This is a genomic window from Ruegeria sp. CDSA021, assembly GCF_059612325.1.
Map to the genome: position 1 here is coordinate 114,344 of NZ_JBXWQJ010000001.1, position 55,607 is coordinate 169,950.

General features: G+C 55.8%; 58 protein-coding genes and 2 tRNA genes (2 of these 60 running past the window's edge). 30 read left to right on the forward strand and 30 right to left on the reverse strand.

The window, feature by feature from the left end; all coding sequences use genetic code 11:
* The 4 genes from AC2FLD_RS00525 to AC2FLD_RS00540 form a co-directional block, all read right to left on the reverse strand.
* Positions 1-1,100 carry the 5' portion of a M20 aminoacylase family protein gene (locus tag AC2FLD_RS00525; RefSeq protein ID WP_496671206.1) on the reverse strand. It extends 64 nt beyond the left edge of the window, so the window shows 1,100 of its 1,164 coding nt (coding positions 1-1,100); it begins with the start codon at positions 1,098-1,100; its stop codon lies beyond the left edge, outside the window.
* Positions 1,101-1,280: 180 nt separating this feature from the next.
* Positions 1,281-1,850 (reverse strand): hypothetical protein, encoded by a 570-nt coding sequence (locus AC2FLD_RS00530; RefSeq protein WP_496671203.1) that lies wholly within the window; start codon positions 1,848-1,850, stop codon positions 1,281-1,283.
* Between the two features lie 37 nt (positions 1,851-1,887).
* Complete coding sequence (locus AC2FLD_RS00535) at positions 1,888-3,087, reverse strand: tyrosine-type recombinase/integrase (protein ID WP_496671200.1); 1,200 nt, start codon at positions 3,085-3,087, stop codon at positions 1,888-1,890.
* A gap of 194 nt (positions 3,088-3,281) precedes the next feature.
* On the reverse strand, positions 3,282-4,304 hold the full coding sequence (locus tag AC2FLD_RS00540) for a LacI family DNA-binding transcriptional regulator (RefSeq protein WP_496671197.1): 1,023 nt from the start codon (positions 4,302-4,304) through the stop codon (positions 3,282-3,284).
* A gap of 136 nt (positions 4,305-4,440) precedes the next feature.
* Between AC2FLD_RS00540 and AC2FLD_RS00545 the strand changes: the two genes are divergently transcribed.
* The 8 genes from AC2FLD_RS00545 (at position 4,441) to AC2FLD_RS00580 (ending at position 11,245) form a co-directional block, all read left to right on the forward strand.
* A complete protein-coding gene (locus AC2FLD_RS00545; protein ID WP_496671195.1) occupies positions 4,441-4,626 on the forward strand; it encodes a hypothetical protein in 186 nt (61 codons plus the stop codon).
* Positions 4,627-4,650: 24 nt separating this feature from the next.
* Positions 4,651-5,796 carry a TRAP transporter substrate-binding protein gene (locus AC2FLD_RS00550; RefSeq protein ID WP_496671192.1) on the forward strand — a complete coding sequence of 382 codons (1,146 nt, stop codon included), beginning with the start codon at positions 4,651-4,653 and terminating at the stop codon, positions 5,794-5,796.
* Between the two features lie 111 nt (positions 5,797-5,907).
* Positions 5,908-6,420, forward strand: a complete 513-nt coding sequence (locus tag AC2FLD_RS00555; RefSeq protein WP_050602528.1) for a TRAP transporter small permease — start codon at positions 5,908-5,910, stop codon at positions 6,418-6,420.
* Between the two features lie 11 nt (positions 6,421-6,431).
* Positions 6,432-7,760 carry a TRAP transporter large permease gene (locus tag AC2FLD_RS00560; RefSeq protein WP_496671190.1) on the forward strand — a complete coding sequence of 443 codons (1,329 nt, stop codon included), beginning with the start codon at positions 6,432-6,434 and terminating at the stop codon, positions 7,758-7,760.
* Between the two features lie 12 nt (positions 7,761-7,772).
* Positions 7,773-9,080 (forward strand): histidinol dehydrogenase, encoded by a 1,308-nt coding sequence (hisD, locus tag AC2FLD_RS00565; protein ID WP_496671187.1) that lies wholly within the window; start codon positions 7,773-7,775, stop codon positions 9,078-9,080.
* Entirely contained in the window at positions 9,073-9,834 is a 762-nt protein-coding gene (locus AC2FLD_RS00570; RefSeq protein ID WP_496671184.1) for an SDR family NAD(P)-dependent oxidoreductase, read from the forward strand. Before hisD ends, AC2FLD_RS00570 begins: the two co-directional genes overlap by 8 nt.
* On the forward strand, positions 9,831-10,811 hold the full coding sequence (locus tag AC2FLD_RS00575; protein ID WP_496671181.1) for an alcohol dehydrogenase catalytic domain-containing protein: 981 nt from the start codon (positions 9,831-9,833) through the stop codon (positions 10,809-10,811). Before AC2FLD_RS00570 ends, AC2FLD_RS00575 begins: the two co-directional genes overlap by 4 nt.
* 23 nt (positions 10,812-10,834) lie before the next feature.
* Positions 10,835-11,245 carry a universal stress protein gene (locus AC2FLD_RS00580; protein ID WP_496671178.1) on the forward strand — a complete coding sequence of 137 codons (411 nt, stop codon included), beginning with the start codon at positions 10,835-10,837 and terminating at the stop codon, positions 11,243-11,245.
* An 86-nt stretch (positions 11,246-11,331) separates the two neighbouring features.
* Here the strand turns inward: AC2FLD_RS00580 and AC2FLD_RS00585 are convergent, their stop codons facing one another.
* Positions 11,332-13,380: an ASKHA domain-containing protein gene (locus AC2FLD_RS00585; RefSeq protein ID WP_496726054.1), complete on the reverse strand. Its 2,049-nt coding sequence runs from the start codon at positions 13,378-13,380 to the stop codon at positions 11,332-11,334.
* A gap of 206 nt (positions 13,381-13,586) precedes the next feature.
* Between AC2FLD_RS00585 and guaB the strand changes: the two genes are divergently transcribed.
* From guaB to AC2FLD_RS00600, 3 genes are all read left to right on the forward strand, one after another.
* Positions 13,587-15,035 carry an IMP dehydrogenase gene (guaB, locus tag AC2FLD_RS00590; RefSeq protein ID WP_050602521.1) on the forward strand — a complete coding sequence of 483 codons (1,449 nt, stop codon included), beginning with the start codon at positions 13,587-13,589 and terminating at the stop codon, positions 15,033-15,035.
* Between the two features lie 90 nt (positions 15,036-15,125).
* Entirely contained in the window at positions 15,126-16,283 is a 1,158-nt protein-coding gene (locus tag AC2FLD_RS00595; RefSeq protein WP_496669979.1) for an RsmB/NOP family class I SAM-dependent RNA methyltransferase, read from the forward strand.
* Positions 16,284-16,392: 109 nt separating this feature from the next.
* Positions 16,393-18,684: an ATP-binding protein gene (locus AC2FLD_RS00600; protein WP_496669978.1), complete on the forward strand. Its 2,292-nt coding sequence runs from the start codon at positions 16,393-16,395 to the stop codon at positions 18,682-18,684.
* A gap of 5 nt (positions 18,685-18,689) precedes the next feature.
* Here the strand turns inward: AC2FLD_RS00600 and AC2FLD_RS00605 are convergent, their stop codons facing one another.
* Positions 18,690-19,283: a sulfotransferase family 2 domain-containing protein gene (locus AC2FLD_RS00605; protein WP_496669977.1), complete on the reverse strand. Its 594-nt coding sequence runs from the start codon at positions 19,281-19,283 to the stop codon at positions 18,690-18,692.
* Positions 19,284-19,475: 192 nt separating this feature from the next.
* On the opposite strand from AC2FLD_RS00605, the gene recA reads away from it, so the two are divergent.
* The 4 genes from recA (at position 19,476) to AC2FLD_RS00625 (ending at position 24,655) form a co-directional block, all read left to right on the forward strand.
* On the forward strand, positions 19,476-20,543 hold the full coding sequence (recA, locus tag AC2FLD_RS00610) for a recombinase RecA (protein ID WP_496669976.1): 1,068 nt from the start codon (positions 19,476-19,478) through the stop codon (positions 20,541-20,543).
* Positions 20,544-20,721: 178 nt separating this feature from the next.
* Positions 20,722-23,394, forward strand: a complete 2,673-nt coding sequence (gene alaS / locus AC2FLD_RS00615; protein ID WP_496669975.1) for an alanine--tRNA ligase — start codon at positions 20,722-20,724, stop codon at positions 23,392-23,394.
* 1 nt (position 23,395) lies between these two features.
* Positions 23,396-23,683, forward strand: a complete 288-nt coding sequence (locus AC2FLD_RS00620; protein WP_496669974.1) for a DUF1330 domain-containing protein — start codon at positions 23,396-23,398, stop codon at positions 23,681-23,683.
* 348 nt (positions 23,684-24,031) lie between these two features.
* Positions 24,032-24,655: a transglutaminase-like cysteine peptidase gene (locus AC2FLD_RS00625; protein WP_496669972.1), complete on the forward strand. Its 624-nt coding sequence runs from the start codon at positions 24,032-24,034 to the stop codon at positions 24,653-24,655.
* 179 nt (positions 24,656-24,834) lie between these two features.
* Here AC2FLD_RS00625 and AC2FLD_RS00630 read toward each other — a convergent pair whose 3' ends face one another.
* The 6 genes from AC2FLD_RS00630 to AC2FLD_RS00655 all read right to left on the reverse strand — a co-directional run bounded on the left by AC2FLD_RS00630 (position 24,835) and on the right by AC2FLD_RS00655 (position 30,361).
* Entirely contained in the window at positions 24,835-25,407 is a 573-nt protein-coding gene (locus tag AC2FLD_RS00630; protein ID WP_496669971.1) for a hypothetical protein, read from the reverse strand.
* Positions 25,408-25,707: 300 nt separating this feature from the next.
* Positions 25,708-27,525, reverse strand: coding sequence for a translational GTPase TypA (typA, locus tag AC2FLD_RS00635; protein ID WP_496669970.1), 1,818 nt, complete (start codon positions 27,523-27,525; stop codon positions 25,708-25,710).
* Between the two features lie 76 nt (positions 27,526-27,601).
* The gene (locus tag AC2FLD_RS00640) at positions 27,602-27,937 is read right to left on the reverse strand and encodes a DMT family transporter (protein WP_496669969.1); all 336 of its coding nucleotides are present in this window, start codon (positions 27,935-27,937) and stop codon (positions 27,602-27,604) included.
* Between the two features lie 359 nt (positions 27,938-28,296).
* On the reverse strand, positions 28,297-29,466 hold the full coding sequence (locus AC2FLD_RS00645) for an HD domain-containing protein (RefSeq protein ID WP_496669968.1): 1,170 nt from the start codon (positions 29,464-29,466) through the stop codon (positions 28,297-28,299).
* Positions 29,463-29,708: a hypothetical protein gene (locus AC2FLD_RS00650; RefSeq protein ID WP_050602511.1), complete on the reverse strand. Its 246-nt coding sequence runs from the start codon at positions 29,706-29,708 to the stop codon at positions 29,463-29,465. The genes AC2FLD_RS00645 and AC2FLD_RS00650 overlap by 4 nt, the downstream gene beginning before the upstream one ends.
* On the reverse strand, positions 29,708-30,361 hold the full coding sequence (locus AC2FLD_RS00655) for an alpha/beta hydrolase (protein ID WP_050602510.1): 654 nt from the start codon (positions 30,359-30,361) through the stop codon (positions 29,708-29,710). The genes AC2FLD_RS00650 and AC2FLD_RS00655 overlap by 1 nt, the downstream gene beginning before the upstream one ends.
* Before the next feature lie 180 nt (positions 30,362-30,541).
* Between AC2FLD_RS00655 and iscR the strand changes: the two genes are divergently transcribed.
* The 11 genes from iscR to AC2FLD_RS00710 all read left to right on the forward strand — a co-directional run bounded on the left by iscR (position 30,542) and on the right by AC2FLD_RS00710 (position 38,673).
* Positions 30,542-31,000 carry a Fe-S cluster assembly transcriptional regulator IscR gene (gene iscR / locus AC2FLD_RS00660; RefSeq protein ID WP_496669967.1) on the forward strand — a complete coding sequence of 153 codons (459 nt, stop codon included), beginning with the start codon at positions 30,542-30,544 and terminating at the stop codon, positions 30,998-31,000.
* A gap of 51 nt (positions 31,001-31,051) precedes the next feature.
* Positions 31,052-32,095 (forward strand): cysteine desulfurase family protein, encoded by a 1,044-nt coding sequence (locus tag AC2FLD_RS00665; protein WP_496669966.1) that lies wholly within the window; start codon positions 31,052-31,054, stop codon positions 32,093-32,095.
* 18 nt (positions 32,096-32,113) lie between these two features.
* Positions 32,114-33,634, forward strand: coding sequence for a Fe-S cluster assembly protein SufB (gene sufB / locus AC2FLD_RS00670; RefSeq protein ID WP_496669964.1), 1,521 nt, complete (start codon positions 32,114-32,116; stop codon positions 33,632-33,634).
* Complete coding sequence (locus AC2FLD_RS00675; protein ID WP_496669963.1) at positions 33,634-33,837, forward strand: hypothetical protein; 204 nt, start codon at positions 33,634-33,636, stop codon at positions 33,835-33,837. The genes sufB and AC2FLD_RS00675 overlap by 1 nt, the downstream gene beginning before the upstream one ends.
* A 49-nt stretch (positions 33,838-33,886) precedes the next feature.
* Positions 33,887-34,642 carry a Fe-S cluster assembly ATPase SufC gene (gene sufC / locus AC2FLD_RS00680; protein WP_050602505.1) on the forward strand — a complete coding sequence of 252 codons (756 nt, stop codon included), beginning with the start codon at positions 33,887-33,889 and terminating at the stop codon, positions 34,640-34,642.
* Positions 34,642-35,922: a SufB/SufD family protein gene (locus tag AC2FLD_RS00685; RefSeq protein ID WP_496669962.1), complete on the forward strand. Its 1,281-nt coding sequence runs from the start codon at positions 34,642-34,644 to the stop codon at positions 35,920-35,922. Before sufC ends, AC2FLD_RS00685 begins: the two co-directional genes overlap by 1 nt.
* Positions 35,922-36,407, forward strand: coding sequence for a YIP1 family protein (locus AC2FLD_RS00690; protein ID WP_496669961.1), 486 nt, complete (start codon positions 35,922-35,924; stop codon positions 36,405-36,407). The genes AC2FLD_RS00685 and AC2FLD_RS00690 overlap by 1 nt, the downstream gene beginning before the upstream one ends.
* Positions 36,404-36,970: a YIP1 family protein gene (locus AC2FLD_RS00695; protein ID WP_050602502.1), complete on the forward strand. Its 567-nt coding sequence runs from the start codon at positions 36,404-36,406 to the stop codon at positions 36,968-36,970. Before AC2FLD_RS00690 ends, AC2FLD_RS00695 begins: the two co-directional genes overlap by 4 nt.
* Before the next feature lie 11 nt (positions 36,971-36,981).
* Positions 36,982-38,202, forward strand: coding sequence for a cysteine desulfurase (locus AC2FLD_RS00700; protein WP_496669960.1), 1,221 nt, complete (start codon positions 36,982-36,984; stop codon positions 38,200-38,202).
* A 77-nt stretch (positions 38,203-38,279) separates the two neighbouring features.
* A tRNA-Arg gene (locus AC2FLD_RS00705) sits at positions 38,280-38,356 on the forward strand.
* 122 nt (positions 38,357-38,478) lie between these two features.
* Positions 38,479-38,673 carry a hypothetical protein gene (locus AC2FLD_RS00710; RefSeq protein WP_496669959.1) on the forward strand — a complete coding sequence of 65 codons (195 nt, stop codon included), beginning with the start codon at positions 38,479-38,481 and terminating at the stop codon, positions 38,671-38,673.
* A 97-nt stretch (positions 38,674-38,770) separates the two neighbouring features.
* Here AC2FLD_RS00710 and AC2FLD_RS00715 read toward each other — a convergent pair whose 3' ends face one another.
* The 17 genes from AC2FLD_RS00715 to AC2FLD_RS00795 form a co-directional block, all read right to left on the reverse strand.
* Positions 38,771-39,094, reverse strand: coding sequence for a hypothetical protein (locus tag AC2FLD_RS00715; protein ID WP_496669958.1), 324 nt, complete (start codon positions 39,092-39,094; stop codon positions 38,771-38,773).
* A gap of 2 nt (positions 39,095-39,096) precedes the next feature.
* Positions 39,097-39,309: a hypothetical protein gene (locus tag AC2FLD_RS00720; RefSeq protein WP_496669957.1), complete on the reverse strand. Its 213-nt coding sequence runs from the start codon at positions 39,307-39,309 to the stop codon at positions 39,097-39,099.
* A 38-nt stretch (positions 39,310-39,347) separates the two neighbouring features.
* Positions 39,348-40,268 (reverse strand): hypothetical protein, encoded by a 921-nt coding sequence (locus AC2FLD_RS00725; RefSeq protein WP_496669955.1) that lies wholly within the window; start codon positions 40,266-40,268, stop codon positions 39,348-39,350.
* A 469-nt stretch (positions 40,269-40,737) separates the two neighbouring features.
* Positions 40,738-41,844: a hypothetical protein gene (locus AC2FLD_RS00730; protein WP_496669954.1), complete on the reverse strand. Its 1,107-nt coding sequence runs from the start codon at positions 41,842-41,844 to the stop codon at positions 40,738-40,740.
* A 505-nt stretch (positions 41,845-42,349) separates the two neighbouring features.
* On the reverse strand, positions 42,350-42,523 hold the full coding sequence (locus AC2FLD_RS00735; protein ID WP_496669953.1) for a hypothetical protein: 174 nt from the start codon (positions 42,521-42,523) through the stop codon (positions 42,350-42,352).
* 36 nt (positions 42,524-42,559) lie between these two features.
* Positions 42,560-42,694, reverse strand: coding sequence for a hypothetical protein (locus AC2FLD_RS00740; RefSeq protein ID WP_496669952.1), 135 nt, complete (start codon positions 42,692-42,694; stop codon positions 42,560-42,562).
* Positions 42,675-42,926: a hypothetical protein gene (locus AC2FLD_RS00745; RefSeq protein ID WP_496669951.1), complete on the reverse strand. Its 252-nt coding sequence runs from the start codon at positions 42,924-42,926 to the stop codon at positions 42,675-42,677. Before AC2FLD_RS00745 ends, AC2FLD_RS00740 begins: the two co-directional genes overlap by 20 nt.
* On the reverse strand, positions 42,923-43,150 hold the full coding sequence (locus AC2FLD_RS00750) for a hypothetical protein (protein WP_496669950.1): 228 nt from the start codon (positions 43,148-43,150) through the stop codon (positions 42,923-42,925). The genes AC2FLD_RS00745 and AC2FLD_RS00750 overlap by 4 nt, the downstream gene beginning before the upstream one ends.
* 6 nt (positions 43,151-43,156) lie before the next feature.
* Positions 43,157-44,539: a phage major capsid protein gene (locus tag AC2FLD_RS00755; protein ID WP_496669949.1), complete on the reverse strand. Its 1,383-nt coding sequence runs from the start codon at positions 44,537-44,539 to the stop codon at positions 43,157-43,159.
* A complete protein-coding gene (locus AC2FLD_RS00760; protein WP_496669948.1) occupies positions 44,536-44,772 on the reverse strand; it encodes a hypothetical protein in 237 nt (78 codons plus the stop codon). Before AC2FLD_RS00760 ends, AC2FLD_RS00755 begins: the two co-directional genes overlap by 4 nt.
* A complete protein-coding gene (locus AC2FLD_RS00765) occupies positions 44,769-45,170 on the reverse strand; it encodes a hypothetical protein (RefSeq protein ID WP_496669946.1) in 402 nt (133 codons plus the stop codon). Before AC2FLD_RS00765 ends, AC2FLD_RS00760 begins: the two co-directional genes overlap by 4 nt.
* Complete coding sequence (locus tag AC2FLD_RS00770) at positions 45,167-45,700, reverse strand: hypothetical protein (protein WP_496669945.1); 534 nt, start codon at positions 45,698-45,700, stop codon at positions 45,167-45,169. The genes AC2FLD_RS00765 and AC2FLD_RS00770 overlap by 4 nt, the downstream gene beginning before the upstream one ends.
* A gap of 112 nt (positions 45,701-45,812) precedes the next feature.
* Positions 45,813-46,094, reverse strand: coding sequence for a hypothetical protein (locus tag AC2FLD_RS00775; RefSeq protein WP_496669944.1), 282 nt, complete (start codon positions 46,092-46,094; stop codon positions 45,813-45,815).
* Between the two features lie 1,017 nt (positions 46,095-47,111).
* On the reverse strand, positions 47,112-49,631 hold the full coding sequence (locus AC2FLD_RS00780; RefSeq protein WP_496669943.1) for a virulence-associated E family protein: 2,520 nt from the start codon (positions 49,629-49,631) through the stop codon (positions 47,112-47,114).
* The gene (locus AC2FLD_RS00785; protein WP_496669941.1) at positions 49,568-49,882 is read right to left on the reverse strand and encodes a hypothetical protein; all 315 of its coding nucleotides are present in this window, start codon (positions 49,880-49,882) and stop codon (positions 49,568-49,570) included. The genes AC2FLD_RS00780 and AC2FLD_RS00785 overlap by 64 nt, the downstream gene beginning before the upstream one ends.
* Entirely contained in the window at positions 49,879-50,112 is a 234-nt protein-coding gene (locus AC2FLD_RS00790; RefSeq protein ID WP_496669940.1) for a hypothetical protein, read from the reverse strand. Before AC2FLD_RS00790 ends, AC2FLD_RS00785 begins: the two co-directional genes overlap by 4 nt.
* Positions 50,113-50,280: 168 nt before the next feature.
* The gene (locus tag AC2FLD_RS00795; RefSeq protein ID WP_496669939.1) at positions 50,281-51,450 is read right to left on the reverse strand and encodes a tyrosine-type recombinase/integrase; all 1,170 of its coding nucleotides are present in this window, start codon (positions 51,448-51,450) and stop codon (positions 50,281-50,283) included.
* 102 nt (positions 51,451-51,552) lie between these two features.
* Between AC2FLD_RS00795 and AC2FLD_RS00800 the strand changes: the two genes are divergently transcribed.
* Positions 51,553-51,626: transfer RNA gene (locus AC2FLD_RS00800), tRNA-Arg, on the forward strand.
* Positions 51,627-51,885: 259 nt separating this feature from the next.
* Here AC2FLD_RS00800 and mepK read toward each other — a convergent pair.
* A complete protein-coding gene (gene mepK / locus AC2FLD_RS00805; RefSeq protein ID WP_050602496.1) occupies positions 51,886-52,455 on the reverse strand; it encodes a peptidoglycan L,D-endopeptidase MepK in 570 nt (189 codons plus the stop codon).
* Positions 52,456-52,809: 354 nt separating this feature from the next.
* Between mepK and AC2FLD_RS00810 the strand changes: the two genes are divergently transcribed.
* The 3 genes in view from AC2FLD_RS00810 to AC2FLD_RS00820 are tightly spaced (at most 34 nt apart) and all read left to right on the forward strand, a layout consistent with a single transcriptional unit that may run on beyond the window.
* On the forward strand, positions 52,810-54,417 hold the full coding sequence (locus AC2FLD_RS00810; RefSeq protein ID WP_496669937.1) for a L,D-transpeptidase family protein: 1,608 nt from the start codon (positions 52,810-52,812) through the stop codon (positions 54,415-54,417).
* 34 nt (positions 54,418-54,451) lie between these two features.
* Positions 54,452-55,543, forward strand: a complete 1,092-nt coding sequence (gene lpxD, locus AC2FLD_RS00815; RefSeq protein WP_496669936.1) for a UDP-3-O-(3-hydroxymyristoyl)glucosamine N-acyltransferase — start codon at positions 54,452-54,454, stop codon at positions 55,541-55,543.
* A gap of 32 nt (positions 55,544-55,575) precedes the next feature.
* Positions 55,576-55,607, forward strand: the 5' portion of a protein-coding gene (locus AC2FLD_RS00820; protein ID WP_050602493.1) for an acyl carrier protein. It continues 226 nt past the right edge of the window; only the first 32 of its 258 coding nucleotides appear in the window; it begins with the start codon at positions 55,576-55,578; its stop codon lies beyond the right edge, outside the window.

The window sequence follows — 55,607 nt, forward strand, 5'->3', positions numbered from 1 at the left end:
TCGTTGAATTCGTACGCCGGGTTGTGCAGGGCGGCGCTGTCACCATTGCCGATGAAGAGATAAGCCCCGGGCCGTTCGGCCAGCATTTCAGAGAAATCCTCGCCGGGCATGACCGGGTCGAATTCACGGATTACATTGCCGGAAACTGCCTGTGCCACCTTAGCAGCGCGCGCAGCGGCTTCTGGGTTGTTGATGGTGGGTGGCACGCGTGAAGTGTAATCTAGATGTGCTTTTGCGCCGTTTGCTTGCGCCGTCAGTTCGGCAAGCTCGCGTAGACGTTTTTGCACGATCTCATGTACGTCAGCATCGAAATAGCGCACCGTACCACGCAATATTATCTCTTCCGGGATAACGTTGAAGGTATTGCTGTCACTGCGCAGTCCGCAGGTGGAAACAACAACGGATTTTAACGGATCGATATTGCGTGCCGCGATGGTCTGTAGCGCGGTAATCACCTGCGCAGCAGCCACGGTTGTATCCACCGCAATATGAGGTAGCGCCGCGTGGCCTCCCTTGCCCTTGATTGTGAGTTCGAAAAACGCAGTAGCGGCCATTTGTGGTCCGTCGCGCACTGCAAACTGACCAGCTGGAATGCCCGGCCAATTATGCATACCATAAACTTCCTGAATGCCCCAACGGTCCATCAATCCATCGTCAAGCATCGCGCGCGCGCCACCGCTACCTTCTTCAGCGGGCTGGAAAATCAGCACTACGGTACCGTTGAAATTGCGCGTCTCGGCTAGGTATTTCGCAGCACCAAGCAGCATTGCAGTATGTCCGTCATGACCGCATGCGTGCATAACGCCAGGATTAGTCGAGGCGTACGATAAACCTGTGGTTTCCGGAATTGGCAATGCATCCATGTCCGCTCGAAACCCAATCGCCTTGCCTGATGTCTGCGTTCGACCGTGAATCACGCCCACGACCCCGGTCCGGCCGACGCCAGAGACCACATCATTGCAGCCAAACTCAGTGAGCAATTTGACCACCTTTGCAGCAGTTCGATGTTCTTCGAACCGCAGTTCGGGATGAGCATGAATGTCCCGCCGCCACTCAGTGATCTCGGCATGCATTTCGGCAAATCTGTTGCGGGCGGGCATGAGGTGCATCTCCTACTTCGTTCGGTCAGGACTATGGCTACAGGTCGGCACGCCCGCAACAAAATATGCCAAACTCGCCAGGTGAGACTCCGCCTTGAAGCAAGAGCAGCCTTCAGTTCTGTTTGCCTGAACGGCTAGAGTTTCGAAGCCACGAAAACAGAGGCATTGTCCGCAAAGCGGTCAATTGCCTTCGGTCTCACAAACGAAGCCTGATGTTACGCTGACGCGGCTGGTATCGAGCAGAGCCCAATAGCCGCTTTCGACTAAGATTCCATCTGGAAGCATCACGAAAGTAATCACGCTAGCGCCGCGCTCGCCGAAGCTCTCTGACCTGTGGCAAGCATGAAAACCGTTTCGTTGGTCATTGCACTTGAGCAACCAAGTGCGCTCGATGTCGTGGTCATCCCAGGTAAAAATACCCTGATCACCGTCAATGCTATACGTGTGATTTGGCCTGTCAGGGTGAGTGCAGGACATCTCCAAAGACACTGCCGCAGTACCAACAAGCATCAGAGTGCTTGCAGGTAGAATGATCCGTTGAAAGGTTGACATGCGTCCACTGTGCATCGCTGCCGTTCCGCCTTGCAAGCTCTCTAAATCCGAAGGGCCGCTGGCGGCAACGGCCTTTGCTTTGAATGTCTGCTCCGTCCGCACAACGGTCACAGCCCAAATTTTGACGAACGTCTGCAATTTAGTGTGAAGCTGCAGTTGAATATATGCTTGTTTTCGGGTCTTGCCCCCAGAGTACACAAAATTTGTTTCATAAACGAACCGAGCCGCTGCCTATCTAACCGCGAAGCTGCAATATCTTGCTTTCGGTCTGGGCTACGAAATCGGCCCATTTCTGCATGAGGACACGTCGCTTATCCAGCAGATCCGAGCGCGCATAGGACCGCTCCACCTTATTGCCGATGGCATGAGCTAAGGCCGTTTCCCCGGTTTCGAAACTTGCCGTTTCATTGTCCTGAATCCACATCCTGAACGACGACCGAAAGCCGTGTATGCGACCCACTTCATTTAGATGGTTCAGTACCTTCGCCATGGCAACGTCGCTGACGCCTTTATTCGTCCTCGGGCTTGGAAACAGGAAGTCATTGCGGCGTAGTTCGCGGCATATCTCAACCACGTTCATGGCCTCGGTCGATAGAGGGATACGGAAATCCTGCACTTTGCCTCGTTCGCCTTTCATGCGCTCTTTTGGGACCGTCCACACGTCGCCGTCAATCTCATCGAATCGAGCCCCGCGAACGGGCATCCCGCGCGCCGCCGTCAGGATCGTGAAACGCAGAGCTAGGTAAGAGGGGTGATGTTGATCCAGCCGCGAGTACAGATCAGGGATCTCTTGCCAAGGCGTTGCGGGCAGGGGCTTTTGAACGCGCTCGACATAACCCAACATATGACGGGCCGCGTCACAGATGAACGGTTCCGCCTCATAGCCCATCAACTTTGCCTGCCGCAGAACCATGCGAGTGCGGTACATCGCCTTGTCGGCAGTCTCATGCTTGGTGCGCCAGATCGGTTTCAAGGCATCGTGAATATCGCGCTGGTGCAGGGTGCTGATTCTGCGATTGCCGATCTTGGGGATTACGTGGTTCTTGAGCGGCGAAAACCACATGCCTCGCTTGCCATCGCCGCGCAGACGCTCCTTGCGCCCATCGAACACCAGTTGTGCCATTTCCTCAAACGTAGGGTCGTTCTGGCTGTTTTCTTCCTCTAAGCGCCGACGCTCACGTTCCGCAATCGGATCTTCGCCGCGTTCCGCGAAGGCGGTCCACTTAGATCGTTCTTTACGTGCATCATGCAGGGACATGTCAGGGTAAGAGCCCAAGCCCATATCTCGCCGCTTTCCATTGATCTGGAAACGGAATGTCCAGCGCCCGCCGCTCTGCGACCGCTTTAGGGATAGGCCGCCACCATCCTGCACGACGCTGCCGGGAGGCGCGTTCTTTACTTGTGTCGCGGAAAGTCGGTTATTTCCTCTTGCCATATCTGCCCCACATTCTGCCCCACACGTGCGTTGGGTTGATTTGCCACATGATGACACAATTAGCTACAAGTGAAATTTGCAAAATGGAACACAAACTGTGGGTTACGTTCTATTTGCGACATGTTGCAACAGCAACATGGTGCTCGCTACCCACTCCAGAATCCAGTCTCATGTGTTACGTGGTTTCCCGGCGCTTAAACTGTTGCTGCCTGCAAAGATTCTCGGTTTATCAGTCGTGTAGATAGTTCAACTGAACGACCGGACGCGCTTGTTTCGATCATGTGAATCAATTCCAGCGCCGCTTTTTGCCCCATTTCACGATGAGGGACATGAACCGTGGTCAGCGCGGGCGAAACGATACGGGCCAATTCGATGTCGTCGAACCCGGTGATCGAAACATCGTCAGGCACGCGCAGCCCCATCTCTTGCGCCTGGCGTATTGCACCCACTGCCAGAACGTCGTTGCCGCAAAGAACTGCGGTCGGGGCAGGGGCGTAAGACATGAGATCCCTGAAGGCTTCAGCGCCATTTTCGATTTCATAGGTGGTTTCGACTACGAACAGATCATCCGGCGCCAGTCCGTTCTCGGCCATCGCGTCTTTGATACCCGCGATTCTCAACCGCGCGCGATCGTTACCCTTGCTGATGCCCGAAATTGTCGCAAGATGCCTGTGCCCCAGCGCGATGACCTGTTGAGCGAGGGTATTCATGGCTTGCCGGTTGTCGAATCCGACCGAGGGTGTGCGGTTGGTCGGGTTGAAAGACCAGGCAACCAGCGCTGGCACCTTTTGCCGTTCGAGATAATCATATATCTGCTCTTCACGATCGTGACCGATCAGCAAAAGCCCATCAGCGCCGCGGGCAACCAGTGTTCTGATTTGCTCTTCTTCGGCTTCGGGTCTGTAGGCAGAGCTTGAGACGAGCAGCGTGTAACCGCGTTTGTGCAATTCTTCCTGAAACGCCTGCAAACCGCGCGCAAAAATGGCGTTTTCCATCGTTGGTATGATTGCTCCAATAGTAAATGACCGTTTTGCCGCCATCACGCGGGCTGCGAAGTTTGGCGTATATCCCAGTTCATCAACCGCGCACAAAACACGCTGGCGCGTGGCTTCAACAACCTGTTGCGGATTGTTCAGGCACCGCGACACAGTGGCGGTTGAAACCCCCGCAGCCTTGGCAACGTCATCCAACGTCGGTGCGGATCGATGTTTTGACATTTTCAAACCCGTTATTCCGTTTGCCTTAAGTTATGCGCTTTTTTGGGACGATGATAGTGCCTATGTAAGCGCTTGCATTTATCATGTAAGCGCTTACAACAGAATTAGAGAACTGATTCTGTAGGGAGTCCCAAATATGTTTGTCGAAGCATCTGCCGCCGTTTTTGCGATCTACTTCGCCAACGTCGCCCTGGGTGCCTATGCGAACAGCGCGTTTCTTGGGGACGTTGGAGAGATGTTGGTTCTGTTCGCGGCGTCGATCTTGTTCGTTGTCGCAATTCTGAAAAAGGAAGCTGACCGCGACGCAACAGACGGCAGCTGAATTTTTTGCTTGGGAGGGCAATTCATGAACAACGACAAGACCGAACTGGCGTCCGCTGAACGCCGTAATTTCCTGAAGTTGAGCGCAAGTGGTGCGTTTACCGCCGCTTTGGTAGCCGGGGCTGGCGGGGTGTTGTGGTCGTCCGAGGCCGCCGCGCAAACCGCCAAGGAGGAGCGCGAGCGCGAGCAGGCGGCAGAACATGTGATGACTGTGGCCACGGCTTATGTGCTGGGCGCATCACGCAGCTATCCAATCATGCAACTTGACCTGAAAGAGAACATTCAGAACGCCACCAACGGTAAGATCTATATCAAACTGGCACCGGGCGGGCAGTTGGGTGCAGGTGGTTCACTGGTGCAGAAAGTGCAGGGCGGAACCATTCAGGCTGCGCAGCATTCGCTTTCGAACTTCGCGCCTTTTGCGTCGACCGTTGACCTGATCAACATGCCGTATCTTTGTGGCTCGAACCAGCGTTTCACCAACCTTGTCCATTCGGACACGTGGGAGAACGAGGTTCATCCGAAGGTCGAGGCTGCGGGCTTCAAGGCCCTGTTTTACGTGAATATCGATCCGCGTGTTGTTGCAGTTCGTCAGGGTGGTAACGCCGTTATTACTCCAGGCGACATGAGCGGCATCAAGTTCCGTGTTCCCGGCTCAAAGATGCTTCAGCAATATTATCGCATGGTTGGCGCCAACCCGACACCTGTCGCCTGGGGTGAGACACCTTCGGCCATTAAACAGGGTGTCGCGGATGCGCTTGATCCTTCTGTCGGCGCGCTGTTTGTCTTCGGTTTCAAGGACATCCTGAGCCACGTGACCTTCACGCAGGCGGTGCCGGACAGTCAGGTGTATTCCTGCAATCTTGAGTGGTTCAACTCAATGCCAGCAGACGTTCAGGACGGCATCATGTGGGGGTCTGAAATGACCGCGCATCAAAACCTGTCCAAGGTTCCGTCTGCTCGTGCTTACGCCATGGCCGAGTTGAACAAGGCGGGCGTAGAATTCCACTCGCTCAGCGATGATCAACTGGCCGAATGGCAGGATGCGGGTGGCTATCAGAACGCCGATTGGGACCCGTTCAAGACCGAGCTGGCCGGATCGATGGAAAACTTCGAAAAGCTGGTCGAAGCCGCCGGAACGCAGGGCAAATACTACGTTCACGACGCATAGTACCCAAACTGTGGACGCCGTTTTGGCGTCCACAACCTTGTCGCACAGACCGACTGCAATACTCTTGCCGTTCCGGGCAAGGGGATCGCTGTCCTATCGCCGGGGGATCTGATGACCATTCTTCAAAACCTTGACCGAAACGCAGAGCGCTGGTTGCTGCTGGTTTTCTACGTGATGCTGGTGATCACCATGGCGATCGAAGTGCTGCGGCGTGAGATATTCGCCTATTCCTCGATCTGGGGCGAAGAGATCGTTCGCTATTCCTTTATCTACCTCGCCTGGATTGGCGCGGCTGCGGCGGTCAAGGAACGCGCCCATATCCGTATTGATGTCATCATGCACTACCTCAGTCCTCGTCCCAAGGCGGTGCTGTATATCTTCGGCGATCTGGTGATGTTCGCCGTGGCCGCTATTGCACTCTACTGGTCTTATGAAGCGGTGCATGTTTCAGCAAAATTTGGCTCGGTGACGGATGGTCTGCGGGTTTCAAAAGTTTGGTTCCTGATGGCTGTACCCACCGGATTTGCGCTGATGATCTGGCGACTGATCCAATCCCTGATGCGTGATTTGAAATGTCTGCGAGACGGCACACCCGTCTTCGAAGGCGACAAGTTGTTTGACTGAGGAGACGCGCAATGCTTTGGAATTCCCTCAATCAAACCGTTGAACTGGGCTGGGACTTTTATGTCCCTGTGATCCTGTTCGTTGCTTTGATCGCTATGGCTGTGCCTGTATGGGCCGCCATTGGGTCGGCAGCCATCGTGATGCTGATCATGTCCGGCGACCTGCCGCTAAGCCTGGTGGGCGAGAGCCTGTTCACTGGTATCGACGCCTTTGCTCTAACTGCCGTTCCCCTGTTCATTCTAACCGGGGACGTGCTGGTTCGAACAGGATTGTCGCGTAAATTTCTGGACGTGGCCGAGGCACTGACGTGCTTTGCCAAAGGCGGTTTCGGGTCGGCTACGGTGCTGGTCTGCGGCATGTTTGCTGCAATCTCGGGTTCGGATGCTGCAGGGGCTGCAGCTGTGGGACGAATGACCATTAATCGTCTGGTCGAAAGCGGTTATCCGCGCCCTTATGCCTGTGCTCTGGTCGCGGCAGGGGCCTGCACCGGTATTCTGATCCCACCGTCGATTGCATACATCATCATCGGGCTTGTACTGGGTATTTCCGCCTCGACCCTGTTTCTGGCCGCATTGATCCCCGGTCTGGCCATTCTGGTGTCGATCCTGATCACCAACATCATCATGAACCGTCTTTATGCCTATGAAGGTGGTGGACTGATGACCATGAGTGAATGGTTGTCCAATCTGGGCAAAGCCCTGAAATCTGGTTGGTATGCCTTCATCGTGCCGGGTATCATTTTCTACGGCATCTTCTCGGGCCGCCTGACGCCGACCGAGGCCGGTGCGACTGCAGTTGTTGTCACTATCATCATGGGTTTCATCCTGCGCACACTGACACTGGCCGATTTTCCGTCGATGCTGGTCAGTTCTGCCAAGGTGAACGGGGTAATCCTGCCGATCATCGCCTTCTCTGCACCACTGGCCGAGGCGCTGGCGATCATGGGGGTTCCGCAGGGATTTGTGACCTCGATAACGGCAATGACCGACGATCCCTATCTGCTGATCCTGTTGATGATCGGCATTCTGATCGCTGCGGGCTGTGTTATGGAGACGACGCCCAATATTGTGATCCTGGCACCAATATTGAAACCGCTGGCGGATAATATCGGAATGAATGAGATTCAGTTCTGCATCATGATGATCACCGCGCTGGGTGTTGGTTTCATCACGCCTCCGCTGGGTCTGAACCTGTTCGTTGTTTCTGGCATTACCGGAGAGTCGATTCTGAAGATTGCCGTCCGGGCTGTGCCCTTCGTATTGACCATGCTGATTGTGGTGCTCTTAATTGCCTACGTACCAGCTGTCTCGACCACTTTGCTTCCTGAAATCTACCAATAGGACCTGTTGAACATGCCGCGTGACTATCTGAAAAAGGCAACCTTGACAGCGGAGTCTCATGCGACCGAGGTGCATGATACGGTCAAGACTATCCTGTCTGAAATCGAGACCGGAGGCGATGCCAAGGCATTGGAATACGCCGTCAAATTCGACAAGTTCGAAGGCAATGTCCTGATGACCCAGGACGAGATCGACGCCGCCATCGCCCTGGTGCCCGAGAAGTTGAAGGCCGATATCCGTTTTGCCCATGACAACGTACGCCGCTTTGCCGAGACGCAAAAGGCCACCGTGTCAGATGTCGAGACTGAGATCGTGCCCGGCGTTGTTGCAGGGCAAAAGGCTATCCCGGTTGATGCGGCGGGTTGCTATGTGCCCGGCGGGCGCTACAGCCATGTCGCCAGCGCGATCATGACGGTGACCACGGCCAAGGTGGCCGGGTGTCGCCACATCACCGCGTGCTCTCCACCCCGTCCGGGCGAAGGCGTGGCACCTGCGATCGTCTATGCTGCGCATATTTGCGGGGCCGACAGTATTCTGGCGATGGGCGGTGTGCAAGGCGTGGCCGCGATGACCTATGGCCTGTTTGGCCTGCCACGGGCGAATATCCTCGTGGGTCCCGGCAACCAGTTCGTGGCCGAGGCCAAGCGCATCCTCTACGGCAAGGTAGGCATCGACATGATCGCGGGGCCAACCGACAGCCTGATCCTGGCCGACAAAAGTGCTGATGCCCACGTGGTTGCAACCGATTTGGTCAGTCAGGCCGAACACGGATACAACTCGCCGGTTTGGCTGGTGACGGACGATCGCACTCTGGCTCAGAGCGTGATGGAACTGGTGCCGCAATTGATCGACGACCTGCCCGAGCTGAACAGGGAAAATGCCGCCGCCGCGTGGAGAGACTATGCCGAAGTGATCGTCTGCGGTGATCGCGAAGAAATGGCCGCTTGTTCCGATGACTACGCGCCCGAACACCTGACCGTTCAGGCCGAGGATCTCGACTGGTGGCTGGGCCGGTTGACTTGCTATGGTTCGCTGTTTCTGGGTGAAGAGACCACTGTGTCTTATGGCGACAAAGCCACCGGAACCAACCACGTTCTGCCGACCTCTGGTGCGGCCAGCTATACCGGCGGTCTGAGTGTCCATAAGTACATGAAGATCGTGACGTGGCAGCGCGCAACACGGGAGGGGTCCAAGCCCATTGCCATTGCAACAGCGCGGATTTCGCGGCTGGAAGGGATGGAGGGGCACGCGCGCGCCGCGGATGTGCGTCTGGCCAAGTATTTTCCCGATGAGCAGTTTGATCTGACCGCCGATGGATGACCCGCGCGCTTTGTTTGACCTGACGGGCAGGGTGGCCTGCGTCACCGGCGCAAGTTCGGGGCTGGGTCGGCGGGTTGCGCGCGCGCTTGCTGCCGCAGGCGCGCAGGTCGTTGGCGTAGCGCGGCGTGAAGATGCGTTGGTGCAGATGCGGGCCGAGATTGGGTCCGGGGCTGCTTCGGTGGTGGCCGATGTCGCGGACCGAGACGGGATCAATGGCCTGGTCGAGGCTGTGAATGCAAAGTTCGGCGCGCCTGACATTCTGGTCCATGCAGCCGGGATAAACACGCGCGAGGTCGCTGATGATGTAACACCAAACGGGTGGGATGCCACGCTGGCGCTGAACCTCAGCGCGCCTTTTTTTCTAAGCCAGGCCATGGTGCCCGCGATGAAGGTGAAAGGTTGGGGCCGCATTGTAAACTTCGCCTCGCTGCAAACAACGCGCGCTTTTCCCGGTGGTATCGCCTATGGCACGACGAAGGCGGGTATCGGGCAATTGACCCGAGCCATGGCCGAGGCATGGTCGCCTTATGGGATTACCGCCAACGCTGTTGGTCCCGGGTTCTTTCCCACTGAATTGACGCAGGCCGTTTTTGATGACCCCGAGCGTTCCAAGCGGAATGCCGCGCAAACCTGCATTGGGCGCAATGGTCGGATGCAGGACATAGATGGGCCGATCTTGTTTTTGTGCTCGCAAGCCTCTGACTATGTAACTGGACAAGTCTTGATGGTGGACGGAGGGTTTACAGCCAAATGAAAGCACTGGTGTACAAAGGCGTGGAGCAGATGGAATTCGGCGATGTCCCAAATTCCGTGCCTGACGCGTCTGAGCATTTGATCCGGGTCGAGGCCGCAGGTATCTGCGGATCGGACATGCACGCCTATCTCGGCCATGATGCGCGTCGTCCAGCCCCTTTGATCCTTGGCCACGAGGCCGCCGGGATGATTGTCGAAGGTTTACGCGCCGGAGATCGAGTGACGATCAATCCGCTGGTGAGCTGCGGTCAATGTCCAGCCTGCGTCGCGGGCCGGGAAAACCTGTGCCCCGAACGTCAAATCATCTCGATGCCGCCGCGGGAAGGGGCCTTTGCGCAGTTTGTCTCGATGCCGGACAGAAATCTGGTTGTTGTACCAGATCATGTCTCGTTCGCCAAAGCCGCTTTGGCGGAACCACTGGCCGTTAGCTGGCACGCGGTACGGCTGGGACTTGAGTCGTTGCATCCGGCGATGTCCCGTAAGGCCCTGGTCATTGGTGGAGGCGCGATTGGATTGGCCGCTGCACTGGCCTTGCGCGCGATGGGGGCCGATGATGTCACCATCACGGAACCCAATGCTTTGCGAAGATCGCATTTGCAGCGCATTGAAGATTTTGAAGTCACGGACGCCGCGATAGGGAACTATTCGCTTGTCATTGATGCCGTGGGGTATGCGGCCACGCGATCTGTTGCATCTGCCGTTGCGGATCCCGGCGGCGTGATTGTTCATGTTGGCCTGGGCGAAGATACCGGCGGTTTGGACGTGCGCCGCATGACCTTGCAGGAAATCACCTTCATCGGCTCGTATACCTATACCGCGCAGGATTTCCGCCAGACTGCCGACGCTATCTTTGACGGGCGGCTTGGCGCGTTGGACTGGCTAGAGGAGCGTGCCTTGGCAGATGGCGCACAGGCATTTCGTGATATCCGCTCTGGTACTGTGGCCGCTCCTAAGATTATCCTGAGACCCTGGGCATAGCCCCGCCACATTTGGAGGCCTCTATGTATAAGAAAGTCCTTGTTCCGATGGCCTTGGATCATGGCCTATCGCAACACACGCTGGATGTTGCGCGCGCACTGACGGAAAACGAAGCCGAGATCATAGCTTTGCACGTTTACGAGATGCCACATGGGTCGGTCAGCGCCTTTCTGGACAAATCCGTTGTTGCCGAAGGGTTTGATCGTGCGCGACTGACCTTGCTGAAAAAGGTCGAAGGGTTGTCGGGGGTTAAACCCGTGATCGTCAAAGGTCACACAGCCCGAACAATCATCGATTATGCAGTCGACAATGAAGTGGATTGCGTTGTCATCGGTTCTCACAAACCGGGGCTGAGCGACTATTTTCTTGGATCGACAGCTTCACGTGTTGTCCGTCACGCACCTTGCGCCGTTCACGTGCATCGAAGGCAATAGCGGTTTCCGCGCTTAAAGATCCAAGGATACCGAAAAGAAATGATGGAACGACCCGGAGAGGACTCCCGGGTCGTTCCATTTCTTGGTTAGCCGCGACGCCTGCGACGACGTCCGCCGCCCCCTTCGGTTTCGCCCCCCCCGGTGTTGAAGCTGGGACGGGGCAACGTGACAACCTGTGCCAGTTCCGGGAACGGATCAGTTTTATGCGGGATTGCGTTGGCCGCGACGAAGTGATCCTGGAACTTGGGTTCGATGGCGGTTTCGATTTTCGTGATCTCGCGCACCACGCGTTCAATCTCGGACCGTGCGCCGATATTGCACAGTGCAATACGCGCACCAGTCCCTGCGGCGTTTCCTGCGCTTGAGACCTTGTCCAGAGGCGCATCCGGGATCATCCCCAGAACCATTGCGTGTTTGGTCGAGATATGCGCCCCGAACGCGCCGGCCAGAACCACACGGTCCACGCGGTCGACATCCATCTCATCCATCAGCAGGCGCGCACCGGCATAGAGCGCCGATTTCGCAAGTTGGATGGCGCGAATGTCGCCCTGGGTGACCGTGATGCGCGGGCCGCCTTCGGCGCTGGAATCGTGGATAAGATAGGCATTGGTGCGGCCTTCGGGGACGCAGCGCGCGGTTCCGGTCTGCTCGGCCGAGCCAATCAATCCGCTTTCGTCCAGCAATCCGGCGATACGCATTTCGGCCACGGCCTCGATGATACCGGAACCGCAGATGCCGGTGATGCCCGTGGTGGCGATGTCGAGGTCAAACCCGTCCTCATCCGACCATTTCTCGGACCCGATCACGCTGAAGCGGGGTTCTTTTGTGACAGGGTCAATCTCAATCCGCTCGATGGCGCCAGGCGCGGCGCGTTGGCCGGAACTGATCTGAGCACCTTCAAACGCTGGCCCGGTGGGCGAGGAACAGGCCAGAACACGGCTGGTGTTGCCCAGCAGGATTTCCGCATTGGTGCCGACGTCCACAATCAACACCAGATCCTCGGATTTGCCTGGCTCTTCCGACAGCGCTACAGCGGCACAATCCGCACCCACGTGGCCTGCGATGCAGGGCAGTATATAGACCTGCGCACGGGGGTTCATGGTGGTCAGATCCATTTCCCGCGCGGGCAGGGACATGCTTTCCGAAGTGGCCAGAGCAAAAGGTGCTTGCCCCAATTCGACCGGATCCAGACCCAACAGCAAATGGTGCATGACCGGGTTACAGACAAACACGGTTTCCACGATCAGTGCAGCGTCGATCTCGGCCTCTTCAGCGATTGAAGTGGTCAGGTCGTTGATCGCCTCGCGCACGGCCCTGGTCATCTCATGATCGCCGCCCGGGTTCATCATCGAATATGAAACACGGCTCATCAGGTCTTCGCCAAACCGGATTTGCGGGTTCATCAGACCCGACGACGCCTTGACCTCACCCGTTTCAAGATCGGTCAGGTGGGCCGCAATGGTGGTCGAACCGAGGTCGATCGCCAGACCATAAAGCCCACCTTCATGCAGGCCGGGCCAGATTTCGACAATGCGGGCGACGTTGTCGTTGTGACCTTTGTGAACGGCCACCGTGACCTCCCACTTCCCCTTGCGCAGAACCGGTTGCAGCTTGGTCAACAGCGACAGATCTGCTGTGATAGCCTCGATCTGCCATTGTTCGCGCAGGGCACGTTCCAACCGCTCCAGATCACCGGTGGGTGAGTGCATGTCGGGTTCTTCGACGACCACAAAATACAGGCGTGTCGCGGGATCCATGGTGATGGCGCGGGCCGCCGCGGCTTTGCGCACAACCTGACGGTGCACTTGGCTTTCGGGCGGGACGTCTATCACCACATCGCCCTGAACCGACGCCTGACATCCCAGACGACGACCCGGTTTCAGGCCACGCTTATCGTCATAGCGCTGTTCAACCGCGTTCCATTCGCTCAGCGCGTTTTCGGACACAGTGACGCCATGCTTGGGAAACTCGCCATAGCTTGGGGTGATCTGACACTTGGAGCAGATTCCACGCCCGCCGCAGACCGAATCCAGATCCACGCCCAATTGGCGGGCCGCGGTCAATATCGGGGTGCCGACGGGAAAATGCCCGCGTTTGCCAGAGGGCGTAAAGACGACAAGAGGGTCGGTGGTCATTAGTGACATACCTTTTCATATTCGCGCGTATGTGGCGCAAGATATGATGTTGAGCAAAAAGGGAAAGGGCTATCAGCGGCACGATTTGCTCGGCTTGCGGCGTTTTCTGCGCTACCATAGCCCAGAGTTGCGTTGGGGGGCTTTCCCTTTGGTTCAATCCATGCGATAGCGTCGCCGTCAAACGGGCTTTTGCATGGGGTTATCAGATGCAGATTCGTGAGGCACTCACCTTTGACGACGTTCTCCTGGTTCCGGGCGCATCTTCTGTGCTTCCGGCGACGGCGGATACCACCACGCGTGTGACGCGTGAAATCACCATGAACATCCCGCTGCTGAGCTCAGCTATGGATACCGTGACCGAAGCCCGAATGGCCATCGCCATGGCACAAGCAGGTGGCATCGGGGTCATTCACAAGAACCTTTCGGTTGAAGAGCAAGCCCGTGAAGTGCGGCGGGTCAAGCGGTTTGAATCGGGTATCGTTTACAACCCGGTGACGTTGCGCGCAGATCAGACGCTGGCGGATGCACAGGCTTTGGTGGAACGCTATAACTTCACCGGCTTCCCCGTCGTGGATGCGGAAGGTCGTGTCGTGGGTATTGTGACCAACCGGGACATGCGTTTTGCGACTTCGGACGACACACCGATCAAAGCGATGATGACCGCTGACAATCTGGCCATGCTGCAAGAGCCGGCTGATCTGGAAGAAGCAAAAAGCCTGATGCGGGCCAGACGCATCGAAAAACTGCTTGTGGTAGACCGCCAAGGGAAACTGACCGGTCTTTTGACCTTGAAGGACACAGAACAGGCCGTCCTGAACCCAACCGCTTGCAAGGACCGGCTTGGTCGTTTGCGCGTGGCTGCCGCGACGTCGGTGGGTGATGCGGGCTTTGAGCGGTCCGAACAACTGGTGGATTCCGGTGTCGACATCATTGTGGTCGATACGGCCCATGGCCATTCTCGGGGCGTTCTGGACGCGGTTACACGCGCCAAAACCCTGTCGAACGAGGTCCAGATCATCGCAGGAAACGTTGCCACGGCTGAGGCCACCAAGGCGCTGATCGATGCTGGAGCTGATGCAATCAAGGTGGGCATCGGCCCGGGTTCGATCTGTACCACACGGATGGTGGCGGGCGTGGGTGTACCTCAGTTGACGGCAATCGGAGATTGCGCCGCCGCTGCAGGTGACGTTCCGGTCATCGCGGATGGTGGCATCAAGTTCTCAGGCGATTTTGCCAAGGCGATCGCCGCGGGGGCATCCTGCGCCATGGTCGGTTCGATGATCGCGGGCACCGATGAAAGCCCGGGCGAAGTGATCCTGTATCAGGGTCGGTCGTTCAAGTCCTATCGGGGTATGGGCAGCCTGGGCGCCATGGCGCGCGGGTCGGCGGACCGGTACTTTCAGAAGGACGCGGCCAACGACAAGCTGGTGCCCGAAGGCATTGAAGGGCAAGTGCCCTACAAAGGATCGGCCAGCGCCGTGATCCACCAACTTGTGGGCGGTTTGCGGGCTGCGATGGGCTATACCGGCTGTGCGACTGTCGAAGAGATGCGCAAAAACTGCCATTTCGTCAAAATTACCGGCGCGGGCCTGAAGGAAAGCCACGTGCATGACGTTCAGATCACCCGCGAAAGCCCAAATTACAGGGGGATGTGAGAACTCGAGAACCATATACGGCGCTCGAATACGGGCGTCGTTTACGTTTGAAACGGCAAACGGGCTGTTTCGTTACAAGGTACATTTGCAATGACACCCGCCGCCCGCGTTCAGGCATCTATAGAAATTCTGGATGAGATTTTGACCGGAGCTCCGGTGGAAAAGGCGTTGACCGGTTGGGCGCGGCGCAGCCGGTTTGCAGGCTCCAAAGATCGCGCGGCCGTACGGGACCATGTTTTCGATGCGTTGCGATGCAGACGGTCATATGCGGCGCTTGGTGGAAGCAATAGCGGTCGCGGATTGATGATCGGAGCGATCCGTGCCTCTGACGCGGATCCGGCCGGTTTGTTCACCGGCGACGGCCATGCGCCATTGCCGGTGCAGGATGCAGAGGCAGCGCTGGGTTTTGAAACCGAAGCGGAAAGGTTCGACATCCCGGAATGGCTGTGGCCGCGTTTTACCCAGTCTCTGGGCGGCGAAGCGGTGCCATGCGCACAGGCATTGCAGGGTCGGGCAGCCGTTCACCTGCGAGTCAATCTTTTGAAATCGGATGTCGCTAAGGCATCTGAGGCGTTGAAAGCCGAGGGGATTATCGCCCGTCCAACCTCTGTGTGCCACACGGCGCTAGAGGTCACGGAAGGCGCGCGACGCATCGCACAAAGCCGGGCCTATGCCGAGGGGCTGGTCGAACTTCAGGATGCCGCGAGTCAGGCTGTCGTCTCAGCGCTGGAGCTAAAGCCGGGAATGCGTGTCCTGGATTATTGCGCAGGCGGTGGTGGCAAGGCACTTGCGCTTGCAGCGAATAAGAGCATCAATGTCTTTGCGCATGACGTAAATCAGGGGCGCATGAAAGACATTCCGATCCGAGCGGAACGGGCAGGGGCCAGAATAACTGTTCTGAACAGTTCAGATCTTGCGGGTTTAGCACCTTTTGATGTGGTTTTGGCGGATGCGCCTTGTTCGGGCAGCGGATCATGGCGGCGAGCGCCTGCTGGAAAATGGGCGTTGACCGAGGAACGTCTGACAGAACTCACGCGCATTCAATCCGGTATTCTTAAGGAAATCGCGCCTTTTGTTCGTGCGGGAGGCGTATTGGCCTATGCGACTTGTTCGGTTCTCGACGATGAAAACAGCGCAGTTGTCACGCGATTTTTGGCTCAGCATTCGGGTTGGACTGAAACCTTCCGGAAATCATGGCCGGTTACTGGAAAGTCGGACGGGTTTTTCACGTCACACCTGACATCTTAAGACATTGGCGAAAGCAACCCAGGGTAGATTGGCGCTTGTCGAAATCCGTTAAGCGTGCGTTAACCTATTTAGCCTCTACTGCTGCCACCTTTTCGTCTGAGCCTATTTTATGTCTGACACTGCCGTATTTGTTCGAGATCCTTCCCTAGCCAACCTGCCATCAGCCACACGCATCGGTTCACTTTTGTGTCTTGCGTTTCTGATCATTTTGACACCGATGACGGGCATTCTGTCGTCGGACTGGAACGCGGGTCTGACAGTTGCAGGCATATCCCTGCTTGTTGTGGCGATCTGCGTCGCGATCAAGGTACATATGGCCAATGCCACCGCACAAAACAATGTGGCGGTCATGAGTGCTTTTGCGGAACACCAAGATGCTCCGTTTGTGGTCGCCAACACATTCGGGGAAGTTCTGACCGCCAACGCGCGGGCCAAGAAAAGGTTCGGGGCAGTACAAGGTGTTCCGCTGACCTTGTGTTTGCGATCCACGTTTTCGAACCCTCAGGCGGTTTTGTTGAGGTTGCAATCTCAAGTTCAATCAAACGGGCGTGCGTTTGAAGAGTTTCCGAACGGCGGAAATACATTGTCCGTGACCGCGTTTCGGCTAAGCGCTGATGTATTTTACTGGCGCTTTCAGGAAGGAGAGGCAGCTGTCAATGCAGAGCTGAGCATACCAGTACTGACAATTGGGCAAAGGGGTGAAATCCAACACGCAAATTTGGCCGCCACGCGCATGTTCGGCAACGCACCCAACAATATTCCGGACATCTTCTGTGGGGAAGTTCCCGTGAACGGGTCCGTAAACACTGTCCGATCTCGTGATGGGGTGGTGTCAGTCGCAGTGGCAGACCTGTCGCAAACCGGGACCAAACGATGTCTGGGGTTGGTCCCGCTGCCGAAACCCGCCGTGTCAGAGGCCGGGACATCTTTTGCAGATCTTCCGGTTCCAATTCTGAACCTGTCGACAGATGGTACGATCCTCGACACCAACAGATTGGCCGCGAAACTGCTTGGGAAGGATACGCTGAAAGGCACCAATATCGACCAAGTCATGCGGGGACTGCGCATACCTATTCCAGACTGGTTGGCGCGCACAGCGTCTGAAGAGGACGTCCAACGCACGGAGTTTCTGCAGCTGATCCGAGACGAAAAAGAGGTCTTTGTTCAGGTCACGTTAAGCAAAGTCGTTTCAGACGGCAAAGCGGGGCTGATTGCTGTATTGAATGACGCCACCGAACTGAAAACGCTGGAGGGTCAGTTCGTTCAGGGTCAAAAGATGCAGGCTGTGGGCCAATTGGCCGGGGGTGTGGCGCATGATTTCAACAAACTGCTCACGGCAATCTCGGGTCACTGCGATTTGCTCTTGCTGCGGCATGATCAAAATGACCCGGATTACGGCGATCTCGTTCAGATCAATCAGAACGCAAATCGCGCGGCCGCACTTGTCAGCCAGCTTTTGGCGTTTTCCCTCAAGCAGACCCTAAGACCCGAGGTGCTGGATCTGCGAGATACGATCTCGGACCTGATTCACCTGTTGAACCGGCTGGTCGGTGAGAAAGTTCAACTGACGCTGAGCCACGATCCGGTATTGAAACCGGTGCGCGCCGACAAGCGCCAATTGGAGCAGGTGCTGATGAACCTGGTCGTCAATGCCCGCGACGCGATGGCGGACGGCGGCGAGATCCGCATTGAAACCGGGGTTGTGAATCTATCGCAACCGTTCAGCCGCGATCGGGCAACTGTGCAACCGGGTGAATATGTGACAGTCCGGGTTGTCGACAGTGGAACGGGCATCCCAGCGGACAAGCTGCAGAAAGTGTTTGAACCGTTTTATACAACCAAGCGCACGGGTGAGGGCACCGGGCTCGGGCTGTCCACGGTTTATGGCATCGTGAAGCAAACGGGCGGCTTCATCTTTGTAGACAGCGTTGTGGGGCGCGGCACTGAATTCACCGTCTTTTTGCCCGTTTGCGTGACCGCAGCCGAGGTTGAGGTCGATACGCCAAAGCAACCTGAAACGCATAACGCGCGGCAAGGGGAAGGGGTGGTGCTTTTGGTCGAAGACGAAGCTCCGGTCCGCGCCTTTGCGACGCGCGCCTTGCGCTTGAAGGGGTATACCGTGCTTGAAGCAGACTCGGCGGAAGAGGCGCTGAAACTGCTTGAGGATCCAGCGTTGAATGTCGATGTCTTTGTCACTGACGTGGTGATGCCGGGCATGGACGGTCCGACCTGGGTGCGCGAAGCGCAAAAAACACGCCCGGGTGCCCGCGTGGTCTTTGTGTCTGGGTACACCGAAGGGGCGTTCGGAGATTCGGGGCCGGATATCGCCAACTCCACCTTCCTGCCGAAACCCTTTTCGCTTAATCAATTGACAGAAGCAGTGTTCCAACAGCTGAATTGACGGGCTCAGAGGGCCGCATCATAGAGCGCAAATTCCGCCGCGTGAGTCTCCCGGAACTGCACCTCGGTCTCTGGCGATAGGCTAAGATCTTTAAGGGGGGATACGTTTTCCTGCTGTAACGCGATCTGCGTGTTCAGACGGGTTTGCAGGAAATCCAGGATCTTGTCCTGATGATCGTATTTAAAAGTATGGATCGTCCCGGTGCTCTTGCTGCGAATTTGAAAAAACTTGCTCTGGCTGCCGACATCGGCAAAGTCGGGGCGCGGCGACTGCATGTAGGCTTGAACAAACCCATCAAAACTCATGTCGCGAGTGGAACGGGGATGACCCTGCAAATCGTCGCGGCCGCGAAAACGATACCAACTGCCCAGCCAGTCTATCGGTTCACGCACGATGGCTATGATTTCCATTTCGGTGTGGCAGACTTTTTGAAAAATATTCTGAAAAAACCGATCATATCGGCGCACGGTGGCATGTTTCAATTCGGGCGGATGGGTCACGACAAGATCGGCCCGGTCGCGCAACGCTGTGTGATACGCCGTGCTGCCGGTTTTGGGAACCGCAAGAAAAGCCAGGCGTTCTTCATAAAAAACAAGCATATATCGCGTTCCGCTTCGACCTGATCCTTTTGGCAGATTGTCGTAAACGACTCTTTAACACAATTGCAGAAGAGTGAGTCTTGTAAGTTTTAGTTGAAATGTTCTCTTTTTGGTCCCATAAGGAACAAGAGGCGAACAAAGCAGCGATTGCCGCCCGTTCAAGGGTGTGACAAAAGGGAAGGCGACAGGACAATGGCGGATCTTCTGACAATGAGCGACAAGAAAAACGCAGACAAGCAAAAGGCGCTCGACAGTGCGCTGGCCCAGATCGAACGGCAGTTCGGAAAAGGCTCGATCATGAAGCTGGGCGAAGGTGCCACGCAGGACATCGAGGCAAGCTCGACCGGTTCGCTGGGGCTGGATATTGCGCTGGGAATTGGTGGTCTGCCAATGGGGCGAATTGTCGAGATTTATGGCCCTGAAAGCTCGGGTAAAACGACGCTGACGCTGCATTGCATTGCAGAGCAGCAAAAGCGCGGCGGTGTCTGTGCATTTGTGGATGCGGAACACGCGCTGGACCCACAATATGCCCGTAAGTTGGGTGTCGATCTGGACGAACTGCTGATTTCGCAGCCTGACACCGGTGAACAGGCGCTTGAGATTACTGATACTTTGGTTCGTTCAGGTGCAGTGAATATGGTCGTCGTCGACTCGGTTGCGGCGTTGACGCCGAAATCCGAGCTTGAAGGCGATATGGGCGACAGCAGTGTTGGCGTTCAGGCCCGCCTGATGAGCCAGGCGATGCGGAAACTAACGGGTTCAATCAGCCGCTCGAACTGTATGGTCATCTTTATCAACCAGATCCGGATGAAGATCGGCGTCATGTTTGGCAGCCCCGAAACCACTACTGGTGGTAACGCACTGAAATTCTACAGCTCGGTTCGTCTGGACATCCGCCGCATCGGTGCGATCAAGGACCGGGACGAGGTTGTCGGCAACCAGACCCGCGTCAAGGTTGTGAAGAACAAGGTGGCACCGCCCTTCAAGCAGGTCGAATTCGACATCATGTATGGCGAAGGCATTTCGAAAATGGGTGAGTTGCTGGATCTGGGTGTCAAAGCAGGCGTGGTTGAAAAGTCAGGCTCATGGTTCAGCTATGGCGATGAACGGATCGGGCAGGGGCGTGAGAACGCTAAACAATACCTGCGTGACAATAGCCGTATTGCGCTGGACATCGAAGACAAGATTCGCGCCGCTCATGGGCTAGAATTTGACATGCCTCAGGGTGCCGCTGAGGATGATGACATCCTCGAAGCCTAACAGCCGCTGACGAGAGCTTCGGAAGCTCTTCGGTTTCCGGTTGTAAATTGAAAAGACTATGAAAGGGGCGGTCCATCGGGCCGCCTTGTTTCGTTCCGGGGCGCCTCCACTGTGGACACTGCTCGGACAGGGGGATAAACCAGCGGAGACCAAGACTTTTGCGCGCCGAGAGAGCCCTATGCCAACCCTGAACGATATCCGATCGACTTTTCTGAACTACTTTGAAAAACAGGGGCATGAGGTTGTGGCATCCAGCCCGCTGGTCCCGCGCAACGACCCGACGCTGATGTTCGTGAACTCGGGCATGGTCCAGTTCAAGAACCTGTTCACCGGCTTGGAGACCCGCGACTACACACGCGCCACAACAGCGCAGAAATGTGTGCGTGCAGGCGGAAAACACAATGACCTGGACAATGTGGGCTATACCGCACGCCACCACACGTTTTTCGAGATGTTGGGCAATTTCTCGTTCGGTGATTACTTCAAGTCCGAGGCAATCCCGTTCGCCTGGAACCTGATTACCAAGGAATTCGGCATCGACAAAAGCCGCCTGTTGGCCACGGTCTATCACACCGATGACGAGGCGTTTGAAATCTGGAAAAAAGTCGGCGTGCCGGAAGATCGGATCATCCGTATCGCCACCAACGATAATTTTTGGCAGATGGGTCCGACCGGTCCTTGTGGCCCGTGTACTGAGATTTTCTATGACCATGGCGATCACATCTGGGGCGGCCCTCCGGGGTCTGCTGAAGAAGACGGTGACCGGTTCATCGAAATCTGGAACGTCGTCTTCATGCAGAACGAGCAGTTCGAAGACGGCTCGATGGTCGAGCTGGATATGCAGTCCATTGACACTGGTATGGGGCTGGAACGGATCGGAGCGTTGCTGCAGGGCAGCCATGACAATTATGACACCGACCTGTTTAAAACCCTGATCGAAGCGTCTGCGGATGCGACCAGTGTGGATCCTTTTGGTGATCAGAACGTGCATCATCGCGTCATTGCAGACCACCTGCGGTCGACATCGTTCCTGATTGCGGATGGGGTCATGCCCAGCAATGATGGGCGCGGTTATGTTCTGCGCCGGATCATGCGCCGCGCCATGCGCCATGCGCACCTGTTGGGTGCCAAGGATCCCGTTATGCACCGTCTTGTGCCAACTCTGGTACAGCTGATGGGAGGGCATTACTCGGAACTGACGCAAGCCCAGCCCCTGATTGAAGAGACCTTGTTGCTTGAAGAAACCAAGTTCAAGCAAACGTTGGATCGCGGTTTGAAACTGCTGGATGACGAGGTTGCGGGACTTTCCGAGGGCGCGCCTTTACCGGGTGCCGCGGCCTTCAAACTCTATGATACATATGGTTTCCCACTGGACCTGACTCAGGATGCGCTGCGCGAAAAGGGTCGTGCCGTTGATACCGAAGGGTTTGATTCCGCAATGGCCGAACAAAAGGCCAAGGCGCGGGCGGCATGGGCCGGTTCTGGCGAAGCTGCGGATCAAGCTGTGTGGTTTGATGTGTTGGATTCGGCAGGTGCGACGGATTTCCTGGGCTATAAGACTGAGAAGGCTGAAGCTCAGGTTGCTGCTTTGATTGTAGACGGTGCTTTGGTGGACACTATCAACGCCGGGGAAAGCGGTTGGGTGGTCGTCAACCAGACCCCATTTTATGGCGAGGCCGGTGGTCAGATCGGTGATACCGGTGAATTGCGCCGTGTCGACGATCGCGATGACTTCAGCCGGGTAGAGGATACCAGGAAGTTTGCCGACGGCAAAGTCTATGCGCATAAAGTGTCGGTCGAAATCGGCACGCTGTCCAAGGGGGACGCGGTCGAGCTTGAGGTGGATCATGCCCGCCGGTCGGCCATTCGCGCCAACCACTCGGCCACGCACCTGCTGCACGAAGCGCTGCGAGAAGCTCTGGGGGATCACGTGGCGCAGCGTGGCTCGCTGAATGCAGCGGATCGTCTGCGTTTCGACTTCAGCCATTCCAAAGCATTGAGCCATGATGAAATCCAGCAGGTCGAGCGCGAAGTGAACAGCTTCATCCGCCAGAACTCAACCGTCGAAACCCGGATCATGACACCGGATGATGCGCGGGAACTGGGGGCACAGGCGTTGTTTGGTGAGAAGTACGGCGATGAGGTCCGTGTTGTCTCGATGGGCAAAGCCCCTACGGGTAAGGGTCAGGATGGTGAAACCTGGTCAATCGAACTGTGCGGGGGAACTCATGTGCGCCAGACCGGGGACATCGGTACGTTTGTCTTGCTGGGGGACAGCGCCAGCAGTGCCGGTGTGCGCCGGATCGAAGCGCTGACCGGGGATGAGGCCAACCGTTACCTCTCGGCTCAAGATCACCGGCTTGCTCAGGTGGCGCTGGAACTGAAGGCACAACCGGATGACGTGGTCGCCCGGGTTAAGAGCCTGTTGGATGAGCGCAAGTCATTGCAGAACGAAGTGGCTCAGCTGCGCCGCGATCTGGCCATGGCCGGCGGGGCCGGGCAGGGCGGTGGGGCCGAGGCGCGTGATATCAATGGCGTTAAATTCCTGGCGCAAGCCCTCAACGGTGTGTCAGGCAAGGATCTTCCAGCGCTGATCGATGAACACAAGGCACGTCTTGGATCAGGTGCTGTTCTTCTTATTGCAGATACAGGCGGCAAGGCTGCGGTTGCAGCTGGTGTTACCGAGGACCTGACGGGAACCGTTTCGGCGGTGGATCTGGTCAAAGCGGCCGTGGTTGAATTGGGCGGCAAGGGCGGCGGTGGCCGACCTGATATGGCCCAGGGTGGCGGCAAGGACGCATCGAATGCGGATGCTGCGATCAAGGCCGCAGAACAGGTATTGGGAGGATAAGATGGCTGCACTTTGGATTGCACATGTCACTGTAACGGACGCCGATGCATATGGAAAATATGCCGAGCTGGCAGGACCAGCCATAGCTAAGCACGGTGGTGAGTTCATCGCGCGTGCTGCACGCTATGTTCAGTTGGAAGGCAAAGAGCGGCCACGCAACGTGGTCGCCCGATTCCCCTCGCTTGAGGCAGCGGTCGAGTGTTACAACTCGGATGATTACCAACAGGCGCTGAATCATGCCCGCAATGCTAGCGAGAGAGAGCTGCTTGTGGTTGAGATCACTGAATAGTTATCGAACAGACCGCCTTTGGGCTGGTTTCAGCGATTTTCAGCTTATACGCCCTTACCACACACTAAGAATGGCCCGCGATCTGCGGGTCTTCGTATTTTAGGTTCTTTAACAAAAGCTTGCCATGAGATTCTAAAGTTTCTTTTTCAAAGGTGCTGCCTGGAAATGTGGCAGAGTCGTCCTAATTCTCGCCCGAAATTGTCAAATTACAGAACGAATTTTCGCCCTTTTTCCTCGGCACGTTCGAAATGATTGCGACTGAGGCCCTTTCGCGAATAGATTCAAGAAGCGGAATGTGGGTCTGCAGTATCGGCAATCAATTGGATGATACTGGATCGGGGAATGGGCATGATGTCATTGGTCAAAACGGTCGGCTACCGAGTTACCGGAGTTTTGTCAGCTTCGGTCTGCGCGTTTGGCATGGCAGCGGCAGTCATGGCAACAAACTTTGTCGCGACTAAAGCGCATGCCTCTGAAGGTCGATTTATTCCCACCGTAACATCCTCACCACCGCCAACCGGGGCAAGAAACCTGTGCCGCCAATATAGTTGGGCGTGTACTGCGGCACGATCTTCGACACTGACCATTCAATCCGAAATGCAGTTAGTGAAAGAGATTAACCGGCGGGTGAATGTCTCAACGCGCGACGTGACCGATCAGTCGCAGTACAAGACGCGCGAGCTTTGGGCGCTCCCAACGGCCAGAGGTGGGGATTGTGAAGACTTTGCGTTGTTGAAGAAAAGAGACCTCATCCACGCCGGAGTGGATCCAAGCAAGCTCTTTATTGCTACGGTTCTGGATAATCGCCGGACTGCTCATGCGGTTTTGATCTATCGTTCGGCGCAGGGCGACTTGGTCTTGGACAACCTGACCAACCGCATCAAACCTTGGTCCAAGACCCGGTATTTATTCCTTCGCATGCAGGACCCTAAAAAACCCGGTCGTTGGGTTGGTGTCTACGGAAGCAGCTGAAAACCGGTCGCTTTGAAAGCTAGGTGGGCACAGTTTTGACTGCGCCCACTTTTTTCATTGCTGGATTTGGCATCCAAGTCTTCATCGCAACTTCATACTCGGCCTGAAGGTTCTCGGATCCGTTGTCTCAAATAGACCGCCAGTAAACGCAACACGTACACTTATGTCGCTGCCAACTGTCAGCGCAGTTCTTCAGGCTCTTCGCGTTCAGGCTCTTCCTGATCGGGCTCCTCCTGATCGGGCTCTTCGCGATCTGGTTCTTCTTGATCAGGCTCTTCTTGATCGGGCTCTTCACGTTCAGGCTCGCCTCGATCGGGCTCTTCACGTTCAGGCTCGCTCTGGTCGGGATCACCGCCCCGAGGAGAATCATTTCCATCAGGGGCGCTGTTTCCGCCGGGATTGTTTGGGCCTCCGGGGGTGCCGCCGTTGTCACCTTCTTGGGACGGCCCATCACCCGACCGGGAGTCCGTCGCTCCGGTCGAAGCCGTCGGAAGGTCAGTCAGCAAGTCGGCCAGCGGAGAACACTCAGCCCCCAGCCGCGCAACGATCTGGTCAAAATCAGCGCGACGCTGGATATAACGCAACATGCCGGATGTAACACTATCGCATTCGCACAGGACCCCAGGAGACCCAGCAGACTGGCGAGCGGTTTTTACTGTACACGCTCCGCTTGCAAGGGCTTCGGTCATGGGCGCGACGACAAATACTGTTGCGGCCAAAAAAACTGGTAACTTAAGGGAAGGAACAACCATCTTTAACTCCTCGGAACTCGGTACCTTGTATGTTCATCTCTATGCACCGAATGGACGCTGGTGTGAGTGAACATCGTCACACTTCCGGCATATTTACACCTTGCCTTTGTCGCAATCGCAAGATGTGGATTGAGAGAGCTATTGGAGATTAATGCAATTTAAAGAAGAAATTATAGTAATTACAATAAAAAGCCGGGCGTAATGCCCGGCTTTCGATTTTGCGTTTTTTGATCAGTTGGAAGCAAATATGCCACAGTTACGCCATTGTTTCCAATTGAAACAGATTCAGGCGCAGGTTGATCAGGCCGATTTCGCCATCCGCTTGCGTTCGTGCGGGTCCAGAAAGCGTTTGCGCAGTCGCACTGCATTTGGCGTCACCTCGACCAACTCGTCGTCATCGATATAGGCAATCGCCTCTTCCAAAGAGAATTGAATGTGGGGCGTCAGGCGTACTGCATCGTCCGAACCGCTGGCGCGGACGTTGGTCAGTTTCTTGCCTTTGAGCGGATTCACTTCCAGATCATTGTCGCGAGAATGCTCTCCGATCACCATGCCCTGATAGACATCTGTCTGAGGGCTTACAAACATGCGGCCACGCTCTTCCAGGTTCCAAAGCGCATAGGCCACGGCCTGACCGTTCTCCATCGAGATAAGAACGCCTGCGCGACGGCCCGGGATTTGACCTTTGTGCGGGGCCCAGTCGTGGAACACACGGTTCAGAACACCGGTTCCACGTGTGTCGGTCAGGAATTCGCCGTGATAGCCAATCAGCCCGCGCGACGGGACATGTGCGATGATGCGCGTCTTGCCGGTACCGGCAGGGCGCATTTCGGCAAGCTCACCCTTGCGGGCACCCGTGATCTTTTCGATGACCGAGCCTGAATATTCATCATCCACGTCGATTGTGACTTCCTCGATCGGCTCCAGCCGCTGACCGTTTTCCTCACGGAACAGAACCTGCGGGCGCGAGATGCTGAGCTCGAAACCCTCACGGCGCATGTTCTCGATTAGAACGCCCATCTGCAATTCTCCGCGTCCAGCGACTTCAAAGGCTTCGCCGCCCGGAGTGTCGGTGATGCGGATTGCAACGTTCGACTCGGCTTCTTTCATCAGGCGGTCACGGATGACGCGCGACTGAACCTTTTTGCCATCGCGGCCAGCAAGCGGTGAGTCGTTGATGCCAAAGGTCACGGTGATGGTCGGCGGGTCGATGGGCTGCGCGGGCAGTGCCTCTTCCACTTGTGGGGCGACCAGCGAATCCGCCACGGTGGCCTTGCTCATGCCTGCGATGGTCACGATGTCACCAGCTTCGGCGACGTCGATGGGCTGCTGCCCCAAGCCGCGGAAGGCCAGGATTTTCGAGGCCCGGAAGTTTTCGATCAGCGTGCCATCCCGGCTAAGCGCCTTCAGGCTGTCGCCCGCTTTCAGTGTTCCGCTTTCTACGCGACCAGTCAGGATGCGGCCGATGAACGGGTCGCTGCCAAGTGTGGTGGCCAGCATCCGGAACGGTTCGCTTTTTTGATCAATTTGCTTGGGAGCAGGGACGTGATCGACGATCAGATCGAACAGAGCGCTCAGGTCCTTACGAGGGCCGTCAAGTTCCATGTCAGCCCAGCCAGAGCGGCCCGACGCGTACATCGCCGGGAAATCGAGCTGGTCGTCATCAGCGCCTAGGTTGGCGAACAGGTCGAAACATTCGTCCAGGGCGCGGTCAGGCTCGGCATCGGGCTTGTCGACCTTGTTCAGAACAACGATCGGGCGCAGACCCAACGCAAGCGCCTTGGAGGTTACAAACTTTGTCTGCGGCATTGGGCCTTCGGCAGCGTCAACCAGCAAGACAACACCATCGACCATGCTGAGGATTCGTTCGACTTCACCGCCGAAATCGGCGTGGCCTGGCGTGTCGACGATGTTGATACGCGTATCTTTCCACTCGACAGACGTCGCCTTGGCCAGAATCGTGATACCGCGTTCGCGTTCCAGATCGTTGCTGTCCATGGCGCGTTCCGCCACGGCCTGGTTTTCCCGGAACGCACCGGATTGTTTGAGCAGCTCATCCACCAGGGTCGTTTTGCCGTGGTCCACGTGAGCGATGATTGCGATATTGCGCAGGTCCATGAGAGGTCAGCCTTTGAACGGGAAGTTGCCGCGCGCATAACGCGGCGCGACAAAATATACCAGCCCTAACCGAGGATCAGTGGCCGGCAGTCTTCGAAAACAGGTGAATGATCAGAATTCCAGCCAGAATCATGGTCAGTCCAAGCAACGCAGGCCAATCCAGTTTTTGCCCGAAAACCAGGAAGCCGATGAGGGCGATAAAAAAGATGCCCAGCCCGGACCAGATTGCATAGACGATGCCCACAGGCATGGATTTTAGGGTCAGTGCCAGCAAATAAAATGCAACACCATAGCCCAAAACAACAAGAACGGACGGCCAAAACCGGGTGAATTGCTGGCTGGCCTGCAGGGCGGTTGTGCCGATGGTTTCCGCCAAAACGGCCAGCAACAGAAACAGGTAAGCTTGAGGCATTATGGTCTTTCGGGAGTTTTGTGTTGTCATCGCCTTGAACACAGAATTCGCGAAAAAGGCAAGAACAGTCTCACATCTTAACTTCCGTTGGGTCAGGTATACCTTACTATTCCCGACTTAGAATAAGTGTAAGATATACCTCATATTTTATGAATTGTTAAAGAGTATTGTTCGATGAGGAAATTCGCGAAATCGATCGTTTTTGTTTCTGGTCTGATAGTGGCAAATGGGTGGCTTGCTGACGGGGGGTCCGTCAAAAATGAAGCAGCCATTGTGGTTCAACAGTTTGATGGTAGTCGTGTTTTTTAACGCCACTCAGAACCAAGAAGGAAAAAGGAGCCTTTAGGCTCCTTTTTTCGTTAAGCGTCCAACGGTGTAACGTCGCAACTCTGGAAATGCGTCACAAGTTGGGGCTGAAGCCAATTCCAAAGTGCCGGTGCCCCACCTGTTATGGCAGGACGCACGCGCGCTTCGAGCTGGGAATAGGTGACATTGTAGTCCACCCAAGAACCGCCGCCGGTTTCCAGATTTGCAATCGGTGTCTGAAACCGGTCCACAGCTTTTGCAAACTGGGCATCCGCACTTTCTGCGGCTTCAAACTCTTGCCATAAGTCTTTGAAAAAACTTCTCTGTGCATCCGGCAACAAACCAAACAACCGCTGTGCCGCGGCTTGTTCCTTGGCCTCTTGGGCGGCATGATCCACTTGCCCGTGAATTGGGTGATCTCCGGCATCGATTTCAACGACATCATGCAACAAGAGCATCTGAAGCACGCGATCTATCCGAATCTCAGAATGCGCGTGTTCGGCCAAAACCCAAGCGTACAGCATTACATGCCACGAATGCTCGGCAGAGTTTTCGAACCGATCACCCGCCATCAGACGCGACGCGCGCAAGATCGATTTTAACTGGTCCGCTTCAGTCAGAAACTCAAGCCGCGTTGTGAACGCGTTGTCTTGCGTTTCAGATCCGGTCAGTAGGTTGGTGGCATGGTGGTAGGCCAGCGGGAAGACCTGCGCGAGATAGGCGGCGCGACCACCGTCCAGATTGGCGCGCGCAATTTTCACGTGGTCCGGGTGAGGATCAGAAGCGCACAGAACCTGAAACAGCGGCTGACACCGATCCAGGATCTTGGCAAACCGCGCATCTGGCGTCCGATCCGCCTCGAACTCCTGCCACAAAGTTAGGAACGTTTGTGCCTGATCCTTTGGCAGCAAGCCGAACAGCTCTGACGCGGCAGCCTGTTCCGCATCAGCCAGATGATCCCAGTCGGTTTCCAAGTGGATCGGATGGTCGCCAACAACGATCTCGACGAGATCATGCAGCAGCAACATACGGATGACGCGGTCAATTGATACATCTGGCTCGGCCAAGGGGGCCATAACCAAAGCCCACAATGCAAGATGCCAGCTGTGTTCGGCAGAATTCTCGGGCCGGGATTGATCGAGCAGAACATTTGCCCGCTCAACCATTTTCAGCATGTCGGCCCGTTTCAAAAACGCAATTTGCGCCGACAAGCGATCCGTCATTGTTTTTCTATCGCTTTTTGTTTTGAGCGATGCGCGGTCAGGCGCTTGATTACAAACTGTCTGGCTTTGCGTTCGGCCAGCCGCACACGTATCTCGGTCAAGAACGCCTCTTCCAGCGATTGTGACGCGGCCCCAAGAACTTCGCCGACCTCAACGAAAAAACGGTCTTCCCCGGTTTCATCCATAACCTTCATCGTGTCTTCGGCCAGTTTGGCCGCAAGAGATATGATGGTGTCAGACATCAGCGGGTGGTCTCGGTCAGGCGGCGCTTCACATAGTCACTGACATCGGTGATGAGCGTGTCCATGTGGCGATCTTGGAAGAAGTGATCCGCGCCCTCAACCTCGGTATGAGTGATCGTGATGCCCTTTTGCTCATGCAGCTTGTTCACTAACGAGGTGGTGTCTGCCGGAGGGGCCACGCGGTCAGCTGATCCGTTGATGATCAGGCCCGAAGACGGGCAGGGGGCCAGGAACGAAAAGTCATACATGTTGGCTGGCGGCGACACGCTGATGAAGCCGGTGATTTCTGGGCGGCGCATCAGCAACTGCATTCCGATCCAAGCCCCAAACGAAAACCCTGCAACCCAGCAGTGTTTCGAGTTGTTGTTCATGGATTGCAGATAATCCAGCGCCGAGGCCGCATCGCTCAGTTCACCTACGCCTTGGTCATACTCGCCCTGACTGCGACCCACGCCGCGGAAGTTAAAGCGCAACACGGTGAAGCCCATGTTGTAGAAGGCATAGTGCAGGTTGTAGACCACCTTGTTGTTCATGGTCCCGCCAAATTGAGGATGTGGGTGAAGCACGATTGCGATCGGTGCGTCTTTTTCCTTTTGCGGGTGGTAGCGGCCTTCCAGGCGGCCTTCGGGTCCGGGAAAAATCACCTCGGGCATGTGTGCTTTGGTCCTGTCTTTTTCGTGCGGGTGCCCGGATATACTTGACGATAATCGTCGGACACCTTAGAACGGTTCTAATTACATTGCTTGGCGCTATTTGCGCTGTCAGTCGGAGATACGCACTGGCAGCGTCGGCGTCAATGATTTCGCGCAAATCCTGCAAAGAAGGGGCTAAATATGAAGCTGTCGACCAAAGGCCGATATGCGATGGTTGCCTTGGCAGATATCGCGTTGCAACCAACTGACCGTCTTGTGACCCTTGGCGAGATCTCTGAACGCCAGGACGTGTCGCTGCCTTATCTGGAACAGCTTTTTGTCAAACTGCGCAGGGCTGAGTTGGTTTCTTCGGTACGCGGGCCGGGTGGTGGATACCGCCTAGCGCGCCCTGCGTCTGAAATCCGTGTAGTCGAGATTCTGGCAGCCGTGGATGAAACGGTGGATGCCTTGCAAAAAGGGGCCGGTGCTTCGGGTGCATCCTCGGGCAGCCGGGCGCAATCGCTGACCAATCGTCTTTGGGAAAGCCTCAGCGCGCATGTATATGTGTTCTTGCATCAGACGCGCCTGTCCGATGTGATCAAGAACGACCTCGCCCCATGCCCCGCAGTGCCTAACCTGTTCTCGGTAGTAGACGATTAATCCAATGAGGCGATGCAAGCGCATGAAATCTGTTGGCAAAAAGATGCATCCATGAATTGTGTTTATTTGGATCATAATGCAACAACACCGCTGCGCCCCGAAGCACGAGAGGCGATGATTGCGGCGATGGATATCTGCGGAAATCCGTCTTCTGTTCACGCCGAAGGCCGTGCTGCTAAGGCACTTGTTGAACGCGCGCGGGCTCAGGTTGCAACGGCTTTTGGTGCAGATGGGGCTGATATCATTTTCACATCTGGGTCGACCGAAGGCGCGGCGCTGACATTGGCCGGGCGTAACCTGCACGGCGCGGCAGTCGAACATGATGCGGTAAGAGCTTGGATCAACGAGGGTCTTCCAGTTTCCGCGACCGGAGAGGTTCTGATTTCGGTGCCCGGCGAATCGACCCTTCAATTGGCGAATTCCGAGACAGGAATCGTTCAAACACTGCCACCTGGCTTGGCGGTGACGGATGCCACTCAGGGATTTGGAAAGTTGCCGATTGCGTTTAACTGGATGTATGCGCAGATGGCGCTGATGTCCGCGCATAAACTGGGCGGGCCGAAAGGCGTTGGTGCCGTTGTGATGAAGCGCGGTACTGATCTGCCAGCGCAGATCAAGGGCGGCGGCCAGGAAATGGGGCGTCGATCTGGTACCGAAAATGTCATTGGAATCGCGGGCTTCGGGGCCGCAGCTGAAGCTGCGGCGCGGGACTTGGCCAACGGTGTTTGGGAGCAGATCGAAGAATTTAGAAATATTCTAGAAAACGCTCTTGAGGCCGCTGTAAAATCACCTATTTTTGTCGGGAAAGGGCGGCAACGCTTGCCGAACACCCTGTGTTTTGCTGCGCCTGGTTGGAAGGGCGAAACCCAGGTCATGCAGATGGACCTGTCGGGATTCGCAATCAGTGCGGGCTCTGCCTGTTCCAGCGGCAAGGTTCGTGCCAGCGCGGTTCTCACCGCAATGGGCTATGACGAGGTGACAGCCAGCAGCGCTATCCGCGTGTCGCTGGGCCCTCGGACAACGGAAGAAGATGTGCTGCGTTTCGCCGAAACGTGGCTTGAGAAAGAGAAAAAGCATCGCGCGCGTGCCGCGTGATCTGACGGAGGGTAAGTTATGGCCGCTTTGGACCAGACCCAGGTGAAAGATGGTGTCGATCAGGAAACCGTGGATGCGGTACGCGAGGTCGGAACCTACAAGTACGGCTGGGATACTGACATTGAGATGGAGTACGCGCCGAAGGGTGTGAACCCGGATATCGTCCGTCTGATCTCGGAAAAGAACGAAGAGCCGGAATGGATGACCGAATGGCGGTTGGCTGCGTACGAGCGCTGGACCAAGATGAACGAGCCCAAATGGGCGATGGTCGACTACCCTGAGATCGATTTCCAGAACCAATACTATTATGCGCGTCCGAAATCGATGCAAGAAAAGCCCAAGTCACTGGATGAGGTTGATCCCAAGCTTTTGGCCACATACGAAAAGCTTGGTATCCCTCTGAAAGAACAGATGATTTTGGCTGGCATCGAAGGCGCTGAAGACGCTCCGGCCGAGGGTCGCAAGGTTGCTGTAGACGCGGTTTTCGACTCGGTTTCTGTGGGGACGACCTTTCAGGCCGAATTGAAGAAAGCAGGCGTGATCTTCTGTTCCATCTCGGAAGCGATCAAAGAGCATCCTGAACTGGTGAAGAAGTATCTTGGTACTGTTGTTCCCGTATCGGACAATTATTATGCCACTCTGAACTCGGCTGTGTTTTCGGATGGATCCTTCGTCTATATCCCACCGGGCGTCCGCTGCCCGATGGAGCTGAGCACCTATTTCCGCATCAACGCGGAAAACACAGGTCAGTTCGAACGCACCCTAATTATTGCCGACAAGGGGTCTTACGTCTCTTATCTGGAAGGCTGCACGGCGCCTCAGCGTGATACCGCACAGCTGCACGCCGCGGTGGTCGAGATCATCGTCGAGGAAGACGCTGAAGTAAAATACTCGACCGTTCAGAACTGGTTCCCTGGGGATGAGAACGGCAAGGGCGGCATCTATAACTTCGTGACCAAACGCGCCGATTGCCGAGGCGATCGGTCCAAGGTGATGTGGACGCAGGTAGAAACCGGCTCGGCCGTGACCTGGAAATACCCGTCCTGCATTCTGCGTGGCAACGAAAGCCAGGGTGAGTTCTACTCGATTGCGATCACCAACAACTATCAGCAGGCCGATACCGGCACGAAGATGGTTCACTTGGGCAAGAACACTAAATCGCGCATCGTGTCCAAAGGCATCAGCGCGGGCAAAGCCCAAAACACCTATCGCGGTCTGGTCTCGATGCACCCGAAAGCCAAGGACAGCAGGAACTATACCCAGTGTGACAGTCTGCTGATAGGCGACAAATGCGGTGCGCATACGGTTCCGTATATCGAGGTCAAGAACAACTCGTCCCGCGTTGAGCATGAGGCGACGACATCCAAGGTGGATGACGATCAACTGTTCTACTGCCGTCAGCGCGGCATGGACGAAGAAGAAGCCGTGGCACTGGTCGTCAACGGGTTCTGCAAGGACGTGCTGCAAGCGCTGCCGATGGAATTTGCCATGGAAGCACAGCAACTGGTGGCAATCTCGCTGGAAGGTTCGGTTGGCTGATGACACGTGCACGCCGCACTCGCATCCAAAAGAATGATGTGCTGACTTGGGTTGGATACATCCTTCCTGTTCTGGGTGGGTTGCTGGGCGTCGCATTCGTCAATGTCAATCATATGGAGTTCATCAACCCGGTTTGGGCAGTGGGCGGAGGGGCGATCCTTGGTTGGATTGTCGTGCGGCTGATCCGCAGAATTCTGGGTTAGGAAATTGATGGGGCCGTGACGCCCCTTGCGATACGCAAAAGGACAAAACATGCTGGAAATCAAAAACCTGCACGTGCAGCTTGAAGAAGAAGAAAAGCAAATTCTCAAAGGTGTGGACCTGACGGTTGAAGCCGGCAAAGTGCATGCAATCATGGGTCCGAACGGGTCGGGCAAGTCGACGCTCAGCTATGTTCTGTCCGGTCGCGACGGCTATGAGGTTACCGAAGGGTCGGCCACGTTGAACGGTGAAGACCTGTTGGAAATGGAACCGGAAGAGCGCGCCGCGGCGGGTGTTTTCCTTGCATTCCAGTACCCGGTCGAAATTCCGGGCGTTGGCAACATGACCTTCCTGCGGACCGCCGTGAACGCGCAGCGCAAGGCACGTGGCGAAGAAGAGCTGTCAGCCGCCGACTTTCTGAAAGAAGTGCGCGCCAAGGCAAAAACTCTGAAGATCGACGCTGACATGCTGAAGCGACCGGTCAATGTCGGCTTCTCAGGTGGTGAGAAAAAGCGCAACGAGATTCTGCAGATGGCCATGTTGGAACCCAAAATGTGCATCATGGACGAGACCGACTCGGGTCTTGACGTGGATGCGATGAAGCTGGTGGCCGAAGGTGTAAACGCACTGCGCGACGAAGGCCGTGGTTTCCTGGTGATCACGCACTATCAGCGCCTGCTGGACCACATCAAACCGGATGTGGTGCACATTATGGCCGATGGCCGCATCGTCAAAACCGGCGGTCCGGATCTGGCGCTTGAGGTTGAAAACAATGGTTATGCCGACATTCTTGCCGAGGTGAACTGATGGCCTTGCCCGAAGCCAAACAATCCGCAACCGAGGCACGGCTGTCTACGTTGACCATGCCCGACGCAGGCTGCACCCGTGCCGCGCGCGAAGATGCGCTGGCACGTGTGCTTGAAACTGGTCTGCCAAACCGGCGTGATGAATACTGGAAGTACACTCAACCGGATTCGCTGGTCTCGCCAGATGCTATCCCGGCTGCAGTTTTTGCAGATGATGAACCCCTGATGTTCAATGCGCTCGACCGGTTGAGTATCGTTTTCGTAGACGGTGTTTTCAGCGCCGAGGAGTCGGACGACTTGTCACTGGAAGGTGTAAGCATCGACCGGCTCGAGGATATCTGCTGCAAGGATATTCACTGGGCCAAGGACCTTTATGGGGTTCTTGAAGCCCGCGGTCAAACTCCGGTGCAGCGTCCGCTCGCGGCACTGAACACGGCCTTTGCTTCGGATGGTGTTGCCATTCACGTGACAGGCAAACCGTCCAAGCCGATTAACCTGATCTATCGCCACGCCTCGCCAACCTCTGACGTGATCATGCACCATGTTGTGCGTGTGGAATGCGGGGCCGAGGCAACCATTCTGGAAACCGGCCCGGCGGCGTCACGCTTCAACAAGTGCATGGAAATCGACATTGCCGACAAAGGCACGCTGCATCATGTCCGTGCGCAGGGCAGGGACCATGAGCGTCGCGCCGCGACCCATATGTTCTCGCGCCTGGGGACTGAGTCGGTCTACAAATCCTTCACCCTGACCGTAAATGGCATGCTGACGCGCAATGAACAGGTCGTGGAACTGACCGGCGATGACGCGATGGCCCATGTGGCCGGGGCCTGTGTCGGTGATGGCGACTTCCATCATGACGACACTGTGTTCGTCACCCATGACGCAGTGAATTGTGAAAGCCGTCAGGTTTTCAAGAAAGTGCTGCGCAACGGGGCGACCGGCGTGTTTCAGGGCAAGATCCTTGTGAAAGAAGGAGCTCAGAAAACCGACGGCTATCAGATCAGCCAATCGCTGCTTCTGGACGGTGACAGCCAGTTTCTCGCCAAGCCCGAGCTTGAGATCTACGCCGATGATGTGGCATGCTCGCATGGCTCGACGTCGGGTGCGATTGACGAAACCGCACTGTTCTATTTGCGGTCTCGCGGGGTGCCGACCAAGGACGCGACCAATATGCTAACACTTGCGTTCCTGGCCGAAGCGGTGGACGAAATCGAAGACAGCGCGTTGGCTGAAGAGATTGTCAGCCGTCTGGAGGGGTGGCTCGCCCGCCGCAGTTAATGACTCTTTCGTCGGATATTTTGGCAACATACCGGGGGCCGGGGCGTGTTGTGCGCCGGCTTCTGGACTTGGGGCCACGAGAAGACCGGGCGCTGGTCTTTGTGATGGGCTTTTGCATCGTCGCGTTTATTGCGCAGATGCCTGGGCTCTCGCGTCAGGCGCATCTGGAAGGCGTTGAACTGAACATGCTGCTGGGTGGTGCGCTGCTGGGTACTGTGTTCATTTTGCCTTTGTTTTTCTACACGCTGGCTTTGGTCTCGCATTGGGCTGCGCGACTGGTTGGCGGCAAGGGCACCGCCTACGGGGCAAGGCTTGCCCTGTTTTGGGCCTTACTTTCGTCGGCGCCGTTGGTCTTGCTGAACGGTTTGGTGGCCGGATTCATCGGGCCCGGACCTGCTTTGTCGATTGTGGGCTTCCTTTGGGTTGCTGTTTTTGTCTGGTTCTGGTTATCCGGTCTCAGACAAGTACAAAGGTCAGCTGAATGAATATTCCACCTTTGGGTCCCCTGGTCGTTCTGACGCTCAGACGGCCTGCCGAAGCGGCCCGTCAGATTTTGACCCTTGATCTGGGGCGGGAAGCCGTCTGGCTGAGCTTTTTCCTGGTGGTGGTCTTCAATTGCCTGATCCAACTCAGCACCGATCTGATCATCCCGACACCGGACGCCCAGTTGAACCCCGAGGCGGAAGGCATCCCTTTCATTCTGATCCGTTCAGCTGGTGCAATGCTGCTGAGCGTCGCCGCCTTTCTGTTGGTCGGGCGAGTGCTTGGGGGGAATGCAACGCTTTCGGGCCTGTTGACCCTTATGATCTGGCTGAGCTTTTTACAAAGCGGTGCATTGCTGGCCATGGTCATCTCCAGCGTGACCATACCCGCCTTGACGTTTCTGCTGTTGCTGGCGACCCTGGGGTGGAGCCTTTACATAACGCTCCATTTCCTGAACGAGGCGCATCAGTTCGGCTCGCTCGGCAAGGCGTTTGCCGTAATCCTGCTGGCGGCGATTGTCGCCTTGCCCATAGTCCTCATGTTCACCCCAACCGGACCTGTCTAGGAAATACGCTTATGTATGATGTGCAGAAAATCCGCTCTGACTTTCCGATTCTGTCGCGTCAGGTCAATGGTAAACCTTTGACCTATCTGGACAACGGCGCTTCGGCCCAGAAACCTCAGGTCGTTATTGATGCCGTTACTCGCGCCTATGCCGAGGAATATTCGAACGTTCATCGCGGCCTGCATTACCTGTCCAATCTGGCCACCGAGAAATACGAATCCGTGCGCGGCACCATTGCCCGTTTTCTTGGGGTTTCGAATGAGGATGAGATCGTCCTGAACTCGGGCACGACCGAGGGGATCAACCTTGTCGCTTACGGCTGGGCGATGCCGCGACTTGAGGCCGGGGACGAGATCGTTCTGAGCGTCATGGAGCATCACGCCAATATCGTACCCTGGCATTTCTTGCGGGAACGGCAGGGCGTTGTTCTGAAGTGGGTGGATGTGGACGCGGACGGGGGTCTGGATCCTCAGGCCGTAATTGATGCGATTGGTCCAAAAACCAAGCTGGTTGCTGTGACCCAGTGTTCGAATGTGCTGGGCACGGTCGTGGATGTCAAAGCCATCACCGAGGGTGCCCATGCCAAAGGTGTTCCAGTTCTGGTGGATGGCAGCCAAGGCGCGGTCCATATGCCGGTGAATGTCGAAGAGATCGGCTGTGATTTCTATGCAATCACCGGTCACAAGCTGTATGGCCCGTCCGGGTCTGGCGCGATTTTCATCAAATCCGAACGCATGGCCGAGATGCGCCCCTTTATCGGTGGCGGCGACATGATCAAAGAGGTCAGCAAGGATGAGGTCATTTATAACGATCCGCCAATGAAATTCGAAGCCGGTACGCCCGGTATCGTTCAGACCATAGGTCTGGGTGTGGCGCTCGACTATATGATGGATTTGGGAATGGCGAACATCGCAGCCCACGAATCCAACCTGCGTAACTATGCCATGCAGCGACTGACAGGATTGAACTGGTTGCAGGTGCAAGGCACGCGTCCCGATAAGGCCGCCATCTTCAGCTTTACACTGGACGGGGCTGGCCATGCACATGATGTTTCGACCATCCTGGACAAAAAAGGCGTGGCTGTCCGCGCTGGTCATCACTGCGCCGGGCCGCTGATGGACCATCTGGGCGTGACCGCAACCTGCCGTGCCAGCTTTGGTCTTTATAACACCACGGAAGAGGTCGACATTTTGATCGATGCCCTTGAATTAGCGCACGATCTTTTTGCCTGATTTTGGTCTGAAACTGGGTGCAACGGGCACGATTTCCAGTTGCACCCAAACCGGAACAAGGTTAGCTAACCCTCAAGGCACCTGTAGCTCAGCTGGATAGAGCGCTGCCCTCCGAAGGCAGAGGCCAGAGGTTCGAATCCTCTCAGGTGCGCCATTCATTTCAATAAGTTAGACGACCTGGACACGACCGCGTGTCCCGTCAGTGTCTAGAATGGCATTTTCACCGTTCTGCGCGCGACCGTTGACAGTCGAAAGAACAAAAATAGAACATTCTGTATGAAAAAATGGCCCAGAACGATTCCCTTTGATTTACGCTGCAAGCTGGAACAATTGCAGGAATATCGCAGCGCACCTTCGTTACAGGATCAGTGGGGCGCGATCTTCGAATGGCTGAACAAACACGACGTACAGCCACCAGATCACCAGTTGCCGATTGAACCTGAACTACGCGGACCAGTCGGTCATAGCTGATGCAAATCGCCCGCCCCTGAACTGACAATAAAGGGGCGGGCTGGGACCGCAGGCCGACGCGTTAGCGAAGGAATAAAAAGCCTGCTGGCCTTTTGTGTTATTGTCGGACGCCTAGCGAAACGAACGGAGTCTGCGATGTCGAGTTATCGAACTGGTAAGCAATGGGCCGCGCTCTTGTCGCAATCAGCAGCTTTACCAAATCGGGCATCGCTTCACGCATCACACAATCCAATATCGCTTTCGACGGCAGGGCCAGTGAAACTCGATGTTGATCCAAAACCCGGATCCCGCCGATCACAATTGTCACCAGCAGATCAGGATCAGTCGGGCATTCCTCGACGTCGACGTCTACACTGACGTTCACTTCATCGAACGGTTGCAGCGCGTCCAACAGTTCAGACCGTACGCTGTATTCTAGCATCGTCAGAATCCCCCCATCGCTTCGTCCAGAGCCATAATGTCGTCTTGGGTGCCGTTGCGCCTTACCCAGTGTTCAGCGCGACGCACGGCCCGTGTGACGTGCCATGTGTGCCGACGGGTCAGCGGGGCGGTCCATTCACCGTCACGCGTGCAGCGCCACAGCCTGCCGTCGTCGTGGCGGGCGAACGTCATGCTGTTCAGGGCGAATATCTGCATCACTTAAGTAATGCGCCGTCTGGCAGTAAATCCTTGCTTCAAACTGCGGCTGTACTCACCCGATCAGGCTGCATCGAGCGGCTGAAATCGATACGTGCGGCGTGCTTTGCGCGGTTGACCGCGATTTCGATCACTTCGTCATCGCTACGCACGACCGGGACGTCAGCACCAGCGTTGTTGTTGATAGTGATGGAAGGACCCGACACGCCAAGCTGACCGCTGCTGTTGCGGTGCAAAGGTACGATACCTTCAGGTCCAGCCTCCCCCATCAGACCCGCCCGTCCAACGCTAATAGGGAACATGGTCGGACCGTTTACTATACCACCGTTGGCGAACGCCTTGATCGGCGATCCGCCCATGAAAACGTTGCCGTCTGCGGACGGAAAGAAGTTTCCACCCTGACCAGCACCGGGCGCTTTGAATCTCGTACCCAGTGCGCCCCGCAAAATATTCAACATCGGTTGCCTCAAGATCATTTTTGCAATGTCGCGCATGAAGTTCTTGGCGAATTCCTTGAACGCGAAATCCTCCTCGGCAATTGCGTCAACAAACCGATCGATCCCGTTCACCGCAATGCCAATGAATCCCTGCTCCGCATTGTCGATCCACGTTTCATTCGCCTTGTCCAATTCCCGCATGGCTTCGACGGTTTTCTTGATCTGGTCTTCCAGTGTTTTCTTCTGGTCTTCGGCACGCTGGGTACCACCACCGGCTCCACGGGTACTGCTGGACGGGTTGGACGGCAAGGTGACCCCGGGCAGACCCAGATCGGACGCGCGGTAACCAGTATCACCAGCACCGGCCCCCTCTCCACGTGGGGCGTAGAAGTTGGGATTAGCTGCGATGTTCCCCATCATCGCCGCACCTTCAGCGGCGAGACGTGTGTTACGGGCAATGGCGGCTGTCAGGTCCACACCTTCGGCCAGATTCTGATTGACCTGCGCCGTAACGGCAAGCATGCGCTCCGTTGACGAATTCAAATTTTTCTAGCGATCAATGCCGTACCGCGGAGTTGTTCGAAAAGTTAGGAATCGCGCCTCGCGTCCGGGTCTCTGCAGACTCAGATTACACACCAAATTCTTATAGAGTACCAAGCTCGGGCTTCGTTCTTTACGATGAAACGGCCGCAAATCAATGAGGAAATGGCAGGGGCGGCAGGGTTCGAAACCGCGACCCACGGCTTTGGAGGCCCTTAAAGACACTCGATATCATTGCGGAAAATTGCCAACCGGGCAAGATTTACCCATTTGAAAAACACTGGGTTACACAAAAACTTCCAACCAAAAAAATCCGCGCCAACTTTTAAATGGGGCGTTGGTAGCGGAGGGTCGTTTTTGCCACTCCACCCATAAAGATAGCCACGTAAATAAGGGAAAGCGCATAGTATTTATCGTGAAATCTCAGTCAGATGAAGCACGCGAAAAAAGGCTAATAGCACTGACGGCGACGTTTGTCTGTTGAGTTTTTGAATCTTGCCTTGAATTTCGCTGACGCGAACGGAAAATTCGCTAAAAGTGCGTGAATTCGGAAGTCTACGTAATCAATCCAATAAGCAATTTTGGATCTTCGCGCACGTACCTCTTGGATCTCAAGTCTCCAGCTCTCCAATGCTCGGTCGCGCTCCGCCTCAACTTTTTTAATTTTGGCTTCGGCTCGGTCGCGCTCTAGTTGCGCTTCTTCAATATTTTTTTTCACTTCATCTATTGTATCAACAACTGTTTTTACGGAGCTGGAAAGCAAAACAGCAAGTTGCCGTGAATTAACTCGTTCTTCGGATATCGTTTGTTGCAACTGGGATGAGTTCTGTTGAATTAATCTTACTGGAAATTCAAACGCATCAAGCTCTGTTTCTCCCCTGAAAACATCTTCAAATCCCGAACATTTTTTTGCGATTTCAGATTGGAACTTAAACACCTTATCATTGTCCCAGAAAGGGTTGTTTTCGACATTTAGCTTAACGTATTGAGTACTTTCACCGCTACGAGTTCTTTCACCGTTAAGATTTGCCTCTTGCTCAACTGCCGCTATGATCCGGTCAGGGGCAACATCGATGTCAGCCCAATTCAAAAAATTTGAGATTGTTTCCTCGCTATTCAAAGTCAACCTCTCATACAAGACTAGAAAACCAATGTCGGGCTCGACCCATTTGCGCCAAAAGTCGACGTAATAACTAACTTCTCGATCAGCGAACTCCCAGAATTTTGCAAAGTTGTTGTCCTCAGGAAATTGCCGCAGATGCACTTGAAAATTCGAAAAAAGCCGCGGTATTGGCTGCCGTATTTGTATCAGGTAATTCACCCCCAGGCTCGGATCGACCTGAAATCCAAAATCATGGTTTTTTTGCAAAAACAAATCGCAACTGGCATTAGCGTAGTTAGAACATGGTACATTTTTACAGCACTTTGAGAATGCGTTTACAGAGTAGTCATGATAGAACTCACAGTATCCAAACCTATCGCCCAAAGCAGCCTGAAGTAAGCGAACGAGATAGTGGTGGCCTGAGCGTGGCATTGATACATCAATTACAAAAGTCAAGTTCCACGTCTCCCTTACGTTGCGCGCTGGTTCCCAAGCGGTAGAATTGTTGGCAACCAATTCACCGCGACATACACTCTCAGCCATCGATATACGGCGCGGCCAGATACTCAACCGATATTTCTCAGGCGGGTGGATAACTCTGGATGCTCTGAGTGCGTTTGGAGCCGTATACCTTTGCAGTTTCTTGGGTCCCAAAGGGAAGGCTAGCGTAGATCGCGAAGTAGAACCACCAAATTATTTACTGCCGACCGGACCTATGCCAAAAGGTCCGGTCGGCCACTGGTAACGAAAAACTCGCTACCCCCTCACCCCAAAAAAACCTGTGTTGAACAAGGGGGACCCTTTTGAACAACACAGGCATTAGTAACGGGTAAAATTGATACGGCGTGGATCGTGGGTTGGATCAAAACGCCCCGATCCGCGACGGAACGGATCGGGCAAGGTCTATCGGATTTCACGTAGGGACGACGCGCAGGGTCATGCCGCGTTGCCCTTTGGCTTTTCATTTGCGCTGCCCTGCCAAAACCAGACGCGCGGAAATCTTCGGGTCTTCTTTGATCAGGCGGCACAGTTCGGCTTCGGCTTGTGCGAATTCTTCATCGGTCACCGGTCGGCACATTTGCGCTTCGACCAGATCGCGGAAGTTGGGTTTAGGCTGGCGTTTTTTCCGGGGCATGTCGTCGTATGGCATCCTGTCAGTTTCCTTATGGGGTCACATCGTTCGGATACTGTTGCTGTCACCAAGCTGCACGACAGGCGTGCCGGGTACCTGACGGGTCAGGTCGTACCGGGTTTCGTCGATCTGGTTGCCTTGCAGAACACCAAATTTATTCCGCAGTGGTGTCATCGTAAGTTCTCCCCGGTGCCAGTTGCGTTGAATAATCCATCATCACGCGGTTGCCCTGCGCGACCGGATGCGGGTGCGGTTCGTCGCCATCCTTCATCCAGCCGATCATTCGGGTGCCGGTGTAGACCTTGGACATTCCGGCCCGCTGTGGATCGGCTTCACGTCGCATTTCGGTACTGACGTGCAGGTCGCGAACGTGCTGGCCGTAACGGTTGAAGATGCGGATGTTCATGCAGCAATCCCTTCACTGTCCAGCCGCGCCATAAACGGCTGCAATGCGGTGTCCACAGACACGATGAAATTGGGCGTGTTGGGCCGGTGATAGGTCACATCGCGTTCAATGGCTGTGGCGACGATTTTGCGGCTGACACGGTGCATCAGGGCCGCGCACAGACGGTGGCTGCTGTCCCTATCGACAGCAAGCAACAAGTCGGGTTCCAGTGTCGGTTCAAACATGATCGATCACCACGTCACCGCGACCCAGGCCAGATGCGATGGCAGGGTGAATCCCCAACTGACGCCATCCAACACGATGCGGATGCCGACCGCATTGGTCTGGAACATGCTGCGCACTTCAGCCGGTCCGCCAGTGACCGTTGCGGCGTCCGACACGTGAACGCTTACCCCATCTTCGACATGGTGGTCCGTATTGCCCATGCGCGGATCGGGATCGACCGCATCGATCATGACGATGGTTGCGCTGTTGCTCATATCAACCAACGGAACCGGCGTGGCCAAATACAACGCATCCGCGTCCAAAATCGTGATCACGTCGGCGGGTGCGTTGGCTGATGCGATGACCGGCGTGTTGAAAATCTGGCCGCGCAACAATTCTTCACGATATGGATAAACGCCCGTGTTCGGTACGCTGTACATCATCAGCTTCAGGTGCGTCACGTGATCCATCACCAGCACCGGACGCTTGGCCCGAACGGTCGCCATCGCGCCGAACAATGCCGCCAAGTCGGCATCGGGCGTGGCACCCGATGGCAGGGCCGCAATGCCTTCGCGCAGACCACGGGGCCGCAGGGCTGGCACAGCCGCATCGGTGGACAGCAACGCCTGATCCAGTGCGACGGTGGTATCATCGAAGATCGCGTCAGATACCCAATCACCAATATCCGTCACGGCACTGTCGGCCAGTTCTTCGGTGTAGCTGGAAACTGCTGCCAATTTTGACCGCCAAAGGGTCATGGCACCGGTTTGTGCCTGTACATGGGGTATCGATCCGCCTTCGGGTACCCATGCCGCGCGGGCCTTTCCGTCATCGTTCGCGCCACGGTGCGGGATGGTCAGGCTTCCATTGGTACCGAACGACGTTGACCGGCAGTATTCCAGCAACTGCGCGGTGACTGACAGCGGTGCGCCCTTCTTCCAGATCGCCAGAACGTCATGATCGACCAGTTCAGCCGCGAAGCCCGCAGCGGTCGTCATGCCGGGTGCGGTCGCGCTGCGGATCATCATGTCGGTTGCCACACGGCGCGACAACTTGTGTTCGTCACCGGGCAGCATCTTTGCGATGGTGTCGGCAGGTTCGATCTGCTTGGCAAAACGCCGCAGTTCAGCCGTGACAGCCGCGACGGCACACTGACCAAGGTCAGGGCGTTTTGTGGTCGGTTTGGCCACGTGCGGCTGTTTCAGGCGGGCTTCGACCGTGACGGGACGCGACACGGCCCGTTGCAGTTCTTCCACTTTGGCGGACAGTTCTTTGACCTGATCCAGCCGCTGCGGGATTTGCTTCGCTTCGGCCAGTGCCGCATCGAAAAGGGCCGCTTTGCGTTCGGCTTCGATCAGCTTGCGCGCTTTACGGTCTTCGGCGGTGTCGCCATCGAAATGGTCTTTCATGACAGGACTCCAATCCTCTTTAGGGTTCTGCGGGCAGCATCGGCCAATCCCGGCCCGTGCTGATCTTCAAAGTCGCGAAGCCATGCCTTGTACACACGGCGGTGCGTCTGATCGCTGATGTGCTTGGCTTCTGCGGTGCTTTTGCCTTCAGCAATCAATTCGCCCTGCATCTGCGCCTTGGTGCGTCTGACCTTGCGGGGCAAATCGTGCATGATGCGTTGAACGTCCATCATCGCTTCAGCCCCTTCATGCGCTTGTGGTGATCAGCGGCCATGCGTCCCAGATCATCCAGTGTTGGTTCGTCGAGGAAAGTGTTGATTTCCGCTTCAATGGCCTTGGTGGTTTCGTCCCTGCGAACGTCCAACGCCGTTTCGAGCGTTTTGATCCGGTCGAGTAGCGGTTTCACCGTCTTGCCGATCACGTTGGCCATCGTTTTGTCGCGCTTGGCGTTCTCGGCCCGTAGCTGTGTCATGAGCAGTTCAACAAACGCTTGGCCCGCTGGTGACACGGTTTTGGTCGCACTGTCGTAAAGCACCGCATGATCAGATCCAGGCGCGGCCTGTTTCTGTTCACCCATTGGGATCGGGCGGTCGTAAGGATTGGTGCCGTTGTCTCTGAACGGGTTCGTCATGCTGCGGCCCTTTTAAATGCCAGATACGACTGTCGTAGTCGTTCGGTCTGTTTGTCGGATTTGAATTTGCGGTCAGCCAACTTCGCCAAGTGCGCCGCTAGGGCCGCTGTGGTCCGCATGTCCAGATCGTGCTTGGCAAGCCGATCAGCGGCAAATTCTGCGGCGTCATGCGCCCGCTTTGCGATCTGGTCGAACTGGTCGGCCAAATGCGCAGTCGAATGCGCATTCATGCGATGCAGGTCGGCGCAGTGCTGGTGCAGTAAATCGGCAGTCGACTTCCCATTTGCACCACCGCGCAGAATTGCGGCTGCTTTCTGATAGCGGGCCGATGCTGTTCTGGTGTCGGAAATGGCCTGTTCCGCTGCACGAATGTCTTTGTCCAGCTTGGCGGTGATCTTCAGCCGTTCAGTCGTAGCGCCACGCGTGCCGCTTTCTTCCGCCTTGCTGATGTTGTGCAATTGGGCGCGTACGTGACCTTGCGCTTTGGTCAACGCTCTGGTGCGGTCGATGGCTGTAAACACCGTAATCATACGCGGGCCCTTCCATTGGGTTATCGCGATGGTAAATCGAGCGCCTGGAAAAATCGAGCAAGAGTTAAGCGTAATACGTTGTTTTAATAATGTTTTCCGTATTACGGATGTATTACGCCTTTGTTTGTCGTGTCCACCTGTTCCAGCGCCGTACATCTTCCAGACACTGTTCGGAACAGCAGGTGTTTCCGCCGAAATTCCACCGCTTATCTTGGCGCAGGATGTCACCACAGCCGTCACACAGCCGACTGGCGCGACGCTCGATCACGGGATCACCTTGTGGCGTCATGGTGCCATGCGCTTTGAACGTGCGGCCTATCGCACCGCGATTGTCGTGCATGACTTCCTTCATCGCGGCGTTTTCGGCTTCTGCGTATCGCTGCAGTGGTGTCACAGGGAACCCACTCGGATCCGGACCAATTCGGTTCGGCCACTACGCAGGCAAGATCGACATCTGCACAGCAGTTCATCAGGATCAAACGGTGCGTCACTCGGGCCGATATACGAAACGGCCAGCATTCGGGTGCTGCGCACTTCACCGCACGTTTCGCACCGTTGCTGTAGATGCTGAACCAATTCTGCCTTCGCGTCCTGGAATTCGCGCGGTGTGACGCCGTTCATTTGTCGTCGTCTTTGGGCTGCTGTGTTCGAATATGTTTCGGGGGGCGATTTCGGGGCATCGTAACACTCCATCAGCAAGGGCCCGCGTCGGGGCGCGAGTCGATCTATGGGGTATAATAATACCTCACCCTGATTTGACCAGAATTATCGTAATACCGCGTGATCCGTTCTAATTCGGCGTAATCCGATAGCTGTATGCGGCCAGTCGCTGTGCAAATGGGAAGTCGACTGCCGATTTACTGCACAGTTTTAAACACAAGTCTCCCCAGCGCGGTCGGCATCCCCTAAGCCTAAGTTTCGACACCCCGCCCCCTAGGACGGACCGGACCACGTGTCGCACCGTCAGCAGGGCGCAGGACGACGCCGTGGTGCGTGGCCGTGTCGTTGTGGTGATCCAAGATCCGGGTTGGGTGCCCCCAGTGCGCCCCTTCATACCCCGCTTTCGTCGCGGCGCGCTGTGCTGTGCTGCAGGACGCTCGGGATATATCGTTGAGGATTGTATGTGTTGGGCCGCGCGTTGCGCCGTGCCTCATATCGGAAATGCTTGTATCTCTGCAGGAAGAACGCACCCTGATACGGGCCCCGTGTACATCGGTACTTCGCGTACATGGTTTCCCTATAGAGTCCATATATCTTATAATACATATAATAATACTACTTATATATAGTATATATATAATTATGATGTACTTAATGTACTATTATAATAAGGCATTAATATTAAATAAAAAAAGTCGCACATCAGGTTGAGGGTTCCGATGCACGACTCCTGTACGTTTCAATGCACGCACTACTGCTTAATGAAGAAAGTCTGCCCAAAAGTGGGGCTTGCTTTTATTCGGTCCCTTTTTCCGCGTTCGAACCCTAATTCCTTAAGGCAGTTCGTTATGCGCTTGTTGTTGATAGTATGCTGCTTGTCTGCAGACACCCCCAACATCTGAGCAACCCTTCCAGCAGTGATTTTTGTTCCGACCGGCATCATGGTAGTGAACTGTGCAATCGGTTCCAGCCACGGGTCGACTTCAACTCTTTCCTGCTGCAGTGCCTTGGCGTGGTCTTCCACAACTGTGTCCAGATGCCATTGCTCACCGGCCGTATAAGCATCATAGGCTTCGCGCCACAGCACGTCGCGTGCGGCCACCAATCCACCAAGATTGATCACACCCACCTTCACGGGCCATATGCGGCGTTCTCCTGCGGCGTCTTTGAGGTAGTCGTCGCGGTTGGTTGATCCTGAGAATACGCACCGTCGCGGCAACATGACTTCCAGCCTTCCATGAGACGGGCGGTAATTCTCAACACGGCGCGTCAAAAACCTGCGCATGTCCTCGATTTCACTGCGCTTGAATTGGGAAAGTTCGGACATTTCCACAATCCACTTCCCGTTAAGGTACGAACTGGAATCCTTGTGGTGGAAATCTGGTAGGGCATCACCAAACCAATCGGGATTTGGGCACAGCGCACGCAGGGCAGAAGACTTACCCGCCCCCTGATCACCTTCAAGGACCAAGGCGTTGTCCATTTGGCAACCTGGATCCATGGCCCGCGCCACAGCGCCAATCATCCATTTGCGTCCAATCTGAGAAACGTACACGTCTTGCTGCGGGTCGCCTGTTCTCTGAACCCCAAGGAAACTGAACAACCATTGGTCAAGTAGTCCGGGTAGGACTGGCGGCAGGGCACGTAGATATTCCTGCACGGGTTCAAACGTGTTTTCCTGACATAGACGATCTACGCATTCGATAACGTCACCTTTGGCGATTTTGGAATAAACGGGGTCTTGCTGTGCCCAGTGACGAATTACTGTGTAGTCGTTTTCGGTCACTTCGCGCGGCACTTTCATATTCGCAGATCCAGGTAGCGGCCTGAGAATGATCATACGTTGATTAAAGGCGTCGAAAGCGAATGCCGTTTGCAGGTAGTTGTGCGTTACCATCGTCAGGAACAGGTTCGTGCTGTTCGATATGGTCTTGCCACTACGGTCAACACTCCACTGACCGTAGCGGCTCAAGTCTTCTGCTACAGGAACAACTTCAGGTTTGGCGACAGCATTGGCGGGCACTTCAACGTTCATGGGCAATCCATTTTGCAATGCCTTGCGCCACGCAGCGTCCATTCTGATACGCGCGTCAAGATCGGGATGAACGCCACCTTGCGCACGCAGGTACTCAACAAGGGTTCCGAATGATAATTGACCGTTGGGTTCCAGTTCTTCCCAGATTTCCTTGGTGTCGGCCTTCAGATTGTAGGCTGACGACTGCTCACTGAACGCGTCAAATAGCGGCCAGCCGACATCATGACCGACGACCGTACACAGCGCGAGACCAACCCGGATCCAATCGTCCCAACCATAGTTGTTATCCATTGCGCCCATTACGTCCGCAACCAACGTCGGATCGTTCGGTGCGCGCGGCAAGTGACTTGTGCGCCCTTCACCGTCTGACGGCCCGCCAGAAGCCCTGCCACGCACCCAGCCGTGCTGTTCACTTTCCTGCAGTACGATATCTTCGACCAGGCTTTCCATTTGTGCTTCGGTGATCGTCGGCAGTGCTGCTTCGCTGATGAAGTCTGACCAATCGTAATTTTTGCCTGACGGGTGCGTGCCTAATATTACGGCCTGTGTTGGCCGTCCTTTTCGAGTGACACCCATGACGTCAATCACGGCACGCTCATCGCGACGGAATATGGGATATTGACGTCGGTGAATCGGATCGCCTTGCACCTTGAACAACCAGAGCGCCTTTGGCGGTTTTCCCACACGGACTGGCGCGGTAATTCCTGCTTGGGCCAATGCCCTGCGCACCGCGTTCATGGTGACTTCATCTTCTATATCGACATCGAGCGCGGCGTAATCGTAGCCCATTTTGAGCCCGACATTTGCGCCCAGTCCGTCCCACTGCAGGGCCAATTCGGGTGTCATTTCGTATTCTGGCCAGCCCGTGTAGCCCGACCACTCACCTTGGGCATACTGACCCGGCACTTTGCCGCATTGTTCGGGGTGTACCTTTGAGTCGGCACTCAGTGGTGCGCCAACGGGAATAATGGGGATCGTACCCACAAAGCCCAATTGCAGTGCTTGTTGGTGAAGTTGTTGAGATAGTATAAGATCGTTCATATCTGACGACCCTTTCTGACACTGGGGTTTCTTATTTGGCCCGTAGCGCCCCATGCGCTGCGGGTCTTTTCTTGGCCGTCGCTTCGTGTCAGTTGGCGTGCCAATGCCCCCGCGACGGGTCTTGTGGCGGATCAGGCTGCGTCTCGCTTCAGCGACTTTTTCGCACGTTCCACGGCTTCTTTTTTGGTCAGCCATTCGTCGGCACTGTATGAGAAGACTTTGCCCGTCTTGGTGTCCAGAACGCCTAAATAATCCATCGCTGTTTCGTATGTCGCAATGGGGCAGATCGGCATGGTGTGGACTTCTTTCCAAGGTGCATCTGGTTCAAGAACCATCCAAGCGATCACGGGTTCTTCGTATTGGAGAAACCGCCCTTCATGTAGATTCCAGGTCAAACGGATATATCGACCGTCTTCTGCGGGAATGACGTGTGTCTGTTCTTTCATGCCGCACTTTCCAGATCGGCCCGACCGTCAAGCCACGCGTGCCAATCCGCCAACAGCGCGAACTTGCGCCGACCGATCTTGAACGTACGACACCCACCATGCTTCTTGGCTTCCTGATTGTAGGTGGTTTCGGGCAGGTTGATGGACGCCAGCAGATCGCCAAACGGGACAGCGTGGCGGGGCAGTGGGGCAACCTCAAGGGTCGCGGTTTCTTTTTCAGGCTTGGTCATGTACAGCCCCTTCACATTTCGGCGGGCTGTCTTCGGACTAAGACCCGACCAGTTCGGTATGCCAACGCGCTGCGCTGACGGTTCCTAGCTAGTTCAAGTCTGAAGTCGATAAGTTTAGTTCAGCCGACGAATCGGCTGGTCTTTTATGCGTAGCACGCTCGGTTAAATTCAGACAACATCGAATCCAAACCACCTTTCCAGATCATCCCCGAGAAAATTTGCGTACGTTTTTTCAATCATTTGAACGGACGTTCCGCACTGCTGCGCAAGGGCCGTCACTGGCACGCCACGGGCCAAGTGATCCGTAATGTACGTGTGGCGGGTGCAGTAGAGCGTTGCGCCGTCAGGCAAGCCAGCATCGACCGCAGCGGCCCGAAACGGATCGCCTTGATCGTCTTCGCGCCACGGGTTGCCGTCGTCCTTCAGCAGCAAATGACGGGCTTGATCGTTCGCGCCGTCGCACAGACCAGCCAACAGATCAGCAGCGGCTTGCGATAGCACCATGACCCTTGCGCCCGTCTTGCCCGAAACGGACAGCCTGCGGCCCCTCAGATCGCGCACGCGGGCCGAAAACAGTTCGCCGGGTCGACAGCCCGTCAGCAGCGCAACACGCACCAGATCGGCAAGGGCAGGGGATTTGCACGCATCCAGCAATTCGGTTCGTTGGTCCGGATCCAAAACGATCACCCGTTTGCCGTGTGACTCTGCACGTTTGAATTTCGACACTGCAGCCCATGGGCGCGCTATATCGAGCCCGTGCCGGTCGCATGCGGCGTTCAGGATCGCTTTCAGTTCCGCAAGTTGTTTGTTTGCCGTGGCGCGTCTGGCCCGCTTGGCGTCCAAATCGTCTACACCTTCTAAGAACGCGTCACGGAAATCCTGAACGTGTTTGGCGGTGATGTCGGCCACTTTAATAGCAGCAGGGAATTTCGCCACGTGGCGGGCCGCACTGTTGCGGTAATTCTGCGCACGCTTGGCCGAGTCCGTTTCTGAAATCTTGCGGTCGCGCCATTCATCAGCGGCCCGTTGCAGGGTCACGTCGGCCTTGGCGGGTGCCAGAGCGTCACGTGCCAGATCGCAAGCCTGATCGAAAGTCAGAATGTCGATGCCGTTTGCGTCCACCACATCGTCAGGTGAGACACCAGCCAACTTGCGTTCCGTATATGATCCGTCGGCGTTCCGTTCGCGCAAAACCCAAGTACCTGGAATCGTATTCAAACGCCTGTACCCAATGGCCAGACGGTCGGACAATCGGCGGTAATATGGCTTGCGACGGGCGGTCAGTTTGGCCCGTTGCGTCTTGGTTCGGATCGGTTCGTCTTTGACTTGGCGCGGCATGTTGTGTCCAGATAGTGTCTAGAATAGCGTCTGTGCCTAACTAGGGCTATCTGAGACAAACCGCAAGTATCCGCATATAAACAAGGACTTTCGGAAACCTAAGTGCCTGTAAAGACACGGGCGATTCTACCCTCCGAAGGCAGAGGCCAGAGGTTCGAATCCTCTCAGGTGCGCCATTTTCGAAAATACCCTCCTGTAGGTTTTCTTTCGCAAAAAGAGGGTTTTACCCCGACGCGCGTGACAATCGTGGGGGTGAGTGGTTGCAGAGCAACTCAAAAACACAGTGGTGCTAAAGAAAATCCATCTGTGGCAGGCTGAGACTCTACACAATCTGGAAGCAGGCCTCTCAGCACTACGATTCGACCAGAGAAGTCGTTGAGTTTCCTCAACCCGCGAGGCGCGGGGACAGATATAGTCAGGCGTTCAAGCTGGGCTTTAACCGCGCCAGGTGCGGACAACGCCGCAATCCATGTGAACGAAATTCGAACCGTAATACTGGCCAACGCCACCGGCGCGGCAAGACATCGCGGCCTTGGCCATCTGCGACACCGAGCGAGACGCCAAACGCAGGTCAGCAGCCTGACCTTCCATATGAAGCGACTTGCGCGCAACGCGGCGCGACCTGGACCGCAGCATCGCGTTGGTCTGCGGCGAGCGATAACCCGACAGCAGCATATAGGGTTCATTCACATCCAGAAGGTTGTGTGATGCCGCCATGATATCAATCGCGCGCAAATCGATGGATTTTGTCTGATCTGTACGCCAATCACGCATGAAGTGGTTCACTTCTTTGACAGCGTCCTTGATATATTTACCATCGACCCAATAAATCATATCCAACCGTTCGCCCGTGCGACCGGAATACATACGAATGCGACGGATATCACCGCCACCGCGCAAGAAGCCTGCTGCATTGGAGTAAGAGGGTGCTGCCGCGACTGCGGTTGCTGCAAACGCACCCAATAGGGCACGCCGGGTCAAGCCCGAGGAACTGCTCTTGGTCATTTTTGGTTCGTCCCGTACTGTTCCTGCCTGCACACGATGTTACGCGCGCTGTCTTAATTTTTTTCCACCCCAGATGCGAAATGTATGGCACAATCGGAATCAGCGGCCAAGAAGTGTTTCACATTCACCTTTTCAAGGGGGAATTTTCGGCAGTTTTTTGCGCAAATGACACAGGGTCTCGCATTTTTTATGCAGTTGTGAGGATTGGGTCACCCTGCCGATGCAAACGCGCATCAGGCGCGGATAGAAGCGTTATGGTAGTGTATTTGTGAATAGACAAGCATTGGACCTCAAATCCATAGTGGCTCGACGCGAATATCCCACCTCAAGCTATTGAATCCTCAAGGCCATCCAATGCTTTCTGTTTTTCGAACCAGTACCAGTATCCTTCTCACCGCATGTTTTGTGGCAACGGCCGGTGTCGCCAACACCGCTTCTGAACCAGCGCCAAACACCGCGTTTCAGATGGCAATCGCTGAGAATACACCGCTAAATTCAGAGATTTCCGCGTTTTATCGCGCCAATGGATTCGCGCCGATCTGGGTTGGGGATACGCTGGAACATACTCAGCGCCGGGCCGCGCTGATCTCGGCATTGTCAAACGCACATCTGCATGGTTTGCCACAATCCGAGGCTATGGTGGCAGTCGTGTTGGAAGAGATGGCGCAAGCGCGATCCGTGCGCGACCTTGGCGCTATCGAAGCAGAGCTTAGTCGGGTTTTCGTTGAATATGCCGACACGCTATATTCGGGTACAGTTCAGCCTGGGCGTGTGGACGAGGGTCTGGTTCGGACCGTTGAACGCCGCAGCGCCGCAGAGCACTTGGCAGGTTTGAATGCGGAAGGCGCGCAGTATCTTGAGCAGTTGCCACCGCAAACCCCTCAATACCGGGCGTTGATGAAGCAGAAACTGGCACTTGAAGCGCTGGTGGATCAAGGTGGATGGGGCGCAACAGTGCCCGTAAGCAAGCTGGAATTCGGCGATACCGGCCCCAATGTTGTGAAACTGCGTAACCGACTGGTTGAGATGGGGTATATGAAACCTTCGGCCAGCCCGGTTTTTGACGATGCGCTTCTGGCCGGGGTTCAAGCGTTTCAAACCGCGCATGGGCTGGCGTCTGATGGTGTCGCAGGTCAGGGCACGATCACAGAACTGAATCGCCCAGCCTCAGACCGGTTGAAGGCCGTTTATGTAGCGCTCGAGCGTGAACGTTGGCTGCCACGAGAGCGGGGCGCACGTCATATCCTGGTGAATCAGGCCGATTTCTCGGCCAAGATCGTTGATGACGGCCGGGTCACTTTTGAAACCCGCACGGTGATTGGCAAGAACACCAGTGATCGACGCAGCCCCGAGTTTTCGGATGTGATGGAGCATATGGTAATCAACCCAAGTTGGTATGTGCCGCGCTCGATCATTACCAAGGAATACCTGCCGAAACTGCAATCCAATCCAAATGCAGTTGGGCACATTGAAATCACCGATCGAAGCGGCCGGCAAGTCAATCGTGGAGCGGTGGATTTCACCCAGTTCACGGCCCGGAATTTCCCGTTTGCAATGCGCCAACCACCCAGCAAAAGCAATGCACTGGGACTGGTGAAGTTCATGTTCCCCAACAAGTACAACATCTATCTGCATGATACGCCTCAGAAAAACCTGTTCGCGCGTGAGGTGCGGGCGTTTTCGCATGGCTGTATCCGATTGGCGCAACCATTCGAGTTCGCTTATGCTTTGCTGGCGAAACAGGAAGAAGACCCCAAGGCATTCTTTCACCGTGTCCTCAAGAGCGGGAAGGAAACCAAGGTCGAACTGCAACAACATGTTCCGGTACATTTGATTTATCGGACGGCCTATATCGGGCCGAAGGGCGAAGTGCAGTATCGCCGCGATGTCTATAATCGCGATGCCAAGATTTGGGAGGCTCTGCAAAAGGCAGGGGTGGCACTGCCGGACGTTCAGGGGTAAGCACGGGTCAAATCCTGCCAAAAGGAAACCCGTCATGCAGTTCACCGTACAGCAAATCGCCGACTCTCTGAGTGCTGAATGTCAGGGCGACACTGGCCTGACAATTGTACGGGCTGCTGAACCCGGTGATGCGGGTCCGACTGATCTGGCGTTGGCCATGTCTCCAAAATATGCCGACGCACTGTCGAACGGCCAGGCGCGGGCGGCGATTTTGTGGGAAGGGGCAGATTGGCAGGCCCTGAGGCTGCGCGCTGCGATTTTCGTCAAACGACCGCGTATGGCGATGGCCGGTATCACCGCAATGCTGGATCGAGGGCAGGGGGTTGAACCTGGCGTTCACCCGTCTGCGGTGGTCGATCCTACAGCCGAGATTGGTGCGGAAGTTTCTGTTGGGCCTTTGACCGTTATCGGCGCACGCGCGCGGATTGGTGCAGGTTCGGTCATTGGGGCGCATTGTGTGATTGGGATGGACGCGGTTCTTGGTGAACAGGCGCTTTTGCGGGAAATGGTCAGCATTGGTGCACGGGCCCAGATTGGTAACCGCTTTATCGCCCAACCCGGTGCTCGGATCGGAGGTGATGGGTTCAGCTTTGTGACGCCCGAAATATCAGGGACCGAAAATGCCCGAAAAACCTTGGGCGATCAGGGCGAAGCCAAAGCCCAAAGCTGGCTGCGCATTCATTCCTTGGGCGCGGTCGAAATCGGTGATGACGTCGAAGTTGGGTCAAACTGCACAGTGGATAACGGCACGATCCGCAACACCTGCATCGGTGATGGTTCGAAACTGGATAACCTTGTCCATGTCGGGCACAACACCCGCGTTGGGCAGGATTGCCTGCTGTGTGGACAGACAGGCGTGTCGGGGTCCGTCGAGATTGGCAACAACGTTGTTCTGGGCGGACAGACCGGAGTGTCCGACAATATTTTCATCGGGGATGGTGTCATTGCGGGCGGAGGCACAAAGATTCTTTCAAATGTTCCCGCCGGGCGCGTTATTATGGGGTATCCAGCCATCAAAATGGAGACCCATACTGATGTCTATAAGGCGCAGCGGCGGCTGCCGCGTATGGCACGCGACGTTGAGGCACTCAAAAAGGCTGTTTTCAAACAGACCCTAAGCGATTAAATCATCCTCAAACTGGAAACCAGGGGATCGACATGAGCATCAGCGACCGCGTCATCGCAATCAT

Coding starts and splice junctions, on each gene's coding strand:
- AC2FLD_RS00655 (WP_050602510.1), bottom strand. CDS start 30,361: ATGCCCGAGGTGATTTTTCCCGGACCCGAAGGCCGCCTGGAAGGCCGC.
- AC2FLD_RS00620 (WP_496669974.1), top strand. CDS start 23,396: ATGGCTGCACTTTGGATTGCACATGTCACTGTAACGGACGCCGATGCA.
- AC2FLD_RS00745 (WP_496669951.1), bottom strand. CDS start 42,926: ATGAACATCCGCATCTTCAACCGTTACGGCCAGCACGTTCGCGACCTG.
- recA (WP_496669976.1), top strand. CDS start 19,476: ATGGCGGATCTTCTGACAATGAGCGACAAGAAAAACGCAGACAAGCAA.
- AC2FLD_RS00625 (WP_496669972.1), top strand. CDS start 24,032: ATGATGTCATTGGTCAAAACGGTCGGCTACCGAGTTACCGGAGTTTTG.
- sufC (WP_050602505.1), top strand. CDS start 33,887: ATGCTGGAAATCAAAAACCTGCACGTGCAGCTTGAAGAAGAAGAAAAG.
- AC2FLD_RS00540 (WP_496671197.1), bottom strand. CDS start 4,304: ATGTCAAAACATCGATCCGCACCGACGTTGGATGACGTTGCCAAGGCT.
- AC2FLD_RS00715 (WP_496669958.1), bottom strand. CDS start 39,094: ATGCTAGAATACAGCGTACGGTCTGAACTGTTGGACGCGCTGCAACCG.
- AC2FLD_RS00690 (WP_496669961.1), top strand. CDS start 35,922: ATGACTCTTTCGTCGGATATTTTGGCAACATACCGGGGGCCGGGGCGT.
- AC2FLD_RS00575 (WP_496671181.1), top strand. CDS start 9,831: ATGAAAGCACTGGTGTACAAAGGCGTGGAGCAGATGGAATTCGGCGAT.
- mepK (WP_050602496.1), bottom strand. CDS start 52,455: ATGACCAAGAGCAGTTCCTCGGGCTTGACCCGGCGTGCCCTATTGGGT.
- AC2FLD_RS00735 (WP_496669953.1), bottom strand. CDS start 42,523: ATGCCCCGGAAAAAACGCCAGCCTAAACCCAACTTCCGCGATCTGGTC.
- AC2FLD_RS00770 (WP_496669945.1), bottom strand. CDS start 45,700: ATGATTACGGTGTTTACAGCCATCGACCGCACCAGAGCGTTGACCAAA.
- sufB (WP_496669964.1), top strand. CDS start 32,114: ATGGCCGCTTTGGACCAGACCCAGGTGAAAGATGGTGTCGATCAGGAA.
- AC2FLD_RS00685 (WP_496669962.1), top strand. CDS start 34,642: ATGGCCTTGCCCGAAGCCAAACAATCCGCAACCGAGGCACGGCTGTCT.
- AC2FLD_RS00675 (WP_496669963.1), top strand. CDS start 33,634: ATGACACGTGCACGCCGCACTCGCATCCAAAAGAATGATGTGCTGACT.
- AC2FLD_RS00580 (WP_496671178.1), top strand. CDS start 10,835: ATGTATAAGAAAGTCCTTGTTCCGATGGCCTTGGATCATGGCCTATCG.
- AC2FLD_RS00790 (WP_496669940.1), bottom strand. CDS start 50,112: ATGACCAAGCCTGAAAAAGAAACCGCGACCCTTGAGGTTGCCCCACTG.
- AC2FLD_RS00710 (WP_496669959.1), top strand. CDS start 38,479: ATGAAAAAATGGCCCAGAACGATTCCCTTTGATTTACGCTGCAAGCTG.
- AC2FLD_RS00810 (WP_496669937.1), top strand. CDS start 52,810: ATGCTTTCTGTTTTTCGAACCAGTACCAGTATCCTTCTCACCGCATGT.
- AC2FLD_RS00795 (WP_496669939.1), bottom strand. CDS start 51,450: ATGCCGCGCCAAGTCAAAGACGAACCGATCCGAACCAAGACGCAACGG.
- AC2FLD_RS00630 (WP_496669971.1), bottom strand. CDS start 25,407: ATGGTTGTTCCTTCCCTTAAGTTACCAGTTTTTTTGGCCGCAACAGTA.
- AC2FLD_RS00555 (WP_050602528.1), top strand. CDS start 5,908: ATGACCATTCTTCAAAACCTTGACCGAAACGCAGAGCGCTGGTTGCTG.
- AC2FLD_RS00545 (WP_496671195.1), top strand. CDS start 4,441: ATGTTTGTCGAAGCATCTGCCGCCGTTTTTGCGATCTACTTCGCCAAC.
- AC2FLD_RS00650 (WP_050602511.1), bottom strand. CDS start 29,708: ATGTCTGACACCATCATATCTCTTGCGGCCAAACTGGCCGAAGACACG.
- typA (WP_496669970.1), bottom strand. CDS start 27,525: ATGGACCTGCGCAATATCGCAATCATCGCTCACGTGGACCACGGCAAA.
- guaB (WP_050602521.1), top strand. CDS start 13,587: ATGCAGATTCGTGAGGCACTCACCTTTGACGACGTTCTCCTGGTTCCG.
- AC2FLD_RS00640 (WP_496669969.1), bottom strand. CDS start 27,937: ATGCCTCAAGCTTACCTGTTTCTGTTGCTGGCCGTTTTGGCGGAAACC.
- AC2FLD_RS00780 (WP_496669943.1), bottom strand. CDS start 49,631: ATGGCTGACCAAAAAAGAAGCCGTGGAACGTGCGAAAAAGTCGCTGAA.
- AC2FLD_RS00665 (WP_496669966.1), top strand. CDS start 31,052: ATGAATTGTGTTTATTTGGATCATAATGCAACAACACCGCTGCGCCCC.
- hisD (WP_496671187.1), top strand. CDS start 7,773: ATGCCGCGTGACTATCTGAAAAAGGCAACCTTGACAGCGGAGTCTCAT.
- AC2FLD_RS00720 (WP_496669957.1), bottom strand. CDS start 39,309: ATGCAGATATTCGCCCTGAACAGCATGACGTTCGCCCGCCACGACGAC.
- AC2FLD_RS00785 (WP_496669941.1), bottom strand. CDS start 49,882: ATGAAAGAACAGACACACGTCATTCCCGCAGAAGACGGTCGATATATC.
- AC2FLD_RS00755 (WP_496669949.1), bottom strand. CDS start 44,539: ATGAAAGACCATTTCGATGGCGACACCGCCGAAGACCGTAAAGCGCGC.
- iscR (WP_496669967.1), top strand. CDS start 30,542: ATGAAGCTGTCGACCAAAGGCCGATATGCGATGGTTGCCTTGGCAGAT.
- AC2FLD_RS00645 (WP_496669968.1), bottom strand. CDS start 29,466: ATGACGGATCGCTTGTCGGCGCAAATTGCGTTTTTGAAACGGGCCGAC.
- AC2FLD_RS00750 (WP_496669950.1), bottom strand. CDS start 43,150: ATGTTTGAACCGACACTGGAACCCGACTTGTTGCTTGCTGTCGATAGG.
- AC2FLD_RS00560 (WP_496671190.1), top strand. CDS start 6,432: ATGCTTTGGAATTCCCTCAATCAAACCGTTGAACTGGGCTGGGACTTT.
- AC2FLD_RS00760 (WP_496669948.1), bottom strand. CDS start 44,772: ATGATGGACGTTCAACGCATCATGCACGATTTGCCCCGCAAGGTCAGA.
- AC2FLD_RS00605 (WP_496669977.1), bottom strand. CDS start 19,283: ATGCTTGTTTTTTATGAAGAACGCCTGGCTTTTCTTGCGGTTCCCAAA.
- AC2FLD_RS00695 (WP_050602502.1), top strand. CDS start 36,404: ATGAATATTCCACCTTTGGGTCCCCTGGTCGTTCTGACGCTCAGACGG.
- AC2FLD_RS00600 (WP_496669978.1), top strand. CDS start 16,393: ATGTCTGACACTGCCGTATTTGTTCGAGATCCTTCCCTAGCCAACCTG.
- AC2FLD_RS00535 (WP_496671200.1), bottom strand. CDS start 3,087: ATGGCAAGAGGAAATAACCGACTTTCCGCGACACAAGTAAAGAACGCG.
- AC2FLD_RS00765 (WP_496669946.1), bottom strand. CDS start 45,170: ATGACGAACCCGTTCAGAGACAACGGCACCAATCCTTACGACCGCCCG.
- AC2FLD_RS00595 (WP_496669979.1), top strand. CDS start 15,126: ATGACACCCGCCGCCCGCGTTCAGGCATCTATAGAAATTCTGGATGAG.
- AC2FLD_RS00585 (WP_496726054.1), bottom strand. CDS start 13,380: ATGACCACCGACCCTCTTGTCGTCTTTACGCCCTCTGGCAAACGCGGG.
- alaS (WP_496669975.1), top strand. CDS start 20,722: ATGCCAACCCTGAACGATATCCGATCGACTTTTCTGAACTACTTTGAA.
- lpxD (WP_496669936.1), top strand. CDS start 54,452: ATGCAGTTCACCGTACAGCAAATCGCCGACTCTCTGAGTGCTGAATGT.
- AC2FLD_RS00725 (WP_496669955.1), bottom strand. CDS start 40,268: ATGCTTGCCGTTACGGCGCAGGTCAATCAGAATCTGGCCGAAGGTGTG.
- AC2FLD_RS00550 (WP_496671192.1), top strand. CDS start 4,651: ATGAACAACGACAAGACCGAACTGGCGTCCGCTGAACGCCGTAATTTC.
- AC2FLD_RS00570 (WP_496671184.1), top strand. CDS start 9,073: ATGGATGACCCGCGCGCTTTGTTTGACCTGACGGGCAGGGTGGCCTGC.
- AC2FLD_RS00700 (WP_496669960.1), top strand. CDS start 36,982: ATGTATGATGTGCAGAAAATCCGCTCTGACTTTCCGATTCTGTCGCGT.
- AC2FLD_RS00740 (WP_496669952.1), bottom strand. CDS start 42,694: ATGACACCACTGCGGAATAAATTTGGTGTTCTGCAAGGCAACCAGATC.